The 57359-nt window shown below is 63.1% G+C and carries 51 protein-coding genes, 1 tRNA gene and 1 other RNA gene (1 of these 53 cut by a window edge); 26 read left to right on the top strand and 27 right to left on the bottom strand.

Going from position 1 to position 57359, the window contains the following annotated elements; all coding sequences use genetic code 11:
* From qcrA to ctaC, 5 genes are all read right to left on the bottom strand, one after another.
* A protein-coding gene (gene qcrA / locus HMPREF0291_RS06185) for a cytochrome bc1 complex Rieske iron-sulfur subunit (protein ID WP_005289512.1) crosses the window boundary here: on the bottom strand, positions 1-17 show its beginning. Its footprint begins 1207 nt before the window's first position; 17 of the gene's 1224 nt are visible here — the first part of the coding sequence; it begins with the start codon at positions 15-17; the stop codon falls past the left edge of the window.
* Positions 14-862: a cytochrome bc1 complex diheme cytochrome c subunit gene (gene qcrC, locus HMPREF0291_RS06180; protein WP_005289510.1), complete on the bottom strand. Its 849-nt coding sequence runs from the start codon at positions 860-862 to the stop codon at positions 14-16. The genes qcrA and qcrC overlap by 4 nt, the downstream gene beginning before the upstream one ends.
* 69 nt (positions 863-931) lie before the next feature.
* Positions 932-1552 carry an aa3-type cytochrome oxidase subunit III gene (gene ctaE / locus HMPREF0291_RS06175; protein WP_198002190.1) on the bottom strand — a complete coding sequence of 207 codons (621 nt, stop codon included), beginning with the start codon at positions 1550-1552 and terminating at the stop codon, positions 932-934.
* Positions 1553-1988: 436 nt separating this feature from the next.
* Complete coding sequence (gene ctaF / locus HMPREF0291_RS06170; RefSeq protein WP_005289502.1) at positions 1989-2420, bottom strand: aa3-type cytochrome oxidase subunit IV; 432 nt, start codon at positions 2418-2420, stop codon at positions 1989-1991.
* Positions 2421-2439: 19 nt separating this feature from the next.
* The gene (gene ctaC, locus HMPREF0291_RS06165) at positions 2440-3531 is read right to left on the bottom strand and encodes an aa3-type cytochrome oxidase subunit II (protein WP_005289500.1); all 1092 of its coding nucleotides are present in this window, start codon (positions 3529-3531) and stop codon (positions 2440-2442) included.
* A gap of 360 nt (positions 3532-3891) precedes the next feature.
* Here ctaC and asnB point away from each other — a divergent pair, with 360 nt between their 5' ends.
* Both asnB and HMPREF0291_RS06155 read left to right on the top strand, forming a co-directional pair.
* Positions 3892-5814, top strand: coding sequence for an asparagine synthase (glutamine-hydrolyzing) (asnB, locus tag HMPREF0291_RS06160; protein ID WP_005289497.1), 1923 nt, complete (start codon positions 3892-3894; stop codon positions 5812-5814).
* A 136-nt stretch (positions 5815-5950) separates the two neighbouring features.
* Positions 5951-7012 (top strand): S41 family peptidase, encoded by a 1062-nt coding sequence (locus tag HMPREF0291_RS06155; protein WP_005289496.1) that lies wholly within the window; start codon positions 5951-5953, stop codon positions 7010-7012.
* A 114-nt stretch (positions 7013-7126) separates the two neighbouring features.
* Here HMPREF0291_RS06155 and HMPREF0291_RS06150 read toward each other — a convergent pair whose 3' ends face one another.
* Complete coding sequence (locus tag HMPREF0291_RS06150; RefSeq protein WP_005289494.1) at positions 7127-7471, bottom strand: HesB/IscA family protein; 345 nt, start codon at positions 7469-7471, stop codon at positions 7127-7129.
* A gap of 245 nt (positions 7472-7716) precedes the next feature.
* Between HMPREF0291_RS06150 and HMPREF0291_RS06145 the strand changes: the two genes are divergently transcribed.
* A complete protein-coding gene (locus HMPREF0291_RS06145; RefSeq protein WP_005289493.1) occupies positions 7717-8466 on the top strand; it encodes a DUF3043 domain-containing protein in 750 nt (249 codons plus the stop codon).
* A gap of 14 nt (positions 8467-8480) precedes the next feature.
* Positions 8481-9518: a nicotinate-nucleotide--dimethylbenzimidazole phosphoribosyltransferase gene (locus tag HMPREF0291_RS06140; RefSeq protein ID WP_005289491.1), complete on the top strand. Its 1038-nt coding sequence runs from the start codon at positions 8481-8483 to the stop codon at positions 9516-9518.
* Here HMPREF0291_RS06140 and HMPREF0291_RS06135 read toward each other — a convergent pair.
* Entirely contained in the window at positions 9515-10636 is a 1122-nt protein-coding gene (locus tag HMPREF0291_RS06135) for a branched-chain amino acid aminotransferase (protein WP_040423587.1), read from the bottom strand. The two genes, HMPREF0291_RS06140 and HMPREF0291_RS06135, sit on opposite strands and share 4 nt — an antisense overlap.
* A gap of 99 nt (positions 10637-10735) precedes the next feature.
* On the opposite strand from HMPREF0291_RS06135, the gene HMPREF0291_RS06130 reads away from it, so the two are divergent.
* Positions 10736-12295 (top strand): leucyl aminopeptidase, encoded by a 1560-nt coding sequence (locus HMPREF0291_RS06130; RefSeq protein ID WP_005289487.1) that lies wholly within the window; start codon positions 10736-10738, stop codon positions 12293-12295.
* Positions 12296-12314: 19 nt separating this feature from the next.
* Here the strand turns inward: HMPREF0291_RS06130 and HMPREF0291_RS06125 are convergent, their stop codons facing one another.
* Complete coding sequence (locus HMPREF0291_RS06125; protein ID WP_040424316.1) at positions 12315-12710, bottom strand: hypothetical protein; 396 nt, start codon at positions 12708-12710, stop codon at positions 12315-12317.
* 136 nt (positions 12711-12846) lie between these two features.
* On the opposite strand from HMPREF0291_RS06125, the gene sucB reads away from it, so the two are divergent.
* From sucB to lipA, 7 genes are all read left to right on the top strand, one after another.
* Positions 12847-15045 carry a 2-oxoglutarate dehydrogenase, E2 component, dihydrolipoamide succinyltransferase gene (gene sucB, locus HMPREF0291_RS06120; protein ID WP_005289482.1) on the top strand — a complete coding sequence of 733 codons (2199 nt, stop codon included), beginning with the start codon at positions 12847-12849 and terminating at the stop codon, positions 15043-15045.
* 150 nt (positions 15046-15195) lie between these two features.
* Positions 15196-16953: a dihydroxyacetone kinase family protein gene (locus tag HMPREF0291_RS06115; RefSeq protein WP_005289481.1), complete on the top strand. Its 1758-nt coding sequence runs from the start codon at positions 15196-15198 to the stop codon at positions 16951-16953.
* A gap of 60 nt (positions 16954-17013) precedes the next feature.
* Positions 17014-19908 carry an aminomethyl-transferring glycine dehydrogenase gene (gcvP, locus tag HMPREF0291_RS06110; RefSeq protein ID WP_005289479.1) on the top strand — a complete coding sequence of 965 codons (2895 nt, stop codon included), beginning with the start codon at positions 17014-17016 and terminating at the stop codon, positions 19906-19908.
* A 3-nt stretch (positions 19909-19911) separates the two neighbouring features.
* Positions 19912-21000: a glycine cleavage system aminomethyltransferase GcvT gene (gcvT, locus tag HMPREF0291_RS06105; protein ID WP_005289477.1), complete on the top strand. Its 1089-nt coding sequence runs from the start codon at positions 19912-19914 to the stop codon at positions 20998-21000.
* Positions 21001-21002: 2 nt separating this feature from the next.
* Positions 21003-21398, top strand: a complete 396-nt coding sequence (gcvH, locus tag HMPREF0291_RS06100; RefSeq protein ID WP_005289475.1) for a glycine cleavage system protein GcvH — start codon at positions 21003-21005, stop codon at positions 21396-21398.
* Positions 21399-21528: 130 nt separating this feature from the next.
* A complete protein-coding gene (gene lipB, locus HMPREF0291_RS06095) occupies positions 21529-22266 on the top strand; it encodes a lipoyl(octanoyl) transferase LipB (protein WP_005289474.1) in 738 nt (245 codons plus the stop codon).
* 59 nt (positions 22267-22325) lie between these two features.
* Positions 22326-23420, top strand: coding sequence for a lipoyl synthase (gene lipA / locus HMPREF0291_RS06090; protein WP_050748797.1), 1095 nt, complete (start codon positions 22326-22328; stop codon positions 23418-23420).
* Between the two features lie 233 nt (positions 23421-23653).
* On the opposite strand, the gene HMPREF0291_RS06085 is transcribed toward lipA, so the two are convergent.
* Both HMPREF0291_RS06085 and HMPREF0291_RS06080 read right to left on the bottom strand, forming a co-directional pair.
* Entirely contained in the window at positions 23654-25750 is a 2097-nt protein-coding gene (locus HMPREF0291_RS06085; protein ID WP_005289470.1) for an acyl-CoA dehydrogenase family protein, read from the bottom strand.
* Positions 25751-25798: 48 nt separating this feature from the next.
* Positions 25799-27094, bottom strand: a complete 1296-nt coding sequence (locus tag HMPREF0291_RS06080; RefSeq protein ID WP_005289468.1) for an acetyl-CoA C-acetyltransferase — start codon at positions 27092-27094, stop codon at positions 25799-25801.
* A gap of 203 nt (positions 27095-27297) precedes the next feature.
* Here HMPREF0291_RS06080 and HMPREF0291_RS06075 point away from each other — a divergent pair, with 203 nt between their 5' ends.
* From HMPREF0291_RS06075 to HMPREF0291_RS06065, 3 genes are all read left to right on the top strand, one after another.
* Entirely contained in the window at positions 27298-28632 is a 1335-nt protein-coding gene (locus HMPREF0291_RS06075) for a 3-oxoacyl-ACP reductase (protein WP_040423582.1), read from the top strand.
* Between the two features lie 5 nt (positions 28633-28637).
* Positions 28638-29855: a MaoC/PaaZ C-terminal domain-containing protein gene (locus tag HMPREF0291_RS06070; RefSeq protein WP_005289464.1), complete on the top strand. Its 1218-nt coding sequence runs from the start codon at positions 28638-28640 to the stop codon at positions 29853-29855.
* A 144-nt stretch (positions 29856-29999) separates the two neighbouring features.
* Positions 30000-30785 (top strand): DUF4191 domain-containing protein, encoded by a 786-nt coding sequence (locus HMPREF0291_RS06065; RefSeq protein WP_040423580.1) that lies wholly within the window; start codon positions 30000-30002, stop codon positions 30783-30785.
* Between the two features lie 115 nt (positions 30786-30900).
* On the opposite strand, the gene HMPREF0291_RS06060 is transcribed toward HMPREF0291_RS06065, so the two are convergent.
* The gene (locus tag HMPREF0291_RS06060; RefSeq protein WP_005289461.1) at positions 30901-31374 is read right to left on the bottom strand and encodes an RDD family protein; all 474 of its coding nucleotides are present in this window, start codon (positions 31372-31374) and stop codon (positions 30901-30903) included.
* A gap of 104 nt (positions 31375-31478) precedes the next feature.
* Between HMPREF0291_RS06060 and glnA (HMPREF0291_RS06055) the strand changes: the two genes are divergently transcribed.
* Positions 31479-32888 carry a type I glutamate--ammonia ligase gene (gene glnA, locus HMPREF0291_RS06055; RefSeq protein ID WP_198002238.1) on the top strand — a complete coding sequence of 470 codons (1410 nt, stop codon included), beginning with the start codon at positions 31479-31481 and terminating at the stop codon, positions 32886-32888.
* A gap of 84 nt (positions 32889-32972) precedes the next feature.
* On the opposite strand, the gene HMPREF0291_RS11790 is transcribed toward glnA (HMPREF0291_RS06055), so the two are convergent.
* Positions 32973-33143 (bottom strand): hypothetical protein, encoded by a 171-nt coding sequence (locus tag HMPREF0291_RS11790; protein WP_156774815.1) that lies wholly within the window; start codon positions 33141-33143, stop codon positions 32973-32975.
* Between the two features lie 65 nt (positions 33144-33208).
* Between HMPREF0291_RS11790 and HMPREF0291_RS06050 the strand changes: the two genes are divergently transcribed.
* The 3 genes from HMPREF0291_RS06050 to HMPREF0291_RS11975 all read left to right on the top strand — a co-directional run bounded on the left by HMPREF0291_RS06050 (position 33209) and on the right by HMPREF0291_RS11975 (position 36294).
* Positions 33209-34003 carry a hypothetical protein gene (locus HMPREF0291_RS06050; protein WP_156774814.1) on the top strand — a complete coding sequence of 265 codons (795 nt, stop codon included), beginning with the start codon at positions 33209-33211 and terminating at the stop codon, positions 34001-34003.
* Positions 34004-34061: 58 nt separating this feature from the next.
* A complete protein-coding gene (locus tag HMPREF0291_RS06045) occupies positions 34062-34997 on the top strand; it encodes a TDT family transporter (protein WP_083770275.1) in 936 nt (311 codons plus the stop codon).
* A gap of 97 nt (positions 34998-35094) precedes the next feature.
* Positions 35095-36294 (top strand): hypothetical protein, encoded by a 1200-nt coding sequence (locus HMPREF0291_RS11975; protein ID WP_005289452.1) that lies wholly within the window; start codon positions 35095-35097, stop codon positions 36292-36294.
* Here the strand turns inward: HMPREF0291_RS11975 and HMPREF0291_RS06035 are convergent.
* Positions 36291-36899 carry a glycoside hydrolase family 25 protein gene (locus tag HMPREF0291_RS06035; protein ID WP_005289450.1) on the bottom strand — a complete coding sequence of 203 codons (609 nt, stop codon included), beginning with the start codon at positions 36897-36899 and terminating at the stop codon, positions 36291-36293. The genes HMPREF0291_RS11975 and HMPREF0291_RS06035 overlap by 4 nt on opposite strands.
* Positions 36896-37420: an NUDIX hydrolase gene (locus HMPREF0291_RS06030; protein ID WP_005289449.1), complete on the bottom strand. Its 525-nt coding sequence runs from the start codon at positions 37418-37420 to the stop codon at positions 36896-36898. Before HMPREF0291_RS06030 ends, HMPREF0291_RS06035 begins: the two co-directional genes overlap by 4 nt.
* Before the next feature lie 49 nt (positions 37421-37469).
* On the opposite strand from HMPREF0291_RS06030, the gene HMPREF0291_RS06025 reads away from it, so the two are divergent.
* The gene (locus HMPREF0291_RS06025; RefSeq protein ID WP_005289447.1) at positions 37470-38279 is read left to right on the top strand and encodes a hypothetical protein; all 810 of its coding nucleotides are present in this window, start codon (positions 37470-37472) and stop codon (positions 38277-38279) included.
* Here the strand turns inward: HMPREF0291_RS06025 and HMPREF0291_RS06020 are convergent.
* From HMPREF0291_RS06020 to glnA (HMPREF0291_RS05995), 6 genes are all read right to left on the bottom strand, one after another.
* Positions 38267-39268 (bottom strand): trypsin-like serine protease, encoded by a 1002-nt coding sequence (locus HMPREF0291_RS06020; protein WP_232210287.1) that lies wholly within the window; start codon positions 39266-39268, stop codon positions 38267-38269. The genes HMPREF0291_RS06025 and HMPREF0291_RS06020 overlap by 13 nt on opposite strands.
* A 69-nt stretch (positions 39269-39337) precedes the next feature.
* Positions 39338-39529, bottom strand: coding sequence for a hypothetical protein (locus HMPREF0291_RS06015; protein WP_005289442.1), 192 nt, complete (start codon positions 39527-39529; stop codon positions 39338-39340).
* 10 nt (positions 39530-39539) lie between these two features.
* Positions 39540-41006, bottom strand: coding sequence for a threonine synthase (thrC, locus tag HMPREF0291_RS06010; protein WP_040423575.1), 1467 nt, complete (start codon positions 41004-41006; stop codon positions 39540-39542).
* A gap of 33 nt (positions 41007-41039) precedes the next feature.
* Positions 41040-41348 carry a hypothetical protein gene (locus tag HMPREF0291_RS06005; RefSeq protein WP_005289438.1) on the bottom strand — a complete coding sequence of 103 codons (309 nt, stop codon included), beginning with the start codon at positions 41346-41348 and terminating at the stop codon, positions 41040-41042.
* A gap of 10 nt (positions 41349-41358) precedes the next feature.
* On the bottom strand, positions 41359-44418 hold the full coding sequence (locus HMPREF0291_RS06000) for a bifunctional [glutamine synthetase] adenylyltransferase/[glutamine synthetase]-adenylyl-L-tyrosine phosphorylase (RefSeq protein WP_005289437.1): 3060 nt from the start codon (positions 44416-44418) through the stop codon (positions 41359-41361).
* Between the two features lie 45 nt (positions 44419-44463).
* The gene (gene glnA, locus HMPREF0291_RS05995; RefSeq protein WP_005289434.1) at positions 44464-45798 is read right to left on the bottom strand and encodes a type I glutamate--ammonia ligase; all 1335 of its coding nucleotides are present in this window, start codon (positions 45796-45798) and stop codon (positions 44464-44466) included.
* Between the two features lie 114 nt (positions 45799-45912).
* Between glnA (HMPREF0291_RS05995) and HMPREF0291_RS05990 the strand changes: the two genes are divergently transcribed.
* Positions 45913-47634 carry a CYTH and CHAD domain-containing protein gene (locus tag HMPREF0291_RS05990; protein WP_005289432.1) on the top strand — a complete coding sequence of 574 codons (1722 nt, stop codon included), beginning with the start codon at positions 45913-45915 and terminating at the stop codon, positions 47632-47634.
* A gap of 43 nt (positions 47635-47677) precedes the next feature.
* On the opposite strand, the gene HMPREF0291_RS05985 is transcribed toward HMPREF0291_RS05990, so the two are convergent.
* Positions 47678-47884: a hypothetical protein gene (locus HMPREF0291_RS05985; protein ID WP_005289430.1), complete on the bottom strand. Its 207-nt coding sequence runs from the start codon at positions 47882-47884 to the stop codon at positions 47678-47680.
* A gap of 128 nt (positions 47885-48012) precedes the next feature.
* On the opposite strand from HMPREF0291_RS05985, the gene HMPREF0291_RS05980 reads away from it, so the two are divergent.
* The gene (locus HMPREF0291_RS05980) at positions 48013-49221 is read left to right on the top strand and encodes a hypothetical protein (RefSeq protein ID WP_005289428.1); all 1209 of its coding nucleotides are present in this window, start codon (positions 48013-48015) and stop codon (positions 49219-49221) included.
* Between the two features lie 13 nt (positions 49222-49234).
* Here HMPREF0291_RS05980 and HMPREF0291_RS05975 read toward each other — a convergent pair whose 3' ends face one another.
* The 5 genes from HMPREF0291_RS05975 to HMPREF0291_RS05960 form a co-directional block, all read right to left on the bottom strand.
* Entirely contained in the window at positions 49235-50632 is a 1398-nt protein-coding gene (locus HMPREF0291_RS05975; RefSeq protein ID WP_040423573.1) for an RNB domain-containing ribonuclease, read from the bottom strand.
* A gap of 192 nt (positions 50633-50824) precedes the next feature.
* Positions 50825-51250, bottom strand: an RNA gene (gene rnpB, locus HMPREF0291_RS11410) — RNase P RNA component class A.
* A gap of 189 nt (positions 51251-51439) precedes the next feature.
* Positions 51440-52591 carry a bifunctional RNase H/acid phosphatase gene (locus HMPREF0291_RS05970; RefSeq protein ID WP_005289424.1) on the bottom strand — a complete coding sequence of 384 codons (1152 nt, stop codon included), beginning with the start codon at positions 52589-52591 and terminating at the stop codon, positions 51440-51442.
* A complete protein-coding gene (locus HMPREF0291_RS05965; RefSeq protein WP_005289422.1) occupies positions 52588-53253 on the bottom strand; it encodes a C4-type zinc ribbon domain-containing protein in 666 nt (221 codons plus the stop codon). The genes HMPREF0291_RS05970 and HMPREF0291_RS05965 overlap by 4 nt, the downstream gene beginning before the upstream one ends.
* A 9-nt stretch (positions 53254-53262) precedes the next feature.
* Positions 53263-54399 (bottom strand): Nif3-like dinuclear metal center hexameric protein, encoded by a 1137-nt coding sequence (locus tag HMPREF0291_RS05960; RefSeq protein WP_005289420.1) that lies wholly within the window; start codon positions 54397-54399, stop codon positions 53263-53265.
* 24 nt (positions 54400-54423) lie between these two features.
* Here HMPREF0291_RS05960 and HMPREF0291_RS05955 point away from each other — a divergent pair, with 24 nt between their 5' ends.
* From HMPREF0291_RS05955 to HMPREF0291_RS05940, 4 genes are all read left to right on the top strand, one after another.
* Positions 54424-55071 (top strand): HAD-IA family hydrolase, encoded by a 648-nt coding sequence (locus HMPREF0291_RS05955; RefSeq protein ID WP_005289418.1) that lies wholly within the window; start codon positions 54424-54426, stop codon positions 55069-55071.
* On the top strand, positions 55058-55522 hold the full coding sequence (locus tag HMPREF0291_RS05950; RefSeq protein WP_005289417.1) for a low molecular weight protein-tyrosine-phosphatase: 465 nt from the start codon (positions 55058-55060) through the stop codon (positions 55520-55522). The genes HMPREF0291_RS05955 and HMPREF0291_RS05950 overlap by 14 nt, the downstream gene beginning before the upstream one ends.
* Positions 55523-55568: 46 nt before the next feature.
* Positions 55569-56543: an SURF1 family cytochrome oxidase biogenesis protein gene (locus HMPREF0291_RS05945; protein WP_050748796.1), complete on the top strand. Its 975-nt coding sequence runs from the start codon at positions 55569-55571 to the stop codon at positions 56541-56543.
* Between the two features lie 74 nt (positions 56544-56617).
* Positions 56618-56693: transfer RNA gene (locus HMPREF0291_RS05940), tRNA-Val, on the top strand.
* 220 nt (positions 56694-56913) lie between these two features.
* Here the strand turns inward: HMPREF0291_RS05940 and HMPREF0291_RS05935 are convergent.
* The gene (locus tag HMPREF0291_RS05935; RefSeq protein ID WP_005289414.1) at positions 56914-57324 is read right to left on the bottom strand and encodes a DUF3052 domain-containing protein; all 411 of its coding nucleotides are present in this window, start codon (positions 57322-57324) and stop codon (positions 56914-56916) included.
* Positions 57325-57359 lie beyond the last annotated feature (35 nt).

Raw genomic sequence — 57359 nt, 5'->3', positions numbered from 1 at the left:
TTCACTTCATTGCTCATGAGCGCGATCCAATCCACATTGCAGCGGCGCCGACCAGGGTGACACCGATGATCCACATTGCAAGGCCCTCAGAAACGGGGCCGATACCGCCAAGCGACCAACCCGAGGGGCTCGGGGTCTCCTTGGCGGACTTGATGAAGGCGATGATGTCCTTCTTCTCGTCCGCGGTGAGCTGGCGGTCAGAGAACTTCGGCATGTTCTGCGGACCAGTCAGCATTGCCTGGTAAATCTCCTGCTCGTTGGCAGGGTCCAGGACCGGCGCGTACTTACCGGAGGACAGCGCGCCACCACGGCCAGTGAAGTTGTGGCAGGACGCACAGTTGAGGCGGAACAGCTCCGATCCGCGTGCAACGTCGTCAGCCTGAATCTGTCCGTCGTAGTTCTTACCGCGCAGCTCCTCCATAGCGACAGAGCCGTCCTCGTTGTAGACCAGCTCCGGGCCGCCACCGTTTGCTGCAACATACGCGGCGATGGCGAGGGTCTGCGCCTCGGTGTAGCGCGGCTTCTTACGCTCAGCCTGAGCGTCATTCGACATCATCGGCATGCGGCCGGAGTGCACCTGGAAGTACACGGCACCTTCACCGGTACCGATCAGGGACGGACCGCGGTCCTTGACGCCCTGGAGGTTAGCGCCGTGGCAGGTGATGCAAGCAACGTCGTAGAGGTCCTTGCCCTCTTGGATCATTGCCTGGTCGTCGCGCTGGGCGGTGGCGACCTGTGCGTCCGGAGTCAGGGCGGACGCAAGCAGGCCGGCACCCGTGAGACCAAACGTCAACGCCATCGCGCCGGCAGCGGACCTGCGCAGCTTGCGGCGGTTACGCGCCTTCTTGGGGGTGTTATCCATGTTGTTCCCTTTAGCGAAATCAGATTTTCAATCAGCGTGCTGCGTGCGAGCGAGTGCCCGTGTGGGCAGCTACTGAACGAGGTAGAGAGTAACGAACACGCCGATCCAAATGACGTCGACGAAGTGCCAGTAGTAGGAGGTCACCATGGCCGCAGTTGCCTGCGCCGGGGTGAACTTCGACTTGGCCACGCGGGCCATGACAATGCAGAACGCGATGATGCCCGCGGTCACGTGCGCCATGTGGAAGCCGGTGATGATGTAGAACACCGACCCGTAGACGCTGGACTGCGGGGTCACGCCGTGCATGACCATCTCAGCCCACTCGTAGGCGACCAGACCCAGGAAGATCACGCCCAGGGCGATGGTCACGGTGAACCACTTGCGCAGCCCGAAGACATCACCCTTCTCTGCGGCGAACACACCAAGCTGCGAGGTGACCGAGGAGGTCACCAGCACAATGGTGATGATCGTTCCGAAGAGAACGTTGAGGTGATCGGTTTGAACAGCCCAATCACCAGTTTTCATGCCGTTTGCACGCGAGGTGAAGTACATCGCGAACAAGCCGGCGAAGAACATCAATTCTTGGGCGAGGAACACGATCGTTCCGACGCTGACCATGTTCGGTCGGTTCAGCACCGGCAAACGGTCGGGCGAAGTCGCCATACCTGGGTTCGTTGTTGCAGTCGTCACGCGTATTAGTATCCCGCTTTTGAACCCTAAAGTCACCTTGTTTACCCCCGAGTTTTTCATGTGAGCAGTTCACGGACCTGCCCGTATTTCTGCTCACATTCCGCGTGTCGCAGCCACGCATCCGTCCGGGAACTATTTCGCGGTGCTTTACGACGGTCATCCGTGCAGGTCATAGCTTGAGCCGCGATTCCCCTAACGCGGCACCATTCTCACCCCACTGCGGGAACGCCGCTAAGCGAACGTGCGCCACGAACGTCTTAGTTCCCGCGTGTGACTGGATTCACACATTCGGCCTGCAGAAACGTGCACCCCCATCAACTTTCGGATGACCCCTCACCCCATCGACCGAAAGGTTGGTCTGCCCCAATAGAAAAATGGAAACCCCCACGCCACGGGGCGTGGGGGCGGAAGTTACGTTCGCCTTTGCGGCGAAGTCTTAGTGCTTCTCGCGGGGGATACCGTACTGCAGGTTCAGCATCGTCACGCCCCAGATGAGCACGACGACACCAAGGGCCAGAAGCCACAGCTGCCAGAAGCAGATCCCGAAAGCCATGAGGGTAATGCCACCAGTCATCACCATCGGCCAGACGGAGTTCGGGGAGAAGAAGCCCAAAACACCAGCGCCGTCCTCAACCTCTGCTTCCTCCCAGTCCTCCGGGAGGATATCGATGCGACGTTCGGTGAAGTGAAGGTAACCGCCGAGCATGAAGGAGAAAGCAGCTGCGAGAACCAGGGCCACACCGCCGGCCCATTCGTAGCCGCCCATGTACGCGTCGTCGCCGACGAAGTTAGTGCCCAGGGCGTAGAGCACCGCAATGACCGCGATGAAGACGCCGATTCCGTAGAAGACCTTTGATCCTGCACCCATGATGTGTACCTAGCCTCTCTTAGATGCCGACGTTGTCGACGGCGTTGTTTCCGTCGCGCGTGCCGGTGCGGTCGGAGTTGAACGGGCGGGTGGACGTAGCGAACGGCTCCTCGCCGATGGCCTCGAGAGCCTCGGAGTTGGATGCTTCGGGGTTGTTGTGGCGGAAGTCCATGTACTCGCGGAACTGATCCGGCGTGACCGCACGGATTTCGAAGTTCATCATTGCGTGGTAGGTACCGCACATCTCAGCACAGCGGCCGACGAAGGAACCGGTCTCGGTGATCTCCTCGATCTGGAAGCTGCGCTCCTGCTGGTTCATCTCCGGGTGAGAGTAAGCATCGCGCTTGAACAGGAACTCCGGAACCCAGAAGGCGTGGCTCACATCGCTGGATGCGAGACGGAACTCGATCGCTGTGTCGGTCGGCAGAACCAGAACCGGAACTTCCTCGGTGGAACCGACAGTCTCAATCAGGTTGTAGTTGAGGTAGGACTGGTCGTTCGAAGACTGGCCGTGGATCGGGTTGCCGTTGACCATGTTCTCGTCGTCGATCTTGGTCTCGTCGGCCAGCTTCTGGCGCTCCAGATCGCTACCGTCATAGTCCCCGCCGACCGGCGACAGGTCTCCCTTGACCTCCGCGTAGCCGAACTTCCAGTTCCACTGGAACGCCGTGACATCGACAGTCACATCAGGCTCTTTATCCAGGGCCACAACCTTGGTCTGCGCCTGGACCGTGAAGAAGAACAGGACCATGACGATCAGGATCGGCACAATGGTCAGCGCCAGCTCGAGCGGGATGTTGTACTGCAGCTGCTTCGGGAACTCACCGTGGCCCTGCTTCTGACGGCGCTTGCTGTTCCACGCGAAGACCGCGTAGATGAAGATGGCCCACATGATGATGCCGATGATCCAGGCAACGAGCCAGACCCAGACCCAGAAGTTGTACATGCTGGCACCTTCAGGGGTGACCGGGTCAGGCCAGCCCATGTCCAGCAGGTTGCCGAGTGCGCTCGGCGGTGCGACCTCACAGCCCGTCAGGCCCAAGCCGCTCAGGGCGATAATCCCTGCGAAGCAGAGCTTCTTGGCAAGGCCACGGTTCTTTGCCGTATCCACGTGTGTAAAGCCTTCCTATCCACACAGAATATTCCTACCCAGTCAGAATAGAGGATCAGCGCCACATGTTTAACCTGCACGGCTCCCGCGTTTTCGGCGACGCAGAGCCACGGCCTACGCAGAGCCCCCAAAGAGGCGCTGTCCTAGCCGGTCACCTGCAGTCACTGTGCGCAGATCCGCCACAGATTTCCCACAGGCGTAATTGCGGTCACACTTATCTTGCAGAATATCAATCGGAAGTTGCACCCCTAACGGGGACGGGCTAAAGGTGGTGCGACACCAATAGACTCAGCGGCGCCCCGCAGATCTATTGTGGGTGGAGCTAGTTTTACTCAACTCTTTCTAAGGAGCCACCCACTTATGTGCGGTCTTCTCGCAATGCTCAGCAGCAATTCGGACGCTGCCCGCTTCGTCGCGGCCACCGAGCGTGCCCTGCCATGTTTCCACCACCGCGGCCCAGATGCCGCCGGGACGTGGAACGACGATGACGCAGTTTTCGGCTTCAACCGCCTGTCCATCATTGACCTCGAGCACTCCCACCAGCCGTTGCGCTGGGGGCCGGAAGACAACCCGCAGCGCTACGCACTGACGTTCAACGGTGAGATCTACAACTACATAGAACTGCGCGATGAGCTGTCCGCCCTCGGCTACACCTTCAACACGCACGGTGATTCCGAAACCATCGTGGTGGGCTACCACCACTGGGGCAAGGACGTGGTGAACCACCTCCGAGGCATGTTCGCCTTCACCATCTGGGACACCCAGGACCGGGTCGTGTTCGCTGCCCGCGACCAGTTCGGAATCAAGCCCCTCTACTACGCCACAACTGACGCAGGCACCGTCTTCTCCTCGGAGAAGAAGTCCATCCTGGAGATGGCGCCGGAGCTCGGGCTGGATCTGAGCCTGGATAAGCGCGCCATCGAGCATTATGTGGACCTGCAGTACGTCCCGGAGCCGGAATCTCTCCACGCGGCCATCCGCCGGCTCGAATCTGGATGCACCGCCACGCTGACCCCCGGCGGTGAGGTCGTCGCGGAGCGCTACTTCCGGCCCCAGTTCAATGTCACGCCGGTGATCAAAGGCGAAGAACAAAAGCTTTTCGACGCTATTGCCGCCGCCCTGGAAGATTCCGTCGCAAAGCACATGCGCGCAGACGTGACCGTCGGCTCCTTCCTCTCCGGCGGTATTGACTCGACCGCTATTGCGACATTGGCTAAGCGGCACAACCCGAACTTGCTGACGTTCACCACCGGTTTTGAACGCCAGGGTTACTCCGAGGTCGATGTCGCGGCTGAGTCCGCGGAAGCGATCGGCGTTGAACACATAGTCAAGATCGTCTCTCCGGAGGAATACGCCGAGTCCATCCCGAAGATCATGTGGTACCTCGACGACCCGGTGGCTGACCCGTCGCTCGTCCCGCTCTTCTTCGTGGCGCAAGAGGCTCGGAAGCACGTCAAGGTGGTCCTGTCCGGTGAGGGCGCGGACGAGCTCTTCGGCGGCTACACCATCTATAAGGAGCCCCTGTCTCTCGCGCCGTTCGAGAAGATGCCGGACCCCCTGCTCAAGGGCCTCAATCGGTTAAGCCACATTCTGCCTGAGGGAATGAAGGGTAAGTCACTGCTTGAGCGCGGAACGATGCCGATGGAGGATCGCTACTACGGTAACGCGCGCTCCTTCAACTACGACCAGCTGCGCCGAGTGCTTCCGTGGGCCAAGCGCGAGTGGGACCACCGCGAGGTCACCGCACCGATTTACGCCGAGTCCGTCGACATGGACCCGGTCGCACGCATGCAGCACTTGGACCTGTTCACGTGGATGCGCGGCGACATCCTGGTCAAGGCTGACAAGATCAACATGGCGCACTCCCTCGAGCTGCGCGTGCCGTTCCTGGATAAGGAGGTCTTCGCTGTCGCGGAGACCATCCCTCACGATCTGAAGATCGCGGACGGAACAACCAAATACGCCCTGCGCAAGGCCATGGAGCAGATCGTCCCGCCGCACGTCCTGCACCGCAAGAAGCTCGGCTTCCCCGTGCCTATGCGCCACTGGCTCGCCGGCGACGAGCTCTACGGTTGGGCCCAGCAGACCATCCGCGACTCCCAGACCGACGACATCTTCAACAAGCACGAAGTCGAAGAGATGCTCAAGGAGCACCGCGACGGTGTCTCCGACCACTCGCGTCGTCTGTGGACCGTGCTGGCGTTCATGGTCTGGCACGGCATTTTCGTCGAGCACCGCATCGATCCCGGCATTGAGCAGCGCGATTATCCGGTGAAGCTCTAAGGCTCACCACTCTCCCTGCCCCACTACCCCGCTCGTCGGCACCACACACGCCGGTGGACGGGGTAGTGCTGGCTCTACCCCGATTGGATAAGCAGGGTTACTGAATTTTCGTGCTTCTGTCGGTTCAATTCGCACTATGACCAACGCGCAGAGCAACCAGCAGTTACAGCGAAAGTCCGAGACCAAGACAAACCGAAGGAAAGTCTGGACCGTGATCGGGGCGCTAGCCCTCGCCGTGGTGATAGTCGCTGCAGTAGCCGTGTACTTTTACGGCCCGGCCGTCACCGCGATGACTACGGGGACGGCACGTTTTGTGGGCACGGACTCACCGAAACGCTACACCTCGACGGTACTTCAGCTGGCCGAGCAAGGTATCTACAGCGACTCGGAGGAATTCTCGGCCGCGAGCGAGCACGCCAAAGATGTGGCCAAGAAGGCGGATTCTGTCGACGAAGTGCGCGAAGATCTCAACAACGCGGTTCGCGCCGCGGGCGGTAAGCACTCGCGCCTGATCTCCCCCGATGAAAAGCAGCAGCGCGTTGATGACGAAAACGCCGAAGACGGCGCATCCGAACCCACCGTCAACGTGGAGAGTGCCGTCGCCATCGCCACGGTTCCCGGTATCCACCGCGACGACGACGTGCAGAGCTACGCTGACGAGCTGTCGAACGGCCTGACGCAGGCCCGCGATAACGGCGCATGCGGCGCAATCGTGGATCTACAGACCAACGACGGCGGCGACATGGGCCCTATGCTGGCGGGTCTCTCTCCCATCATCCCCGACGGCACTGCGATCGAGTTCGTCGCTTCCGGCAATGCGATGCCGGTGAAGGTCGAGGGGAATTCAGTCAGCGGCGGCGGCACTCCCCTCTCAACCACCGGTGGCAAATGGGATGCGCCGACGGCTGTGCTCGTCAGTGACGCGACCGCGTCTTCCGGTGAGGCGACCATGCTGTCCTTCCGCGGTCTGGACAATTCCCGCAGCTTCGGCACGCCGACCGCTGGGTTCGCCTCGGCGAATAATGTCTATGAATTCCCCGACGGCAGCGAGCTGATGCTCACCACAGCCAGGAACCGCGACCGTACCGGCCAAACCTACGCGGAGGATCCAATCGAACCCGACACAAAGACTGATTCGAGCGACGCTGCTTTGGCAGCGGCCAAGACATGGCTTCGCGAGGAGCACGGCTGCGAATAGGAGCACGGCTGCGAATAGATGCTAGGGCACCGGCTGGCACCGGTACTCAACCTAAAGAATTAAGCGCCCCGAGGGGCGCTTAATTCAATCCTCGCTCTCAGCGGAGCGTTCGTCTTAGTTGAAAGAGTCGCCGCAGGCGCAGGAGCCACCGGCGTTCGGGTTATCAATGGTGAAGCCCTGCTGCTCAATCGTGTCTGCGAAGTCGATCTCTGCGCCCATGAGGTACGGAACAGACATCTTGTCCACGACGAGGCGCACACCGCCGACGACATCGGCCTTGTCGCCGTCGAGGTCGCGGTCGTCGAAGTAGAGCTGGTAGCGCAGACCAGCGCAGCCACCCGGCTGCACAGCGATGCGCAGAGACAGGTCGTTGCGGCCTTCCTGATCCAGCAGCGCCTTTGCCTTAGCTGCAGCTGCGTCGGTCAGCTTGACGCCGGTAGTGGAAGTCGGTGCAGTCATAAAACATCTCCTTGGCCAATTGAGGCCGTGTTGCAGTTTCGGGGTCCGAGCCTACTCCCCGAGCCGGAACGGATGCTAGTGCACCCTAACTTGGAGCGAAGGAGCGGACTTCTACCGTGTCCAACACCCACGATGCGAACTGCATTCCAGGAGCAGAAACCGGCGCACTGCCACGGCCGTCAAGCTGCACGAACCCGTCGACCCTGTGTGGCTGTAACAGAAACCGGCCTTGTAGCCTAGAGAGCGTGAAACTTCCCTGGCAGAAAACTGACGCGACCGATGCCGCGGCCGGCGGCTCCACCAAAGTCGATCTTGCTGAACACAAGTCCGAGGTGACCAGCACGACCAGCACGGCAAGCACGGACGGCGCTAAAAATGCCCCAGAGAAGAAACTGCCCAAGGGCTACACTCCGCCGAAGGGGCGCCCCACGCCGAAGCGCCACGACCAGGAGGTCAAGCGCGGTGTGATCCGCGACCCGAACGCGATGTCCACTCCGCAGGCTGCGCAGAAGCGCAAAGAGCTGAAGAAGTCCATGTCCAAGGAAGAGTGGAAGGACTACAAGAAGCAGGAGCGCGCGCAGCGCCGCGCACAGAACAAGGAATTGCAAGCCAAGATGGACGCCGGTGAAGAGGCGTACCTCATGGACCGCGACAAGGGAAAGGTGCGCAAGTACGTCCGCGATTGGGTGGATTCGCGCCGTTTCATCTCCAACTACATCATGCCGGCGGCGTTCGTGATGTTGCTGATTATGCTCATCGGCCAGTTCGTGCCGCAGATGGCTGCGGTGCTGTCGACGTTGTCGATGATTTTCATCGCGACGGTGCTGGCGGAGGCGTTCATCATCGGCCGCAAGGCCAACAAGGCCGTCAAGGAAAAGTTCCCTGAGGAGAACGACACCGGCTTTGGCCTGGGCATGTACGCCTTCTCCCGCGCGTCACAGCCACGCAACTGGCGCACGCCCAAGCCGCAGGTCGCTCTCGGTTCCAAGGTGTAGAAGGGGCCCGCGCCGTGTCTACTCCTCTTTCGCTCGCGTTCGATCCGGTCCCCGCCCCTGACGCGTCTGCGGAGGCTGCAGTCCAGTCAGCGTTGACACAGAATCCGCGCGGGCTGTCTTTTGGCCGCTTGGCAGGCATCGGTGCGTGGGTGGCTGGACGGCAAGGCGAGGCTCCACCGAGGCCCCTGGGCACGGTGCGAGTGGTCGTGTTCGCCGCTAGCCACGGCATTGCGCAGCGCGGCGTCTCTGCGTTCACTCCCGATGCGTCGGCGGTGCAAGCGCAGGAAATTCAATCCGGTGCGGCACCAGTGTGTGCGCTCGCTCGGAATGCTGGGGCATCCGTGCGCCTTATCGACGTCAACGTGGACGCCCCGTCCGGCCCCATCGATGTCGACGACGCCATGAGCCCGGACGAGTTCGAGCGCGCCGCACAATTGGGCAAGTCCGCTGCGGATCACGAGATCGATTCGGGCAGCGATCTGATCGTGCTCGGTGACCTCGGCGTGGGGAACACCACCGTCGCTGCTGCCGTCATGGGCACGTTCACCTTCACGGAACCGGCTGTCGCCGTTGGGCGCGGCAGCGGGATTAATGACGAAGTGTGGAAGACTAAAGTCGCCGCGGTGCGCGATGCCATGTTCCGCGTCCGCGACCAGCGCGAGGATGTCCTCGAAGTGCTGCGGAGAATCTCGGCCCCGGACTTCGTTGCGCTCACTGCGTTCATTGCGCAATGCGCGGTGCGGCGTACGCCAGTGCTTATCGACGGCGCATACACCGCCGTTGCGGCCTACACCGCCGAGCGCCTCGCTCCGGGGACGAAAGAATGGCTCCTCGCCGGCCAGTTGAGTCCGGAACCGTGCCACATGGTCTGCCTCCAAGCACTTGATCTCACGCCGGTGGCTGCCCTGGACATGTCCACGGGACAAGCAACTGGCGGAGCCGCCACCCTTCCCTTGGTCAAAGCTGCCGTGGACTTGGTGCGCGACGAGATGCGCGCCCAGGCCAGCCAGCAGGCTGACAACCAAGCCGCCAGCGGCGACCCGGTGCTTTAGTTCCCGCCCTGCACCAGGGTGTGCAGCCAGCCGTGGGTGTCCTCATGCTCTCCGCGCTGGATCGCGGTGAGACGATCGCGCATTGCCATCGTGACATCACCGGCTTCATTGCCGTTGACGGTGAAGTCAACGTCATTGCCCACGACGTGGCCGACCGGGGTGATCACAGCCGCGGTGCCGCATGCCATGGTTTCGGTGATTTCCCCCGATTCGGCACCGTTGCGCCAGTCGTCGACTGTGATGCGCACTTCCTCCGTCGTAAAGCCAAGGTCGCGTGCGACCTGCAACAGTGAGTCGCGCGTAATGCCAGGAAGCAGCGAACCAGACAGTTCCGGGGTGACCACCCTGGCGCTGTCACCGGAGCCATAAACGAACATGAGGTTCATGCCGCCCATCTCTTCGATGTAGGTCCGCTCGATAGCGTCAAGCCACACCACCTGGTCGCAGCCCTTCTCTTCGGCTTGCGCCTGGGCCAGCAGAGACGCGGCGTAGTTGCCCGCGAACTTGGCTGCGCCGGTACCGCCTGGCGCGGCGCGGACATAATCGTCGCTAATCCAGACCTTGACCGGGTTCACGCCACCGGAGAAATAGGAGCCAGCCGGGGACGCGATGACGAAGAAAGTGTAGGAGTCAGCCGGGTGCACGCCTAACCCGACCTGCGTGGAGATCATGAATGGGCGCAGGTACAGCGCCGCCTCACCCCCGGCCTCCGGGACCCACTCGTGGTCAATATCAACCAGCTGGCGCAGCGACTCAATGAACAGCTCCTCCGGAATCTCCGGCATAGCCAGACGTTCCGCCGAGTTCTGCATACGGCGCGCGTTCTGTTCCGGCCGGAAAGTGACGATGGTGCCGTCGGCGTGACGGTAGGCCTTCAACCCCTCAAAGATGGCCTGACCGTAGTGGAAAACCATCGATGCCGGATCGAAGGAGACATTCTCGTACGGGCGCACCTGCGCGTTGTGCCACCCCTGATCCTTAGTCCAATCGATGGAAACCATGTGGTCGGTGAATTTCTTACCGAACATTGGGTTTTCCAGAATCTCCGCGCGCTCCTGCGCACTCTTCGGATTCTCGTTCTTTGTAACGGTGAATTCAGGGAGGTTGTGGTTCGTCATACCCGGAATCATACTCCCGCCCCCGACCGCCCCCGACCGCGCTGCCATAGTCCAGACCGGGGGTTATCCGTAGTCAACGAGGCCAGTAGGATCGCTGGCATGTCCACTCATGCGAAACTCCCCCACTTCTCCGATCTACTACCAGCGCACGGCACCATGCCGCAGCTGGAGTTCGCCGCCGACATTGCTAGAGCCGAGTCAGCGAACACGAGGATCATCCCCGTCCTGCAGGAGGATGGGGAGCTGGTTATGCCTACGTCACCTCTGACCAGTGCTGAGGTTTACCGTCAGCTCGAGTCCCTCGGGGCGACGGGCAAGTTGGGGGAAATCACGAAGCTCGTCAGCGACGGTGTGCTCTACGTTGCCGTCGGTGTTGGTGAGGACGGTTTGGACGAGACCGCTCTGCGCCGCGCGATGGGTGCGGCTGCGCGGGCGCTGAAGGACTCCACGAACGCAGTCGTTCTGGGCAGCTACGGTATCCGCGCGACTGTGGAGGGACTGCTTCTCGGCGGCTACGCCTACAACGGCCTCAAGAGTGCGGACAAGGCCACCCCGGACACCGCCGAAGGAGAGAAAACTGCCGAGGTCGAGGGGTACAGCGACACCCCGGCGCGGCGCCCCTTGGTCACTGTCATCGGCGATGAGGCCGACCGCGACCAGTTCGATGCCGCCGTCACCGTTGCCAACGCGGTCGCCCTCGCCCGTGACCTGGTGAACACGCCGTCGAACCTGCTCTACCCCGCCAACTACGCCGACATCGCTACTGCGGTCGCCGGTCGGTGCGGTCTCACCGTGGAGGTACTCGACCACGATCAGCTCCGCGAGCAGGGTTTCGGCGGTATCACCGCCGTTGGTCAGGGTTCTGAGCGTCCGCCGCGTCTCGTCCACCTCTCCTGGGCGTCAGAGAACGCGGGCACCTCCGTGGCGCTCGTCGGTAAAGGCATCACCTTCGACACCGGCGGCATCTCCATCAAACCTGCCGCCGGGATGGAGCAGATGGTGATGGACATGGGAGGTTCCGCAGCTGTGCTCGCGGCTACCTCCGCGATCGCTGCGCTCGAGCTACCTGCGCGTGTCGACGCATGGCTTCCCCTGGCAGAAAACATGCCATCCGGTACGGCGCAACGCCCTGGCGACGTGATCACCCACTACGGCGGCATGACATCCGAGGTGATCAACACTGACGCCGAGGGCCGCCTCGTGCTTGCCGACGCAATTGCCCGCGCCAGCGAGGACCACCCCGACTACCTCATCGAAACATCCACCTTGACCGGCGCGCAGATGGTGGCGCTGGGCAAGCGCACCTTCGGCATCATGGGTTCAGACGAACTGCGCGACCAGATCGCCGAAACGGCACGCGAGATCGATGAACCCGGCTGGGCCATGCCGATGCTGGAAGAACACGACGAGGAAATCGCCTCCAAGGTGGCCGACATCAAAAACGCCAACTCGGACCGCTTCGGCGGCATGGAATTCGCCGCCACCTACCTATCCAAGTTCGTGGGCGAGACCGCCGACGGCGAGGAGATCCCCTGGGCGCATATCGACGTCGCCTCCCCCGCTTGGAACACCGGCGGCCCCTACGGATTCATTCCCGCCCGGGCGACCGGTGTGCCGGTGCGCACCATCGTGGAGACGATTCGTTCGATCTGCTCCTAACGTTTAAGGGCTCCGTCGCCTAGACGTTAGGGTCTTCGCCGCGCTCGAACTTGGCGCGGCGTTCTTTTTGTTCGGCGCGCTTACGCAGGATCCGTTCCTGCTCCATCCGTTTCCGCATGCGGTCTGGGTATCCGGTCTCTTCAACGTCGTAAAGCGAAATGCCCAGCATCTTGCTCACCGCGTCAATGCCCGTGGGTCCCCCAATGTTGCGGCGCGTGTACTCGCCATTGTCCGCAACGAGCACGACTGACATTTCGTTGACCATCGTTTCCGGCTCGACGAAGCCCTCGACGAACCCATGCCGCTCCGCCCACTGCTTGAGATACTGGGCATCTTCCGGCCGCACAGTCTCCCCCGGGCCGCGCGGCGGCTTGAACGGGGAATTCTTCTTGCGTGAGCCGAACAGATTGAACACGGTCAATATTGTAGGCCTCCCCTGTCGCACCCCCCGTATTTGGCGGACATCACACTTGCGGACGCGATGCCTGGGAAGCGAGTACTCTGGGAAGAGATTCAACGTCTGCAAACTTTTATAGGAGACACACACAACCATGGCTCACTCTGTAGAGATGCCCGAGCTGGGCGAATCGGTCACCGAAGGCACCATCACGACGTGGCTCAAGGAGGTCGGCGACACCGTCGAGGTCGACGAGCCATTGCTCGAGGTCTCCACCGACAAGGTCGACACCGAGATCCCGTCCCCGGTCGCTGGCGTGCTGCTGGAGATCAAGGCTGAGGAGGACGACACTGTCGAGGTCGGCGAAGTCATCGCTGTCGTCGGCGACGAGGGCGAAGAGCCGTCCGGTGATTCCGGCTCCGGCTCTGACGCGGCTGACTCGGACGACTCTGCAGAGGCAGAGAAGGAAGAGACCGACGAGAAGCCGGCGCAGGAGGAGTCCGCGCCGAAGAAGTCCGGCGGCTCCGGAAGCGCCACCGATGTTGAAATGCCGGAGCTGGGTGAGTCTGTCACCGAGGGCACCATCACCACGTGGCTGAAGTCCGTCGGCGACGAGGTTGAGGTCGACGAGCCGCTGCTCGAGGTTTCCACCGACAAGGTCGACACCGAGATCCCGTCCCCGGTGGCCGGCACCCTGGTCGAGATCCTCGCGGAAGAGGATGACACCGTTGAGGTCGGCGAAGTCATCGCCCGTGTTGGTGACGCTGACGCAGCGGGTGCTTCCGACGAGCCGGAGCAGACCAACCGCGGCGAGGACGATGTTGCTGACGCTGACGAAGAGGTCGACGACGACAACTCGGCACAAGGCGAAGGCGACAACCCGGCTGACGCACCGAAGAAGGACTCCGAGAACAAGTCCTCCACCAACAAGAAGGGCTCTGGTGAGTCCACCGACGTGGAGATGCCGGAACTGGGTGAGTCTGTCACCGAAGGCACCATCACCACGTGGCTGAAGTCCGTCGGCGACATGGTCGAGGTCGACGAGCCGCTGCTCGAGGTCTCCACCGACAAGGTCGACACCGAAATCCCGTCCCCGGTGGAGGGCACTCTGCTGGAAATCCTCGCAGAAGAGGACGACACCGTCGAGGTCGGCGAGGTCATTGCCCGCGTCGGTGACGCTGAGGCGGCTGCTGACGATTCCGGTTCCGACGACTCTGGCACCTCTGCTTCCGAGCCCCCTGCAAAGGAGGAGAAGCCCGCTGAGCCTGAGGTCAAGGAAGAGAAGCAGGCAGCCAAGGACGAGAAGCCGAAGTCCGAGGCACCGAAGAAGGACGAGAAGCCTGCAGGTGACTCCGCTGAGTCCACCAACACCTCGGCGAAGGTCGACAACGGCGGCAAGGTGCCGTACGTGACCCCGCTGGTGCGCAAGCTGGCTGACAAGCACGGTGTGGACCTCAACTCCATCGAGGGCACTGGTGTCGGCGGCCGCATCCGCAAGCAGGATGTCCTGGCTGCTGCGCAGGGTGGCTCCGCCGACTCCGCTGAGTCGACCCAGGCTGCTGCCGCTGAGCAGAAGGACGCTGGCCCGCGCTCCCGCTGGTCCACGAAGTCTGTGGACCCGGCGAAGTCCGAGCTGATCGGCACGACCCAGAAGGTCAACCGCATCCGCGAAATCACGGCCGCCAAGATGGTCGAGTCCCTGCAGATCACTGCACAGCTCACCCACGTCCAGGAGGCCGACGTCACGCGCGTTGCAGAGCTGCGTAAGGCTGCGAAGCCGGCGTTCGTCGATAAGCACGGCGTGAACATCACGTACCTGCACTTCTTCATCAAGGCCGCCGCAGAGGCTCTGGTTTCCCACCCGAACGTCAACGCGTCCTACAACGCTGAGACCAAGGAGATCACCTACCACGACACCGTCAACATTGGCGTCGCGGTGGACACCCCGCAGGGTCTGCTCGTGCCGGTGCTGAAGAACGTTCAGGACATGACCCTGGCTGACATTGCCAAGGGCGTGGCTGATGTCGCCGAGCGCGCACGCAACAAGAAGCTGCGCCCGGATGACCTGTCGGGGGCCACCTTCACGGTGTCCAACATCGGCTCCGAGGGTGCACTGCTGGATACCCCGATCCTCACCCCGCCACAGGCCGGCATCCTGGGCACCGCGGCGATCCAGAAGCGCCCGGTCATTGTCACCGAGGACGGCATCGACTCCATCGCGATCCGCCAGATGTGCTTCCTGCCGTTCACCTACGACCACCAGCTGGTCGACGGTGCTGACGCTGGCCGCTTCGTCTCCACCATCGTGGACCGCATCGAGGCCGGCGACTTCCAGGACGACTTGGACATCTAATCCCCCAGTCTCCGCGCACTGAGCCCGGTACCAGCTTCGGCTGGGGCCGGGTTTCAGCTTTCCCAGATCCCATCGACACCGCGGATGTGCAACCCCTGTGCGGGTTGCGAACCGGGCACGCCACCTCGCCGATCCCTCTAGACTGGAGGTATGACAAAGGCACAGGACAGCGCGAAAAAGAAGAAGACCGAGACCTTCAAATCCTTCCGAAACGATGCGGCAGATTTCATCGAGGAGGCGATCGGTGGCCTGGTTGCTGCACACCCGGACGCCGAGTGGCACAGCGAAGGGTTCATCGGCCGCAAACGCACACAGGAAGAGAGCAATCAGCGCGGCAAGGTCGGCGTGATTTCCGGCGGCGGTTCCGGCCACGAGCCGATGCACGCCGGTTTCATTGGGGAGGGCATGCTGGACGCGGCCTGCCCAGGTCTGGTGTTCACCTCCCCGAACGCCGTCCAGGTCATCGCCGCCACCGAGTGGGCTGACCGCGGCAAGGGTGTGGTCCATGTGGTGAAGAACTACACGGGCGACGTCATGAACTTCACCGTGGCGGCGAACACCGTCGAGGGGGAAGTTGGCCAGATCATCGTGGCGGACGATGTCGCCACTGAAATCGACAACGATCACTCCCCCGGCCGGCGCGGTACCGGCGCGACCATCATCGTGGAGAAGATTGCCGGAGCTTCTGCTGCCCGCGGTGATGAGTTGAAAGATGTGGTCAAGTGGGGGCAGAAGGCCGCCGACCAGTCCCGCAGCATGGCCGTGGCGCTTCAGGCAGGCCACTTGCCCACCAGCGACCGCCAAACCTTCGACCTTGAGGAGAAGGAGATCGAGATCGGTGTGGGCATCCACGGCGAGCCTGGTGTTGAGCGCCGCAAGCAAAAACCGGGTGTGAAGAAGCCGACGGCAGCCAACCTTGTTGAGGAACTGCTCGACGGGATCATCACTTCCCTCAACAAGGCCGATGTCACGGTCAAGGAGAACACCGATGTTGTTCTTCTGGTCAACGGGCTGGGCGGCACGAGCGAGCTGGAGCTCGACCTCGTTTTCGGCGAGGCGTGCAAGCAGCTCGAGGAAAAGGGCATCAAGGTCAAGCGCGGCTACCGCGGCTCATTGGTGACTTCTCTGAACATGGCCGGTGTCTCGCTGACGTTGACGAAGGTCAACCGAGAAATGCTGGAGCTGCTCGATGCCGAGACATCTGCCCCTGCCTGGCCCGCCGCTGCCGTCAACCCGAAGTTCGCCCTTGCTGCGATGGAGGATGATTTTGAACAGCCGGTCAACGGCAAGAAGAACAAGTGGCTCAGCGCGTTTGTCGACCGCCTCTCTGGCGCTTTCGACGACCTCACCGAGCTCGACCGCATTGCCGGCGACGGCGACTTCGGCCAGAACATGGAAGCCGCTTTCGGCGACATCACGACCCCGCTGAAGTGCTCCGACGAGCAAGCGCTCGAGTTCTTCGCCCACCGCATGCTCGTGCGTGCCGGCGGCACCTCAGGCGCGGTCCTGGGCACGTTCTTCCGCGAAATGAGCGACGCCTTCGCTGAAACCGGCGTGGACTCGCGCGACGCGGGCGCGGGAGCCTTTGCGAAGACGCTGGCGACGGGCCTGAACAACGGTGTCGAGGCGATCACGGAGCTCGGCGGCGCCAAGGAGGGAGACAACACGCTTATCGACGCTTTGGCTCCCGCCGCCAAGGCCGCCTCCGACATCACCAGCGCCGAATCCATCGATGAGGTTCTGGAGCGCGTTTTCGAGCCGGCAGTCAAGGGCGCGAAGTCGACCCGCGGCATGGCAGCGAAGAAGGGACGCGCCTCTTACCTGGGCGAATCCGCCTCCGATGTGCCCGACCCCGGCGCGATTGCCGTTACGTGGCTGTTCGGCGAAGCAGCTGTGGACGAGTTCTAAAACCCCTCACTTAAACTTGTGGGAGACCAACTGAATCACCCCGGAAACTAAAGGAGAACCGTGGACTACATCACCCGCCACATCGGCCCGACTGATGAAGAACGCGCGCAGATGCTCGACCGCGTTGGCTACGGCTCAATCGCCGAGCTTGTCGATGCTGCAACACCCCCCGGAATCCTGCTTAAGCAGCCGCTTAACTTGCCTGAGCCGCTGAGCGAGAAGGAGGCGCAGAGCCGCCTTCGCGAACTAGCTGGCAAGAACACGGTGCTGCGCGCCTTCCACGGCCAGGGGTATTCCTCCACGGTCACCCCGCCGGTGATTCGCCGCGGTGTGGTGGAGGATGCAGGTTGGTACACCGCCTACACCCCCTACCAGCCGGAGATCTCCCAGGGCCGTCTAGAGGCGCTGCTGAACTTCCAGACAATGGTGCAGGACCTTACGGGCCTGCCGATGGCTAACGCATCTCTCCTGTGCGAAGCTTCTGCCGTTGCTGAAGCCATCGGCCTGATGTCGCGCGCCGTGAAGAAGGGCCGCCGCGTCATCCTGGACTCCCGTCTCCACCCGCAGGTGATCGCCGTCGGTGCTGAGCGCGCCCGCGCCCTGGACCTCGAGGTTGAGGTCACCGCTTTGGGTTCCAACTTGGTCGGAGAAGACTTCGTCGGAGTTGTCATCGCCTACCCGGGCACAGAGGGCGACATCACCGACCCTCGGCCGGTTATCGAGGCGATCCACTCCCGCGGCGGCCTGGCCACCGTGGTTGCCGATCCGCTGGCGCTGCTGCTGGTCGAGTCCCCGGGCGAGATGGGCGCAGACATCGCGGTGGGTACCACCCAGCGCTTCGGTGTTCCGCTGTTCTACGGCGGCCCGCACGCCGCCTACATGGCTGTCACCGACAAGCTCAAGCGCCAGATGCCGGGCCGCCTGGTCGGCGTCTCGGTCGACGCTGAGGGCTTCCCCGCCTACCGCCTGTCGCTGCAGACCCGTGAGCAGCACATCCGCCGCGAGAAGGCGACCTCTAACATCTGCACCGCCCAGGCGCTGCTGGCGGTCACCGCGTCCATGTACGCCGTGTACCACGGGCCGGAGGGCCTGCGCGAGATTGCGCAGCAGGTGCATGAGTGGGCGGGGCGGTTTGCTGCGTCGATAAGCAATGCGGGCCTGGAGCTCGCGCACGAGAACTTCTTCGACACTGTCGCGGTGAAGGTGCCCGGCCGTGCGCAAGGCATTGTCGATGCGCTGGCTGAGAACGGTTATCTTGTTCGCGCGATCGACGCCGACACGGTGGGCGTGAGCTTTGGTGAGGACACCGACGAGGCCGACCTGGTCGGTCTGCTCGGAGGCTTCGGCATTATTGACCAGCCGGCAGCAGGTGCCGAGAACCACCTGCCGGAAGCACTGCTGCGCACCAGTGACGTGCTCACGCACGAGGTATTCAACACGCACCACTCCGAGACGATGATGATGCGCTACATCCGCAAACTCGGCGACAAGGATCTGGCGCTCGACCGCACTATGATCCCGCTGGGTTCGTGCACGATGAAGCTCAACCCGACTGCCGGGCTTGAGGCGATTACGTGGCCGGGCTTTGCCAACGTGCACCCGTTCACGCCGGACAAGTACACCGAAGGCTGGCGCGAGCTGATCGACGAGCTCAACGGCTGGCTCGTGGAAATCACCGGTTACGATGCTGTGTCCGTCCAGCCGAACTCCGGCGCGACCGGTGAGCTGGCCGGCCTGCTAGCGATGCGCCGCTACCACGTGGCCAACGGCGACACCGAGCGCGACATCTGCCTCATCCCGGCATCCGCACATGGCACGAACGCTGCTTCGGCAACGCTGGCGAATCTGCGCGTGGTCGTCGTGGCGACCGCCGATGACGGTTCCATCGACATTGAAGACCTGGATAAGAAGCTCGAGCAGTACGGCGAGCACGTCGCGGCGATCATGATCACCTACCCGTCCACGCACGGTGTGTACGAGGACACTGTGTCCGAGGTCGCAGAGAAGGTCCACGCCGTCGGCGGTCAGGTCTACATCGATGGCGCGAACATGAACGCCCTGACCGGCTTGGCCCGCCCCGGCGACTTTGGCGGCGACTGCTCGCACCTCAACCTGCACAAGACCTTCACCATCCCGCACGGTGGCGGCGGACCGGGTGTCGGCCCGATCGGTGTGGGTAAGCACCTGGCTCCGTTCCTGCCGTCTGATCCGCAGGTCAGCGGTTCTGAGGCCGCGCAGGAGGCTCCTGAGGGCGCCGGCGTGCCTATCGCGTCGACCACGTACGGTTCTGCGGGCGTGCTCCCGATCTCGTGGGCGTACATCGCCATGTCCGGTGCAGAGGGCCTCGCGTCTGCGACCCGCAACGCGATCCTCAACGCCAACTACGTAGCGCACGAGCTCAACGACTCTTTCCCGGTGCTGTACACCGGCAACAACGGATTGGTCGGGCACGAGTGCATCGTGGATCTCCGCCCGCTGACCGACCGGTGCGGCGTGACCGCTGCCGACGTGGCCAAGCGCCTCGTCGACTACGGCTTCCACGCCCCCACTTTGGCGTTCCCAGTGGCAGGCACATTGATGATCGAGCCCACCGAATCCGAGGATCTCGCCGAGCTGGACCGGTTCATCACAGCGATGCGTTCCATCCGCGCGGAGATCCAGGACATCATCGACGGACACGTCGCCTACGAGGCCTCTGTCGTCCACAACGCACCGTTCACCGCCCGCAGCGTTGTCGTCGGTGATTGGGATTACCAGTTCAGCCGCCAAGAGGCCGCTTACCCGGTCGACTCGCTGTTGACCAACAAGTACTTCCCGCCGGTGCGCCGCATCGACGAGGCCTACGGCGACCGCAACCTCGTGTGCGCCTGCCCGCCGCCGGAGGCTTTCGATATTGCCGCAAGCGACGTCGATGAAGAGCGCGACCCGACTGTCACCGAAGAGAACAGGATCTAAGTCATGCCCCAAACACCACTGCACTCTGCCCACGAGGCGTTGAACGCCACCTTCACCGACTTCGGTGGCTGGACCATGCCTCTGAAATATGGCAGCGAGCTCGAGGAACACCGCGCCGTGCGCAACGACGTGGGGATCTTCGACCTGTCGCACATGGGCGAGATCGACGTGAAAGGCCCCGACGCCGGTGCGTACCTCGACTACGTTCTCATCAGCTCGCTTTCCGCCCTCAAGGTGGGCAAGGCGAAGTACTCGATGATCGTGAATGACGATGGCGGCATCATCGACGATTTGATCACGTACAAATTTGCTGACGATCACTTCATGGTCGTGCCCAACGCCGGCAACACCGGCGCAGTCTGGGCGGCGTTCGAGGCCCGCGTCGGCGACTTCGACGTGGAGATCCGCAACGATTCCGAAGCGGTCGCCTTGGTCGCAGTCCAGGGTCCGCGTGCGCTCGAGGTGCTCGAGCCGCTTATCGACGGCACCCCCGGCGACCTCGCCTACTACTCGGGCGAGTGGATGCGCCTGAAGTCCGAGGACTCGCCTGTTGAGGTCTTCGTCGCCCGCACCGGCTACACAGGCGAAGACGGCTTTGAGCTGTTCTGCATGCGCGAGGACGCGCAGAAGGTATGGGACGCGGTCGTCGACAAAGGCACCCCGTGCGGCCTCGCCGCCCGCGACTCCCTGCGCCTCGAGGCCTCCATGCCCCTCTACGGCCACGAACTGACCGCAGACATCACCCCGGTGGAAGCTGGGATGGGACGGGCGTTTGCGAAGAAAGAGGCGGACTTCGTGGGCAAGCAGGCGCTGACCGGCCGCGAGCCGACCGTCGTCATCGCGGGGTTGACCTCGGAGGAACGACGCGCAGCCCGCGAAGGCGCTGCTGTTTTCCTCGCTGACGGCTCCGATACCCAGATTGGCACCGTTACTTCGGGCCAGCCCTCCCCCACGCTGGGTCACCCCGTTGCTTTGGCGCACATTGACCCAAATCACGCCGAGCCAGGCACTAAGGTTGAGGTGGACATCCGGGGTAAGCGCTACGCCTACACGGTCAGCGAAACCCCCTTCTACTCCCGAAAGGACAAGTAACCATGGCCGACATCACGCTGCCCCAGGAATTCTCTTACTCCGAGGACCACGAGTGGGTCAACGCTGCCGCTGACGCCATTCAGGGCCAGACTGTGCGCATCGGCATCACCTCCGTGGCTACCGAGCGCCTCGGGGAGATCGTTTTCGCAGAGCTGCCTGCTGTCGGCGACACCGTCACCGCCGGTGAGACCTGCGGTGAGGTTGAGTCCACCAAGTCGGTCTCGGATCTGTACTCCCCCGTCACCGGCACCGTCACGGCCGTGAACGAGTCCATCGAGGACAACTACGAGGCCATCAACAACGACCCGTTCGGCGAGGGGTGGCTCTTCGAGGTCAAGGTTTCCGCGGTCGGCCCGCTCATGACCGCCGACGAGTACGCTTCCGCCAACGGCGTCTAATTCGCCGGTGGCGGGAGCTTCATACATTTTTAGTATCGCCTTCTGATCCATCTCCGCGACGTTTCCCCAGGTGAGATCACGCCGAAAAGGCTGAAGGGCGATACTAAAAAGGTAGCGCTACCATGAACCCATGACTGCTCCCCGCGATCCGTTCTTCCCCGCCGACAAGTCGATCCGCGCTGATAATTCTCCTCTTGACGTGCGAAATCTCGGCCTTGTGGACTATGAAGAAACCTGGCACATGCAGGCGGACCTCGCTACCCAGCGCGCGAACGACGAGATCGGCGATACCCTGCTGGTTCTGCAGCACCCCAATACCTATACCGCCGGCAAGCGCACCCAGCCGGAAGACCTCCCTGACAACGGCCTGCCCGTGGTGAAGGTCGACCGTGGCGGGCGCATCACCTGGCACGGTGAGGGCCAGCTGGTGACCTATCCCATCATCAAGCTCGCCGATCCTGTGGACGTGGTCGACTTCGTGCGCCGCATCGAAGAAGCGATGATCTTCGCTGTGCGCGAGTTCGGCGTTGCCGATGCTGGTCGGATCGAGGGCCGCTCCGGTGTCTGGGTCCCGGCCGACCCGGCCACGTTCCGCCGCGACCGCAAAGTCGCTCAGCTGGGCATCCGCGTCACGCGCGGTGTGACTATGCACGGCTTGGCAGTGAACTGCAACAACACACTCGAGTACTTCGGACACATCATCGCCTGCGGCATCAACGACGCGGATGTGACCACCTTGTCGCTCGAGACCGGCCGCGACATCACCCCCGATGCCATCACGCCCACGCTTGTCGACGCTCTCTCCCGCGCCCTTTCCGGCGAACTCCACGTCTCCGACCACACGATTGGTGCGGCACCGACCCCGTAGTAGGGCAATCGCATCGTAGATATTCGACACGCTAGTAAGGCAGCACTAACCTGGATGGTGTGACTGTGGCAGAAGAAGGACGCAAGCTAAGGCGCGTCGAAAAGCGAAACGCTCAAACCCCCATCGAGTCGAAGCCGCGGTGGATCCGCAATGCGGTGAAGACGGGTCCGGAGTACGAGGACATGCGCCGCAAGGTGTTCGGTGCGTCGCTGCACACCGTGTGCCAGGAGGCCGGTTGCCCCAACATTCACGAGTGCTGGGAATCGCGCGAGGCCACCTTCCTCATCGGCGGTGCGAACTGTTCCCGCCGTTGCGATTTCTGCATGATCAATTCCGCGAAACCGGAACCGCTTGACCCTGAAGAACCCTTGCGCGTCGCCGAGTCTGTGCGCGAGATGGAGCTGAACTACTCCACCATCACCGGCGTGACCCGTGATGACTTGGATGACGAGGGTGCTTGGCTCTACGCCGAGGTCGTGCGCAAGATTCACGAGCTCAACCCGCACACCGGCGTGGAGAACCTTACCCCTGACTTCTCTGGTAAGCCCGACCTGCTCCAGCAGGTGTTCGAGGCTGAACCGGAGGTCTTCGCGCACAACCTGGAGACGGTGCCACGCATCTTCAAGCGCATCCGCCCGGCGTTCCGTTATGACCGTTCCCTGGAAGTCATCCAGGCGGCACGCGACTACGGGCTGATCACCAAGTCGAACCTCATCCTGGGTATGGGCGAGACCCGCGAAGAGGTGCTCGAGGCACTGCAGGACATGCAGGAAGCCGGCACCGACATCATCACGATTACCCAATACCTCCGCCCCGGCCCGCAGTTCCACCCGATTGAGCGGTGGGTGAAGCCGGAGGAGTTCATTGAGTACCGCGACGCCGCATACGAGATGGGCTTCGCTGCGGTCATGTCTGGCCCGCTCGTTCGCTCCTCCTACCGCGCTGGCAAACTCTACGTTGAGGCTATGAAGTTCCACGGCCGTGAACTGCCGGAGAACCTCAAGCACCTCGCACAGACGTCCCAGGGTGCGACCGGCCAGGAAGCTTCTACCCTGCTTAACAAGTACGGCCCGTCCCAGGAGACTCCCGTGGTCTCTGCTGGCCACCCGTCTGTCTCGCTGGGCATGCCGAGCCTGTCTATGCCGTCGGCTTAGCGGCTACATCAGGGGCCGGGATCTCATTCAGGTCGTCCCGCCCCCTTGCCTGCCGGATGGAATACTGCTCGGACATATAGGCGGAACTGCATGCTTTTGACCTGGGTTTACAGATGAGCAGTATTCCAGAAAACAGCGAGTAGTATTCTAGAGCTGAGAAGCACTCGAAAAGCTAAGGCCTCCCGGATGTGATCCGGGAGGCCTTGCTCGTCTAAGCGACTAGCTACGTAGAGCTAGTTCTCTTTCGCCGTGGTCGGGATGTTGGACCCAACCGTCCACGCCTCCGGGTTGTCGCGGGAGGCGTCGGTGCCGCCGTCCTTGAAGATCGGACGGTCGAGCACGACGGACGGGACTGCGAAAGCGTCCACGAGAACCTCAGACCAGGGGCCAAGCGAGTCGACCAGGTCGTTGATGGCGGCGCGGGCTGCCTTGACGCGGCCGGAGGAGATGACGTTTTGCTCCTGGTACCAGCCAGCGTTGCGGATGATGGTGTCGAAGACGAACAGGTGGCGGACCTGCTCGAATACGGCACGCTCGGTGGAGCCGACCGGCAGGGAACGCTCTGCTTCGATCATGGCCTGGACCATCAGGTTCTCGATGTATGCCCATGCGGCGTTGAGCATGTGGTCCTGGGCCTTGTCGATGACCTTTGCGCCCTCGGCACGCGACAGCTTGCGTGCGCCCTGGATGCGGCGGATCAGGGAACGCATCACCAGCTGCTCGCGCAGCTGGATCACCTTGAGCTGGTAGTCAGCGTCGAAAAGCGATGCTTCTTCGCTCGCGAACGTGTCCACCACGGACTGGACGGTGGCACCCAGGCCAGCGCGGGAGCGGAAGATGTCCGTCACGTTGGTGGCGGCGTACTTCACAATGTCCATCGCAGACGGGTTAGCCATCTCGCTGGTGTACGCGGTGAGCAGGTTCTTGCCGGCCAGCTGCAGCAGAACGGTGTTGTCGCCCTCGAACGTGTTGTACACATCGGTGTCTGCGCGGAAGGTGGTCAGCAGGTTCTCGGACATGAAGCCGGCACCACCGCACGCCTCGCGGCACTCCTGGATGGTGTCGGTGGCGTGCTCGGTCGCGACGGCCTTGAACGCTGCAGCCAGGGTCTCCATCTCGCGGGATGCCAGGGCCTGCGCCTTGGTCGGGTCGGTCACGGACCACTCGCCGGATGCCTGACGTGCGGTCTGATCCGCGTAACGCTGGGTCAGCTGATTCTGCAGCAGCTGGATAGCGTAGGTGCGGGCCAGCGGGATGATCAGACGGCGGCGGTGCGCACGGTAGTCGATCAGCTTGTCTTCACGGCCGGCGTCACCGTAGTCGAACTGGCGGCGCTGGTGCGCGTATTTCGTGGCAATGGCCAGTGCGGACTTGGTCGCGCCTGCGCCGGCAGCACCGACGGCAATACGGCCGCGGATTAGGGTGCCCAGCATGGTGAAAAAGCGGCGGTTCTTCGACTCGATCGGGGAGGTGTAGTTACCGGCCTCGTCGACATCGCCGAACTGGTTCAGCAGCGCTTCGCGCGGGATGCGGACGTTGTCGAAGGTCAGGGTGCCGTTGTCAACACCGAGCAGGCCGCCCTTGTGGCCGTGGTCGCCGATCTTGACGCCCTCGACCGGGGAGCCGTCATCCTCGCGAATGCGCACAACGAAGCAGTGCACACCGTGGGACTCTTCCTCGCCCGGGGTGTAGAGCTGGGCGAAGACTGCGGACCAGCGGCCATCGCGGGCGGTGTTGCCGATGTAAACCTTGGTCGCCGACGGAGACGGAGAGTGGATGATGAACTCCTGGGTCTCCGGGTCATAGGTCGCGGTGGTCTCCAGGTCCTGGACGTTGGAGCCGTGGCCACGCTCGGTCATGCCGTAGGAGCCGAGCATGGACAGGTCCATAGCACCTTGCGCGTACTCGCGGTGACGCTCGGTGCCCAGGACGTCGACTGCGCCGCCCCACAGTCCGAACTGCACACCGGACTTAATCGCAAGGGAGCCGTTGAACTGACCCAGCAGGTCCAGGCCCAGGATGCCCACGTGGGCCTCGCCGGAGCCGCCGTTAGCTTCGGAGAAAGCGGTCTGCATCATGCCGGAGCCAGCCACCATCTTGACCTTTTCCAGCAGGGCGGCGCGGATGTCCTCAACCGAGCCTTCGATCATCGGGAGGGCTTCTTCCCGGTTGAGCTGCTCGCGGATGTCGTCCTTGCGCTCGCCCCATGCGCCGTCAAGCAGATCCTTCAGCTTCCCCGCGACAGCTGCATCGGGGGTTTCTGGCAGCGTCTGCGGTTGGCGGGATTCCGGCTTGGCCTTGCGGCCTTCCTTTTCCTCAACAGAGGTCATGGTTGTGTTCCTTTACGGAGAGTGGTGAATAGGTGAAGCCTTGGCGCTTTAGCGCTCAATGATCGCGACGACGCCCTGGCCGCCTGCTGCACAGACGGAAACCAGGGTGCGGCCGCCACCGTTTTGCTCCAGCACCTTGGCAGCCGAAGCGAGGATGCGTGCACCGGTCGCGGCGAACGGGTGGCCGGCTGCCAGAGAGGAGCCCTTGACATTGAGCTTGGAACGGTCGATGGAGCCCAGCGGAGCGTCCAGGCCGAGGCGCTCGCGGCAGTAGGTCTCGTCTTCCCATGCCTTGAGGGTGGCCAGCACCTGGGAGGCGAACGCCTCGTGGATCTCGTAGTAGTCGAAGTCCTGCAGGGTCAGTCCGTTGCGCTCGAGCATGCGCGGGACAGCGTAGGTCGGAGCCATGAGCAGGCCGTCCTTGCCTGAGACGAAGTCAACGGCTACCAGCTCGGAGTCGACGATGTACGCCTGGACCGGCAGGTTGTTCTCCTTTGCCCATTCCTCGGAGGAGAGGAGGACAGCCGCTGCACCGTCAGTAAGCGGGGTGGAGTTACCCGCGGTCATCGTTGCGGTGCCGCCGTGCTGCTCCGCGTCCTTCTTGCCGAAGACCGGCTTGAGCTTCGAAAGCTTTTCGACGGAAGAGTCCGGGCGCAGGTTAGTGTCGCGCTGCACGCCGAGGAACGGGGTCATCAGGTCGTTGAAGAAGCCCTCGTCGTAAGCCTTGGCCAGGTTCTGGTGGGAGGTTGCTGCCAGCTCATCCTGGGCCTCGCGGGAGATTTCCATCTCGCGGGCGGTGATGGCGGCGTGCTCACCCATGGACAAGCCGGTGCGCGGCTCGCCGTTCTGCGGCTGCTCCGGAGCCAGCTGGCTCGGACGGATGGAACCGACGAGCTTGAGCTGGTCAGCGGTGGACTTGGCGTTGGACAGACGGATCAGCGTCTTACGCAGCGTGTCGTTCACAGCCAGCGGGGCGTCCGACGTGGTGTCGGCGCCGCAGGCGATACCGTTCTCGATGCGGCCCAGAGCAATTGCGTCAGCGACCTGGATCGCGGAGGTCAGCGAGGTGCCGCAGGCGTGCTGCAGGTCGAAGGCCGGAGTGGTGGATGCCAGCTCAGATCCGATCACTGATTCGCGCACGAGGTTGAAGTCGCGTGCGTGCTTGAGCACAGCACCACCGACGACGAGACCCATCTCCTGGTCCTGCAGACCGTAACGCGCCACTAGGCCGTTGAGGGCCGAGGTGAGCATGTCCTGATTGGATGCGTTGGCGTATTCCTTGTTGGACCGAGCGAACGGGATGCGGTTACCGCCGAGGATGGCTACCTTGCGAGGTTCATTCATGCTTATTCCTGCACTTCCGTGAAAAGCGTTGAGAAACCCAGGATCTTCCTGCGATTTTCTCCGGACTTTTGTTTGGCACTTTACAAAGTCATTCCTTTGTAAGGTTCGTCACCATAGTGATCTTATAATAGTATCCGACACAGAGCCACCGATTTCGCACGGTTGCCCTTGCCTCAGTACGTGCCTATATGAAGGAGAAAATAGTGGCATCCCAAGGCCTCCTCGAACAGTTCATCAACTCCCCTCTCGCTGCCAAGGCTGGTGTCCCCCAGGGTTACCCGCTGCGTCGTTACAAGCAGGGTGAGCCCCTGCTCCACGGTCCGGTCGTCGTTGGCGGTGAGGGCCGTCTGACTCCAGCTCTGGCCGAGCTTCTCGATGGCCCTTACAAGCTGTTGAAGGCCGAAGCAGACACCAAGCGTGCTGGCATCGTGTTCGATGCCAGCGGCCTGACCAAGCCGGAGGAGCTCGAGGCCCTGCACAAGTTCTTCCACCCGCAGCTGAAGAAGGTGCTGGACAACGCCCGCATCATCGTCATCGGCACCACCCCGGAGCTGGTCGACGGCCCAGATGAGCGCATTGCACAGCGCTCGCTGGAAGGTTTCACCCGCTCGCTGGCAAAGGAGATGCGCAAGGGCGGCACCGTCCAGCTGGTGTACGTGGACCCCTCCATCGACGGCGGCCAGATCTCCAAGGTGGAGTCCACCCTCCGCTTCCTGCTGTCCGGCAAGTCCGCGTTTGTCGACGGCCAGGTCATCCGCGTCACCCCGGCCGATGTTGATCAGCCGGAAGACTGGGAGAAGCCGCTGGCTGGCCGCCTCGCCGTGGTCACCGGTGCCGCCCGCGGCATCGGCGCCGTTATCGCAGAGACCCTGGCCCGTGACGGTGCCAAGGTGATCTGCGTGGACATTCCGCAGGCTGGTGAAGGCCTGGCCAAGACCGCCAACAAGGTCAAGGGCACCGCTTTGCCGCTCGACGTGACGGACCCGAAGGCTGCGGAAGAGATTGCTAAGCACGCTCAGGAGCGTTACGGCCGCAAGATCGACACCATCGTTCACAACGCTGGCGTTACCCGCGACAAGCTGCTGGTCAACATGGATGACAGCCGCTGGAACATGGTCCAGAACATCAACCTGGTCGCACCGGTGCGCATCACCGAGGCTCTGCTCGAGGCTGATGCATTCGCTGACAAGCCGGCCATCGTCGGTGTCTCCTCCACCTCTGGTATCGCCGGTAACCGCGGCCAGACTAACTACGGCACCACCAAGGCTGGCGTGGTCGGCTTCGTCGATGCGCTTGCCGACAAGATCGCTGAGAAGGGCGGCTCCATCAACGCTGTGGCTCCGGGCTTCATCGAGACTGAGATGACCGACGCGATCCCGTTCACGACTCGTGAGGTGGCTCGCCGACTGAACACCCTGAGCCAGGGCGGTAAGCCACTCGACGTTGCTGAGACTGTTGCGTACTTCTCCGCTCCGTCGTCGACCTCCGTCAACGGCAACACCGTCCGCGTCTGCGGCCAAAACCTGGTTGGAGCTTAAAAAACATGACCACTGCAGTAGGTAAGGGTCCGGAGAAGGACCCCAAGGACGACGCACAGCAGCAGGCTGAGGCAAAGGCTGCCGAGGTCAAGGCGGAGGCAAAGCAGGCCGCCGACAAAGCCGCCGCCAAGGCCGAAGAGGTCAAGAACACCGTGGCCGACAAAGTCGAAGACGCCCAGGAGAAGGTCTCCGCCACGGCAGAAGAAGTCAAGGCCGACGCAGAGGCCAAGGCGGAGGAGGTCAAGGCAGATGCGGACGCTAACGCTGGCGCTGAGACCCACAACGAGCGCATTGCGTCCGGCAAGACCCGCGACTTTCAAACGCTCAAGGCCGTGCCGGATCTGAAGGCCATTAACCGCAAGATCTTCATGGGCGCTCTGCCCGTCGTGGGCGAGACCCGCTCGGCGAAGGGTGATCCGACGTCGGCGATCCAGGTCGACGGAGTGAAGATCGACAAGAACAACCTCGCCGCGTACACCTCCGCGACTGGGCTGCGCTTGGGCAATGAGATCCCGCCGACGTACTTCTTCGTGCTGGCGTTCCCGATGATCATGGACCTGATGTCCCGCCCGGACTTCCCGGTTCCGGCAATCGGTGCGGTGCACGTGTCCAATGTGATTGAGCAGTCCCGCACCCTCACGGTTGATGAGACCTACAACATCCGCTGCTACGGCCAGAACCTGCGCCCGCACCGCCGCGGCCTGATCGTGGACATGATCACCGAGGTCACCCCCGAGGGTGAGAACGATGTGGTGTGGCGTCAGACCTCGAGCTTCCTGGCAATGGGTGCCAAGTTCGCCAAAGACGCCGAGCTGGCTGTGACTACCCGCGGCGAGGACACCGGCAAGGTTCTGCCGAAGCCGGAGCTACCAGAGTTCAAGCCGAATGCTCGCTGGCGCTGGAACCGCGACAACGTCAACGCGTACGTGGATGCTTCCAACGACCACAACCCGATCCACACGTCCAACGTGGGTGCGAAGCTGTTCGGCTTCCCGGCGGTCATCGCGCACGGCATGTACTCTGCTGCCGCGGTCCTCGCTCCGCTCGAGGGCAAGCTGCCAGGCGCGCTGCGATACTCCGTCGAGTTCGTCAAGCCTGTTGTCATTCCGGCCTCGGTGGCACTGTGGACCATCGAGCAGGGTGACGGCTCTTACGAGCTGCAGCTGCGCGGTTCCTCCAAGCCGGAGAAGCTGCACCTGAACGCAGAGATCAAGGCGCTCTAGCCCAAGCCCGCTTATCGACGACAACCCGCGGCCCCACTCCCCCTTTGTGGCGGCCGCGGGTTTGTCGTTGTCCCGGATGGGGCGGGGTAGGAACGTGGCGGGTGGGGGACGTCGATAAGCATGCGGATTGATAGGCTTGTCCCCATGGCCAAAGACAAGCAAGCAGCCGCAGCGAAGACCGCGAAGAAAGAGCAACGCACCGCGAAGCGCTCCCAGCGCAAGCAGACGCGTTCGCAGGTGTGGCAGGCGTTCAACATGCAGCGCAAGCGGGATAAGAAGCTCATCCCGTACATGCTGCTGGCGATCCTCGGTGTCGGGTTGGCGTTCTTCCTGCTGGGCATGCTGACCGGCGGAAAGTGGTTCCTGCTGGTGCTCGGCCTCTTGTTCGGTTTCGTGCTGGCCATGTTCATCTTCACCCGCCGTCTTGAAGGCTCCATGTACGAAGAGATCGGCGATACGCCGGGCGCTGCCGGTTGGACGCTGGACAACATGAAGAACACGATGGGCATCGTGTGGCTGACCAAGAAGGCTGTCGCTGCGACACCCCAGATGGATGCTGTCCACCGCGTGGTGGGCAACCCCGGTGTGGTCTTGGTTGGTGAAGGCGACGAGAGGCGGCTGAAGCCGCTCATGGACAAAGAGCGTAAGCGCGTGGACCGTCTCATCGGCGGTGTGCCCATCCACGAGGTGTACGTCGGCAGCGGCGAGGGCCAGGTCGAGCCGAAGAAGCTGCAACGCCACTTACTGAAGCTGCCGAAGAACTACCAGAAGGACGAGGTCTACTCTATGAACGCCAAGCTGGAGGCGATGGATAACGTCCGTGGCGGGCAGCAGCAGGGCCTGCCGAAGGGCCCGATGCCGCACCAGGCGCAGAACATGTCGGGTATGAACCGCAAAATGCGCCGTATGCAGCAGCGTCAAGGCAAGTAAGCACCCTGTGCGCTCGCACTGCGGGCGCTCCTAGTTCGCCATAAGATCCCTCGCGCTACATCGATTTCAACAGGAAGCTCGACGGCACTCCCCGCCCGATCAACGCTTAGACGTTCTAGCTCAGGATGACTGTCGTGCCAGTTGCGCGGTCGTGCAGGCCGCGGCCGTCAGCGTCAACCATCGCTGCAGGCAAGATGAACGCGGTGAGCAAGGTGCGCACAGCGGCGCGCCACAGACCAACGGGGTTACCGGGAGCGTCGACACGCGCAACGCCCATGCCCAGCACAGCCATGCCCGGTGTCCGCGCGAACAGCCACCCGGTGATAATGCCCAGCACGATCCACAGCAGATACCTCAGCGTGGGCACGTCGCCAAGCTCAGACGTGTACATGTTGATGAACGCGGCGATGATCCAGCAGATCACCCAATCGATGAGCACTCCGCCCGCGCGCCGCATGACCGATGCTTGAGCTCCGGTTCCGCCCTGCGGCAGGCCCAGGTTTTGCCCCGGCCATTCGCCGGGTTCTGCCCAGTCATCACCGGTGTTGAGCTCGGGCCCGTCGCGCCAGTTTTTCTTGGGGTTCGCCATAGATGTCAAGGATAGAGGACATCTATTTTTCGGTACGATCGATGGGGTAACTGATCCGCAATCAAGGAGTTTTCCCCGTGGCCTTCGACAACATCCAGGACACAATGAAGTTCATCAAAGACGAAGAGGTGGAATTCGTTGATGTCCGCTTCACGGATGTTCCGGGCATCGAGCACCACTTCTCCATCCCCGCGTCCATGTTCGACGAGGATGCAGTAGAAGAAGGTCTCGCATTCGACGGTTCGAGCATCAAGGGCTTTACGACGATTGATGAGTCCGACATGATCCTCATGCCGGACCTGGCAACCGCGCAGATCGACCCCTTCCGCAAGGCGAAGACCCTGAACGTGAAGTTCTTCGTGAACGACCCGTTCACGCACGAGGCATTCTCCCGCGATCCGCGCAACGTGGCGCGCAAGGCCGAGGAGTACCTGGAATCCACCGGCATCGCCGACACCTGCTTCTTCGGAGCGGAAGCGGAGTTCTACCTCTTTGACAAGGTCCGCTACTCCACCGCAGCGAACAAGAGCTTCTACGAGGTCGACTCAATCGAGGGCTGGTGGAACCGCTCCCGCGAAGCAGAGCACGACGGTTCGCAGAACCTGGGCCACAAGACCCCGATGAAGGGCGGCTACTTCCCGGTCCCTCCGGTCGACCAGACCATGGATATTCGCGACGCCATGACCCTCAACCTGGCCAACGCAGGGTTTGAGATCGAGCGTTTCCACCACGAGGTGGGCACCGGCGGCCAGCAGGAGATCAACTACAAGTTCAACACGATGCTGCACGCTGCCGACGACCTGCAGACCTTCAAATACATCATCAAGAACACCGCGCACCAGTGGGGCAAGACCGCGACGTTCATGCCCAAGCCGATTGCCGGCGACAACGGCTCCGGCATGCATGCTCACCAGTCCCTGTGGAAAGACGGGGAGCCGCTGTTCTACGACGAGTCCGGTTACGGCGGCCTGTCCGACATCGCCCGCTTCTACATCGGCGGCATCCTCCACCACGCTGGTGCTGTCCTGGCGTTCACCAACCCGACGCTGAACTCCTACCACCGCCTGGTTCCGGGCTTTGAAGCGCCGATCAACCTCGTGTACTCCCAGCGCAACCGCTCCGCCGCGATCCGCATCCCGATCACCGGCTCCAACCCGAAGGCTAAGCGCATTGAGTTCCGCGCTCCGGACCCGTCGGGCAACCCGTACCTCGGCTTTGCGGCGATGATGCTCGCCGGTCTGGACGGTGTGAAGAACCGCATCGAGCCGCACGAGCCGGTGGACAAGGACCTCTACGAGCTGCCGCCGGAAGAGGCCAAGTCCATCCCGCAGGCCCCGACCTCCCTCGAGGCCTCCCTGGCCGCGCTGGAAGAGGACCACGAATTCCTCACCGAGGGCGACGTGTTCACCGAGGACCTCATCGAGACCTACATCAAGCTCAAATACGACCTCGAGATCGAGCCGAACCGCCTGCGCCCGACGCCGCTGGAGTACGAGCTGTACTTCGACGTCTAGAACACTGTGCACGGCATTCCTCACCTACACCACCCGCGGAATTGAGGCAGCCACAGCGGTTCACGCGGTGGGCAACATGTTCGCCTAGGCGCCGGAGGCTTTCGGGGTGAACGGGGTGGATCTGGCGGTAGCGTCGATAAGCGATCTCGCGATTTCTCTCCTGGCAACCGTGGCAGCGACAGCTGTCGCGCATGCAATGGTCACGCGAAACACGTTGGCATTGACCTCGTAGACCGCGACTGGCTCACTCCTCACGATCCCGGTCTGTGGGTTAGGCTTCGTTGTCGAACTTGCCTGACCTGTCCGAAAGGGCCCGCACTATGAGTACCCCCTACAACCCGTTTTCAGCTCAGCCCCCGAATGCGTCCCAAGGCGGTTACCCGCAATACACCCCGCAACCCCAGCCACAGTACACCCCTGCCGCCCAGCCAAGCGCTGCGTATGCACCATACAATCCCCACGCCGGGTTGGAGGGTCGTTCCCCCGTTTGGCCAAAGCTCGGCGTGATCGCCCTTTTCTTGTTGATCCTTGGCAGTACGTTCCTTCCGATGATGATCGCCAAAATGACGACGGAGGATCTTGCGAACGAATACGGGGTGAGCTCCCTGATGCTGCCAGAAGGAGTGGACGCCGATGGCTATGTTGGGTTGACCCTGAACTGGTGGGGGCACGTGGAGTTCGATGCCGTCGGCTTCGACGAAGACGCGCTGGGTTACGACATCGAGGCAGCCGAAGAGGAACAAAGGCAGGAACTCGTTGAAGACGAGGACTTCCAGACGTTGATCAGCGTGATCAGTGGCGGCGTCATCGTGGTTCTCGTGTTGGCAGGACTTGCCGTGATATGCGTGTTGTTCAACAACCGGCTATCTGCCTTACCCGGCATCCTCGCCGCTCTTGCTCAGATGGCGGGCACAGGCTTGATTTTCTTCTTCATATCCGTTGCCCCCGAAATGGAAGAGAACCTCACGGTCACCCCGGGCACTGGTTTGTGGCTCTTCCTCGCAGCCTCGGTTGGTGGCTTCATTTTCTACATCGTTGTTCTCGTTGCAGGCGGCAAGAAATACCCCGCAGTACAACCCCCTCAAGCCGGTACACCCTATCCTTCTGCCTATTAACGGCCGTTTGGGGGGCACGAGACGAACCGAGTAGATACTCCACGAGCCGAGGACTACGATGCCCAGAGTGCCTGCCAAATTCCGCCAACTGCCGCCCCCTGGACCCGAATGGGGCGGCAGTCTCATGGGTACCTCAATTGTTTCCCGCCTCCTCGTCGAACTCGACCTGAGGATCGCTTCCGGCATCTTTGCCGCGATCGCGTGGGGGATCCTGGCCGTTCTCATTGTCGGTTTCGTGCGTTACCGCCAACCGAGTTTCCGCCGCACATCCATGGCAGCGTGGTCAATGTTCTTCATCGGCATCCTCGCTCTGGGAGCGGCAATGTCGGGGCTGACGGGCCACACGGTTTTCCGCCTGATCGGGTTCTGGATCGGAGCGCCGGCCACTGTGATCACGTGGGTAATTCAGCTCACGCGTTTTGAGGGACCCCCAAAGTTCACCTGGGGTCTCCCCCTCGTCGGCCCGATGATTTCGTCGTCTGTGGGTGCGTGGCTCGCCCGCGACTACGGGCAGCTCTACCACACGATGGGCACCGTTTTCTTCGTGATGTCCTTCTTCACCGCCGTGCCGATTTTCATTTACGTCTACTGGCAATTGTGGCGCGGCAACGTAGATCTCAGCGGTGCCAACTCGGCAACAGCATGGGTTCCGCTCGGCGTTGTCGGCCAATCGACAACAGCCATTCAGCTCCTCTACCCCGGCCACTACTCCATCGGCTACGGACTAACTGCGTTGGTGATCGCCATTCCCCTTGCGATCTTCGCGATGGTGAAGTTCTACCCGAACGTCGTGCGCTGGGTGGATTACTCCCCCGCATGGTGGGCCTGCACGTTCCCGCCGGGAACGGTGAGCATGGGCGGACACCAGGTCGCATTGGTCAACGGCTCTAACTGGCTCGACACTGTTGCCTTGAGCATTCCCGTTCTGCTCATCATTCACTGGTCGCTGTGTTCGAGCAGGTTCATCGGCTGGGTAAAGGAAGGCCGAGCCTAATTAACTGCGGCCGGGGTTGAATCCCCGATTAATCCTTTCCGCTGGAAGTTTTTCGGATAGTCTAAAGACCGAAAACTTCATCTTTGGAAAGGTCACCATGACAACACCGAACAACCCCGCTTCTAACTCCGCAGGTCAGTGGGGCAATCCGCAACCCGGCCACCAGCCAAACCCCTCGCAATGGGGTGCGCAGCCGAATCAGCCGAATCAGCCGCAGGGCCAGCCGCAGTGGGGCGCGCAGCCGAATCAGCCGAATCAGCCGCAGGGCCAGCCGCAGTGGGGCGCGCAACCGGGCCAGCCGCAGGGCCAGCCGCAGTGGGGCGCGCAGCCAGGCCAGCCCGGCGGCACGATGCAGGCGCCGAAGGTCATGCCGGTATGGCCTACCTGGGCAATGCTCGGGTTCTTCCTGCTGAGCTTCCTGACCAGTTTCATGACTGTGTCCAGGACTATTGTCGACCTTGATGATTTTGAAGGATTGGGCTCCATCGGCGGAACGCTCAACTGGTGGGGTGCCTTCAGCGTCGAAAGTTCTGGCCTCGGCCGTCTCGGTGAGGCAGCGCTCAAGGATGAAGTGACGGGCACCTTCCTCATCGGCATCGGAACCGTCCTGACTCTGGGCTGCTACATCGCGGCGACGGTTCTCTACTTCCTGGGCAAGGAAAAGCTCGGTGCCATTCTCGGTATCATCGCTGCTGGTCTGCAGCTCTCCGGCATCCTGTTCTTCTTCTTTAGCTCGATCGGCGACGATTACACCTCCCTCGGCGCCGGGTGGTGGATGTGGTTGCTCTTCGGCATCCTGGCTCTGGCGTTGAGCATCTTCCTGCTTGTCAAGGGCCGTTCTGGCATTGAAGGCCAGTTCGCCAAGGCGAAGAATTCCGTCCAGCAGGCACAGCAGCGCAACGCGCAGCAGCAGTTCCAGCAGCAGAGCCAGCAAGGCCAGCAGGGTTTCCAGCAGCCAGGCCAGCCAGGCCAGGGCTTCCAGCAACCGCAGCCATACGGCCAGCCCGCCCAGCAGCCGCAGCAGGGTTTCCAGCAGCCGTACCAGCAGGACCAGCAGGGGTTCCAGCCACCGCAGCAGAGCAACCAGCAGTCCGGCAGCACCAGCTACCGCGTCGAGCCTTCGAGCACCTCGTCCACGACGGACGTATCGTCCTCTGGCACCGCGTCGTCTGACGTCCCGTCTTCTGGCGGCCAGTCCACGTGGGGTGACACCTCAGGCGGCACTTCAGCCGGCACATCGACAGGTCCTTCCCCGGAGACTGACTCCTCGACCGGTACCGAGGAGAACCCGCGCTAGTTCGTCCGCGCGTTCACGTCGACCTCGAAGCCAGCAACGTGACCGCGCGAGCTGAACTGCCACATTGCGGGCGCTTGCTTGCCGACGGTACCCGGCCACTCCCCCGTGTAGATCTCCGCGGGCGGACCGGCCGGGTTTTGTCCGTACTGGGCTAACCACACCTGGCCGAACTCCCGGGTGTCGGCACCGAGCATCCGCCACCGCCAAAAGTGCGGGTACGTATAGATGCCACACACGGGAACACCCGCTTGCAAGAAAAGATCGCGCGCCTCGCGGATGTGGTCAAGGTGGAGTCCCGCAGGGGTTTCACAATCCAGCCACACCGGGCGCTGCGCGTCTGACATCACCTCGAGGGATGCCTCGACCTGCTGAGCGATCGTGGTGCCCTCCGAGGGGTTACGCAGGTAGTGGTAGGACTCGGCTGCGATGCCGGCGTGGGAGGCATCGTCGATATGCGAGCGGTATGTGCGGTCTTTGTACGTGCCATCCGTGGTGCGCACCACCGCGAACTCGATGCCTTCGGCTGCAGCACGCACGAGGCTGATGCCATCCTGGTGCTCGCTGACATCCACCCCGAACTGGACGCGAGAGCCTGGACCCGTCACCGCTTGGTGAATCCCATGCGCGGAGAGAAATTAGCCGGGTGCTTGCGCTGGGCGATCGCGTCGGCAATGACAAGGCGCCACTTTGGGTCCGTGACCGGCATATGGGCGACAGAGAACCAGCCGACCTCCGTCGATTCGTCGTCGGCGACGTGCGGGGCCGCGGCGGCGTCGACAGGCTCAAGGCGGATCGCGATGGACATGTAGCTCGCCTGGTCGCCGTTCTCATGGGTGATCGGGCCAATGGCACCAGCACCAATCAGCGCCGCGGGAGCAGCCTCGATACCGGTTTCCTCCATGACCTCGCGCACAGCGGCGTCCTGCGGTTCCTCACCGGGATCACAAATCCCCGTCACTGGAGTCCACTTCCCGTTGTCTGCCCTTTTGACCAGCAGAATTTCCGGCACTGCCCATGCGGAACCGTCCGTGGAATCCCGCAGGACCAACGCCGACACAGCGGGGATCCACATGGGGTCATGGCCGATCTTCTTGCGAGTCTCCACAATGAAATCTGGAATGGGCATACCGCCAAGTCTACGTTGCGGGCAAAGGGCGCTAAAGTTTAAAAGCACTATGAGAGACCTGCGCAGCCTGCCCACCCCAGCCTTCATCGTCGGGTTCGGTGCCCTGCTTGTTATCTGCGTGGTCCTCACCATTGGGCTGTTCAATTACGAGTCCGGCGCCGAAGAACGTGCAGCTTCCGCTACGGCGACAACGGGGACGAGTGGAAGCAGCACCACTACCACCGAGTCCACGACCACCCCGGTGACCACGGTGACCGGTCCGGGCGAGGAGGACAAGGTCGCTGTCACCCGAGAACCCAAGCCGGCGCCCCCGGGCACGGATGAGAAGCAGGTGAAATCGTCGATACGCTCCTACCTCATCCAGGACGCCGCGACGGCACGCACCTACACCGGCGTCGCAGTCACCGGCACTGTGTCCGAGGAAGCGCTCGGCATGATGCCGGAGCTAACAGGGCATATCAGCCGGCTGCTCGAGCAGAATTGCCTGGACGCAATGGCTCTGGAAACCCCAGATAACACCCGCGTGACCTTCAACGGCTTTTGCTACACCTCGCTGCCTCCGGAGACGATCGAGCGCATGCTCACCTTTGCTCTCGACGGCAAAGCGGACTCAATCGACTTTGCCAACCACCCCAGCCGCGGCCACAAGAACGCTGTGACCTTGAACTGGTTCGTCGACTCTAACGACGCCGCCGAGAAGATCCACGAGACGTGGAACCCGCTGCGCCGGCCGCGCGCGATCGAAAAGATCAACCTGTACACCTACAGCCCCATCGAAGTGCACCGTGTGGTCAAATCCCGCGGGAAGCCCGACTACGCAACGACAGAAGAGCTCACGGGGGAATCTCACCAGCGCTGATCTGAAAACGTGGCGTTGGGGACAACGCGACGAATCACTTCCATGACCTGGTTGAGGTTGGAGTAGCTCATCATCTTGGTCTCTGCGCCGGGGATGTCGCACTCCTCGTGCGCACGGCCCGCTTCAGTACCCGAGACCACGCCGATGATCGTGGCGCGGTCACCGACGATGTAGAACACCGGACCGCCAGAATCACCGGGCAGAGCGCACACGTTGGCGATGTCGCCGTGGGTTTCACGCTCCACATCCGCTTCCGTGCGGATCACCTGGATGCGCTCCGTCGCCTTGAACTCTCCACACGTGAAGCCAGTGGTCCCGCCAGTTTTGCAGATGCGCTCGCCGGGCTCCATCTTGCCTTCGTACAGGCCGGTGTCAATCGGGTCACCCACGAGATCCATGAAGCGGTTCGGGTCAGTGATCTCAATGATCCCCACATCGATGTCACCGTTTTCATCGCTGTACAGCCCCGAGTAAATATAACGGCCCGCTTCAACAGAAAAGTCGTGCACCGTCTCCGCGTTCGTCGGCCACACCAGGTCGCCTTCGCGCCCGCAGTGGCCCGCGGTGACGGCGAAGTTGCGGCCGTCGTCGGCGCTGAAACTGAACGCGACAGTGCATGACTGCGCCGTGAAAACTTCGCCTGGCTGGGGGTAATGCTGCGTGGACTGGATCTTTGTGCCCGGGGCCCACAGAGCGAACGTCGGCTGGATGACGGGGGTCCCCGGCAGCTCCTCTACGGGTGCATCAGCCGCCGGCTCCCCGGGGGTCCGGACATCCTCGCGCGCCTGGCGCTCCTCGACGGTAAGAGTCGGGTAATCCGAGGTGCTCACGCCGAGCCACACCACCGAGGCGACAACGAACGTCATGATGACGATCAGCGCCGACCACAGTGTCAAACTACTGTCGCTCGACCGGCGCTGCGGATGCGGCTGTGGCTGAGGCAGCGGCTGCAGCTGGTAATGAACGGGCAGCTCGTCGCTCCCCTGCACGGGGTACTCCCGCGGGGGCTCAGACGGATGCATAGATGGTTGCGTCACCGTTGGGTCAACCCGTGGTGGTTACACCTGATCGGCGGAGTCAGAATCGGCGTTCGCGGCGGTGTCGTCGATGCCAGCGGCATCTTTCTCGCTCGCAGCTTTTCCACCTTTGTCGTCCTCATCCACGGACTTTTGGACCTTCAGGTCGCGGACGAACTTCTCCGGGTCGAACTCGGTGTAGTGGTCGGGGCCTGCGAACTGTTCCTGCGCCATGGGTGCTCCTCTACTCGTTGTCCTCGGCTGCGTTGCTGTCGGCGATTGTAGCGATGTACTGCTTCACGGTCTCGGCGTCGTTCGGCATATCCACGACATGGCGGTCCGCGTGCATGATTTCCGCGAAGCGCTCCGGTACATCCGGTTCCACCCCAGTCGCTTCCACGATGGTCTCGGAGAACTTCACCGGTAGCGCGGTCTCCAGCACGACAATCGGGGTGTCCACTCGGTCCGCCACACCGCGTGCGACAAAGACACCGTCTGCGGTGTGCGGATCGATCATGACGTCGTGGTCGGTGTGGGTGGCACGAATCGTCGATAAGCGATCTGCGTGCGTGGACTTTCCGGACAGGAACCCGTAATCGGCGCGGATCTGCTCCATGAGGTAGTCATCGAGCTCGAAGCCGTCAGCCTTCGCTTGCACCGCGAATAGGTCGCTCGTGCGATCTGCGTCGCGCTCGAGCACATCGAAGATGAAGCGTTCGAAGTTGGATGCGCGGGAGATGTCCATTGACGGCGAGGAGGTCGCCTGCGTCTCCGCGGCAGAGCGCGGACGGTACTGGCCCGTGGTGAAGAACTCGTGGAGCACATCGTTCTCGTTCGTCGCCACAATGAGCTTGTCGACGGGCAACCCCATCTGCTTCGTAATGTGACCTGCGCAGATATCGCCGAAGTTCCCGGTGGGAACGCAGAAGGAAATCTGCTGCGGCTCCTGGCCCTCCCCTGGAGCCTCCGTGACCTTGAGGTAGGTGGAGATGTAGTAGATCGTCTGGGCGAGCAGGCGGGCCCAGTTAATCGAGTTCACCGCGCCGATGTAGTACTTCTCCTTGAACGCGGCGTCGGCGTTGACCTCCTTGACTACGTCCTGACAGTCGTCGAAGACACCGTCGAGGGCGATGTTGAAGATGTTGGGCTCATCCAGGCCGAACATTTGCGCTTGCTGGAAGGGGGTCATGCGGCCTGCTGGAGTGAGCATGAACACGCGGATATTGTCGCGGCCGCGCATGGCGTACTCGGCAGAAGAACCGGTGTCGCCGGAGGTCGCGCCGAGAATATTGAGGGTGGCTTCGCGCCGCGCCAGCTCGAACTCGAAGAACTCGCCGAGCAGCTGCATCGCCATGTCCTTGAAGGCGGCCGTGGGTCCCTCCGACAGGTGCGCCAGGTAGATGCCGTCTTCCAACGACGTGACCGGCACGATTTCCTCATCGGCGAAGACCGGGGTGCGGTACGCGTTGGCCGTCAGCTCCTCGATCTTCACCGGCGGGATGTCGGAGACGAACAGTTTGACCACTTCGGCGGCCAAAGCGGCGTAACCCTTCTCGTCCAACAGGGTGCGCCACTGCGCAAGACGCTCGGGCGTAATCCGCGGGTACGCGACGGGCACGTAGAGGCCACCGTCCGGGGCGAGACCACCGAGCAGGATGTCGGTGAATTTGTACGGGGTTTTCGACGTGTCGCGCGTTGAGATGTAATCCACGCTAAAGAAGTTTACCCGCCGCACAGGACACGCTTAGCGGGGAGGCTCCTGCCTGCCGGTGAGGATGTCGATGACGCTGCGGATCGCGCTGTCCCCCAGCACTGGCAGCGGTTCGTGTCCGCGCGAGTGGCGGCCCGACGGTCCGTCCGCACCCCCAAAGTCCTCAGCCGTGGCAAGGTTCGCGGAACCCACTGCCGGGGCGACGATGTTCACCAGCAGCGTTGTGTCTTCCAGTTCCAACTTCGTGGCGTTGTCCACACCCGCCGCCTGCGCCGCCCGGATGAGCGCGACCAAGTCGCCGAAGGTCGCGTCCTGCAGATCGATCGAGAGATTCATAGCCATGGGCTCAACGCTACTCGAACTCGAAGGACGGTTCTTCGCCCCAGAAAACTTCCTCCACCACGCGGTGGGCCCGGCGCGTGACCTTCAGGTAGCGGTCCAGGAACGCTTGCGCGTCCTGCGGGTCATATCCTGCCGCACCTGCAACCTGGTTGAGCTGCGCCCCCGGACCGGGCAACTGATCGATGCGTTTGCCCGTGACCAGGACCAACGCATTGCGTGCAGCGGTGGCCATGAGCCAGGCATCTGTGAGCTTCCGCGCCTGCGTGTTCTCAATAATGCCGTTCGCCTCATCTGTGACCAGGAAGTCGAGCACTTCCAAAGTGGAGGTGTTGTGCAGCTCCTCGTACGCATCGGCGTGCATCATCGTGAGCAGCTGGACTGTCCATTCAATATCGGACAGCGCGCCGCGGCCGAGCTTCGTGTGCGTGGCGCGGTCGGCGCCGCGCGGCAACCGCTCGTTGTCCACGCGCGCTTTGATGCGGCGGATCTCTTTGATTTCCGCGTCGCTGGCCCCACCTTCCGGGTAACGGAACTTGTCGATGGCTGTGAGAAAGTTCTTTCCCACCTCGACATCTCCCGCGCACACGGTGGCCCGCAAAAGGGCTTGTTTCTCCCAGACCGCGCCCCATTCGTCGTAGTAGCGCTCGTAGCTGGCGATGGTTCGCGCCACCGGGCCGGAACGTCCCTCAGGGCGCAGCCCCAGATCGACTTCGAGCGGCGGGTCGCTGGACGGTTTGGCCAAGCGTTTGCGCATCTGGTCGATGATCTTCTTTGCCCACGCCAACGCGTCTGTCTCTGCGACACCCTCGCTCGGTTCGGCAACGACCATGACGTCTGCGTCGGACCCGTACCCGAGTTCTTCACCGCCAAGGCGCCCCATGCCGATCACGGCAATGTGCGCCAGCGGTTCTTCTAACTCACGCTCGATCAGGTCGGCGCGGATCTCCGCCCGCAACCCTGCCTCAAGCACGGCGTTCCACACCCACGACAGCTGCACGCACACCTCGCGCACACTCATCATGCCCAGCAGATCGGCCGACGCGATGCGCGCCAGTTCCGCGCGCCGCAGCGACCTCGCCACGTTGACGGCTTTGTCCGGGTCGGCGTGGCGCTTCGTGGCCGCGATGAGCGACTTGTACACACGGTCCGGGTTCGTGTCCAAGAGTTTCGGTTTCGAGGCACCGTCGCCCAACTGCTTGACGACGTCCGGCGCACTGATAATCAAATTCGCCGCGTAAGGGGATGTCCCCAAGATGTGCATGAGGCGTTCACCGACAACGCCTTCGTCGCGAAGCATCCGCAGGAACCACGACCTGTCGTTCGCCGCCTCTGAAAGCTTGCGGTAGTTGAGCAGGCCGGCATCTGGGTCGGCGGTGTCGCCGAGGTAGGTCATGAGAGTCGGCAGCAGAATGGCCTGCAGTTTCGCTTTGCGCGACGTCCCCTTGGCCAAGGCGGTGAGGTGCTCGTACGCGCGCGACGGGTGGGTGTAGCCGAGTGCTTTGAGCTGAGCGACGGCAGCATCCTTGGTCAGCGACGCCTCACCGATGCTCATCCCCGCAATGGCGTTGAGCAGCGGACGGTAGAACAGGCGTGAGTGCAGGTCGGAGATATTCTTGCGCTCGCCTTTGAGGTGCTTCTCCATCGCCTCAACGGCCGGTGTCTTCGGGGAGGAGACAAACCCTGCGGTCAGGGCGAGCCAGCGGCGGTTCTTCGCGTCATCCTCCGCGGGCAGCGTGTGGGTGCGACGGAAGCGGTGCAGCTGCAGACGGTGCTCGAGCAGGCGGAGGAACTCATAGGCTTCGATGAGCCGGGCCGAGTCTTCACGGCCGATGTACCCGCCGGCGGAAAGTGCCTCAATGGATTCGATGGTGTTCTGGGTGCGCAAGGTGTCGTCAATACGCCCGTGCACGAGTTGGAGGAGCTGCACGGCGAACTCGACATCGCGCAGGCCGCCTGAACCCAGCTTGAGCTCGCGGGTGCGCATGTCTTCCGGGACGTTGGACAGCACCCGGCGGCGCATGGCCTGGACATCCTCGACGAAGGAGTCGCGTTGGCTCGACTCCCACACCATTGGCCGCAACCGTTCCTGGTACTCCTGGCCGAGCTCCATGTCGCCCGTCATCGGGCGGGCCTTGAGCAGGGCTTGGAATTCCCACGTGTCCGCCCAGCGCTTGTAATACGCCTCGTGGGAATCGAGGGTGCGCACCAGGGCACCGGACTTGCCTTCCGGCCGCAGGTTCGGGTCGACGTCGAAGAATGCCGAATTGCCGATGGCTGTGAACTCGCTGGCCACCTTCGTCGCCTTCGCGTCAGCCGGTTCGGCCACGAAGATGACGTCCACGTCGGAGATGTAGTTCAGCTCCCGGGCGCCGCACTTGCCCATCGCGATGACGGCCAGTTTGCCGTCGGCCTTCTCGTCGTCGTGGACGGAGCGCATCGCCACCGCCAAGGCTGCGGTCAGCGCAGCATCGGCAATGACGGTGAGCAGCTCCGTGACCTCCCGGTACGTCAGCTCCTCCTGGTCCCCGCCGACGCCCTTGAAGGAGGAAAAGGTTCCCGCCAAGTCAGCGGCGGCGACCCGCATCATCAGCGTGCGGTAGGCATCCTTCAGTGCCCGCTTCGCGTCGTTGCCGGCCTCAGCAGCGCGGTAGGTGCCCGGCGCGTCCAGCTCTTGCGTCGCAGTCGGGTCGCCGTCTTCCGGTACCGCATCCACGGCAGAGAGCATGGCGTGGAAGATCTCCCTGCTGTCCGGCAACGGCTCCGCCAGGAGTTTCCACTCCTCGGGGTGGGCTACCAGGTGGTCGCCGAGCGCGGTCGATCCTCCTAGGAGGGCGAAGAGCCGGACACGGAGGGTTTTATCGTCGATAAGCGATTGGCGCAGCTCCTCATAGGAATCACCGAGCGCTTCCGCGAGACGGTACGCCGTGTTGAGCGTCAGGTCGGGGCTACCGGCCGCGCCGAGCGTGTAGAGCACGTCGTTGTCGATCCAGCCGAGCCGCTCCAGATCCTCGGCGGCGTTCTTGCTGCTGAGGGATAGTTGCGCAGGTGACGGCGAGGTCTTGCGGGCCATTTCTTCTTACCTCCTTTGGATCTCTGGAGCTCTGCAACAGAGCGATCAGAGATTCAAATTGGTCTGCAGTTCCCACTTCGTGATCTGGTCTTCATACTGGTGCCACTCGTCCCATTTGGAGCGGAGGAAGAACTCGAAGACCTGCTCGCCCAAGACTTCTGCCATGAACTCGGACTTCTCCAGCTCGCGCAGTGCCTCGTCGAGGGAGCCGGGCAGGTCCTTGTACCCCATCGCGCGGCGCTCGCGGCGGGTCAGAGAGAACACGTCATCAACGGCGGGCTCGCCCAGCTCCATCTCCTTATCGATGCCGTCCAGCCCTGCCGCGAGCACTGCGGCGAACGCGAGGTAGGGGTTGGCGGCGGAGTCGACGGTGCGGACCTCGATGCGTCGAGAAGCTTCTTTGTGCAGGCGGTAGGTGGGCACGCGCACCATCGCGGACGAGTTGGACACTCCCCACGTCGCGCTCGTGGGCGCCTCCGAACCGAACTGGAGGCGCTTGTAGGAGTTCACCCACTGGTTGGTCACCGCGGAGATCTCGCTGGCGTGCTCGACGACGCCGGCGATGAACTGGCGGGCGGTCGTCGACAGCGAGTATTCATCGTCAGGGTCGTGGAACGCGTTCGAGTCACCCTCGAACAGCGACAGGTGAGTGTGCATCGCCGAGCCGTTGTGCTCGCGGAACGGCTTCGGCATGAAAGTGGCCAGCACATTGTTCGCCTCACCGACGGTTTTCACCACGTAGCGGAAGCTCATGATGTTGTCCGCCATGGTCAGCGCGTCTGTGTGGCGCAGGTCGATTTCCTGCTGCCCCGGTGAGCCCTCGTGGTGCGAAAATTCCGTCACGATGCCCATGTATTCAAGCGCGGAGATCGCTTGTCGACGAAACTGCGGCGCCGCATTCCGCTTCGCTTGGTCAAAGTAACCACCGTCATCGACAGGCTTCGGCTCCTTGTCCTCGCTGCCCTCGGTGAGCACAAAGAACTCGATCTCCGGGCTGGCCACGCACTCGAAACCGTCATCGGCAGCCTTGTTCAGTGTCCGGCGCAGGACCTGGCGCGGATCGGCGTAGAGCGGGCTGCCGTCCGGCATGGAGATATCGCAGAACATCCGGGCTGTTTGCATTCCGTCATCCATGTCGAACGGCAGCGGCTGAAATGTCGACGGATCCGGCAGCAGCAACGTGTCCGACTCGGAGATGCGCGAAAAGCCCTCGATGGACGAGCCATCAAAGCCGACGCCCTCGTCGAATGCGGTCTCCAACTCCGCCGGCGACATCATCACTGTCTTCAGCGAACCGAACAGGTCCGTGAACCACAAACGGATGAAGCGGATGTCGCGTTCTTCGACGTCGCGCAGGACGTTTTCTTGTTGGCTGTTCATGGCAACCAGCGTAGCGGGGACGCGCGCTAGGTTTCCCCGGGCCGCATGGTCCTTAGGTAAACTGGAGGTAAATTCCTCCGTTCGCACGAAAGTTGCTCGAAAGGCGATATCACCATGAGTTCTGGACTGGGTTCTGAGACATTTCTTGAGGTCGAGGCGAAATTCGCCGTCGACGATTCCGTTGCAGCGCCGGACCTGTCCGCGCTGAGTGGCGTGGACAGGCTCGGCCACACCGCGCACCACAGCCTGTCCGCGATCTACTACGACACCGCGGACCTGCGCCTCACCCGCGCGAAGATCACCCTGCGCCGGCGCTCGGGCGGCAACGACGACGGCTGGCACCTGAAGCTGCCCGCCGCCCACGGCCGCTTGGAACTGCACGCGCCGCTGGAGGATCTGTCCACGCCGCCGGCTCAATTGCTCTCCGCCGTGCGCGCTATTGTCCGCCGTGAGCCGCTCGCACCGATCGCGCAGATCGATAACAACCGCGCCGAGACACAGCTGCTGGGTGCGGACGGCGGCGTTGTCGCCGAGTTCTGCGACGACCGCGTCACCGCATGGTCCTTGCTGCCCGGTGGCCAGCAGACCTCCTGGCGCGAGTGGGAGGTCGAGCTCGGCCCGGCCCTCGCCGAGTCCCTAGACGGCGGCGCACTTATCCACGAGGCCACAACGGTGCTGATCAACGCAGGTGCACGCAAGTCCGCATCGGCTTCCAAGCTCGCCACCGCCCTGGGCACCTCCGTGAACAACGCGCCGGTTCCGCCCGCCGTCACGCCGCTTTCCAGCGACTCCCCCGCTAAGGCCGTCGTCGACTCGCTTCGCGCCCAACGTGACAAGCTCGTCGAGTGGGATCCCCGCGTCCGCAACGACGAATGGGATTCCGTCCACCAGATGCGCGTAGCCACCCGTGAGCTTCGCTCCCTGATGGAGACTTTCGAAGGCATCCTTGCCGGCCCGCAGCTGTCCCACCTTGAGTCCGAGCTCAAGGAGCTGGCCTCCCTGCTGGGCACCGCCCGCGACGCCGAGGTCGTCGAGGAGCGCTTCGTCGGCCTACTCGAATCGGACGACACCGGCATGGTCGACCCGGATGCCGACGAGCACATCCGCGGCGACATGCGCCGCGAGTACGAGCGCGCCCACCGCCGCATCGTGCGCACCCTCGACTCCGACCGCTACCTCCAGCTTCTCGACGACATCGACGCCTTGTTGGCCAACCCACCCCTGTCGCCAGAACTCGGTGGGGAGCCGGTGCCTGGCGCAGGAGCGCCGGACGCCTTGCCGGGTTCGGACGCTGCCGAATTCGACGCCGAATCCCCTTCCGCTGCCGCGGACTTCGAGCTCCCCGAGGTGGAGGCTGAAGCCGATGAGTCTGAGGGCGCCGAGCCCGAGGAGATCCTCTACGACCACCTCGCCACCGGCTACAAGAAGCTGATGAAGCGCCAGAAGAAGGCCGAGAAGTATTACCAGGACACCTCCCTGCCCCTTCACGACCGTGAAGAGTACGTCCACGACGTGCGCAAAGCCGCTAAGAAGCTGCGCTACTCCGCTAACGCCGCCAAGGACAGTGGGTTGAACGCCGGAAAGCTGTCGAAGGCGTGCAAGCAGCTCCAGGAGGTCCTCGGTGATTTCCAGGACGCGGTGACCTCGCGTGACCGGATCCAGCAGATCGCCGGCGAGGCTCGCACCCGTGGCGAGGACACCTTCGCCTACGGCATGCTCTTCCAGCGGGAGATCTCCCGCGGCAACGAGGCGCTCAAGGGGTACCCGGACGCCATCTCTGAGGTGAAGAAGGCGTTCAAGAAGGTCAAGCCGGTCAAGTCTGGCAAGAAGAAGTAGCGCCGCCCGGCCAGGCCAACCCGACCGGACCACCCCTTACCGCTTACTTCTCCCAGGACGCGGGCTCGCCCCAGTTGTCGTCAGCCTCGTCCTGGGCCTCGGCGCGCTTGTTGCGCTCCGCGGCGGTGTCGAGTGCGCGCTGTGCTTCCTCGCGGGTGTCGTAGGGGCCCATGCGGTCATCCCAGCCGCCGACTTTCCCCTGGGTGACTTCGCCGGTGGAGGGGTTGAAGTAGAACTTTTCGTCGCTCATAAGGGATCCTTTCAGTATCTGTCCGGCTTCGCGCCGAACACTTTCCGGCGTGCCGCCGGGATCACCTCAAGGCTACATGCGCGGTTGGTACTGTTGTGTGAGAAATCCTCCCCTCGGAAAGGACTGTCATGGCCGAATGGACTGCTGACTTCACCCCCGCCTCAAAGCGCATCGCCAAGGTCCACCGCGAAGTCACCAGCAGGGATCCGAAGCACACGGCGGATGCGCCAGGCACGTTCATCGTGGTGGGTGAGAATGCGGACCACTTCGGTGGGATCACCATTGCCGGACTGGCTTGGCACCGGGCGGCCGTGGCAGTGAGCCCGCGCACCGATGACACGATCTCAGTCCACGCCGAGTTTGCTTCGAGGGTCATTGAGGACACGGCCACGACGTCGGAGGTCGCGGAGCTGACAGAATCTCCGGACACGGATAGCCGTTACGCGGTGCGCTTCGGTGGGCTGGTGCACACGTTCGTCGGTAGGCAGATGCTGTCGCGTGAGACCGCCGGCATGGACATCACCGTGGTCAGTGACATTCCGCTGGGGTCGGGGCTTGGCGCGCTGCACGCAGCCGATACAGCGCTGGGGCTTGCCCTGCTCGCCGACGACGAAGAGATCGACTCGGCCCCACTGCGCACCCGCATCGCGGAGATCGCCAGCCAATCCGCGAAGACGTTCTCGCCGGTCCCGGTGCTGCGTGCCCGCCACTCGGCGGCGCTGCGCGGGGCGGAGGAATCGGTGAGCGTCATCGATTATTCGGACGGTTCGCTCACCCAGGCGCCTCACCCCAGCCGCGCGGGCGTCGCAATTTTCTCGGTCGCAGCTCCGTCCGATGAGTCTTTCGCCGATCAGGCAATCACAGAAGGTCGCACGCTTATCGACGACGCCTGCGCCAACTTCGGTGTACCTTCCCTGCGCCAGCTCCCCGAAGCGGTGGATCGTGTGGTCGAGTGGGTCGACGCGCGCCGCCAAGTCTACGGTGCGGACTCCGCCCCGACCCCGGAAACTGCGCGCGCGTGGGTGACGTTCAGCGAGGCGGAAACGCAGCAAGCGGCTGCCGCAGCGAAGGCCTTACGCAGCATGCGTATCGACGACTTTTTCGCCGTCCTCGACCAGCCCCTCCCCACCCCGGGCCTCTCGGTGCCCGACCAGTTGATCCAGCTGTTGGAGCTGCGCGGGGCCACAGCCGCGCGCCCGGCTGCTGCCGGCATGTCTCAGGCAGTGCTCGCATACGTGCCGGCGGAGAAGGCGAGCAACGCGATCGCCGACCTTATCGACGATGGGCTGGACGTGATGGACGTGCAACAGGGCTCGGCCGCGAAGGTTTTATCCTAGCGCAGGCTGCAAGCTAGTCCGCCGGCCAGGCGAACACGACCTCGCGTTCCTCGACGTCCGCACGAATGAGGGACATGGTGGCCTCGCGGGGCTCATCGGGGTGGCCGAGGCAATCGGCGAGCACGGGCGGGTCGATGACGAACACCCTGGCCTCGTCGTTCTCCTGGTCAGTCCGCAGGATGACGCCGTTGAAGTTGTGACCCACCCACGGCTGCAGCACTGTGGCCTCGGTGAGGTTGAGGCACGCCCGGTCCACTGAGTTCGCCAGCTGGGAGGTCCGGCCCATGGTTTTGATCACGCGCGGGGCATCCTGCTCCACCCACTCCGGAACCGGCTCGCCCTTGCAAAGGGCCAGGCAGACCTCGGTGGCGTAACGGTCAATAAGACGCCGCAGCGGTGCGGTGACGTGCGAGTAGTGTCCGCCGATGCCAGCATGAACCTCTGGTTCCTTCTCGGTCAGGTCGACATACCCGGCACCCCGCAGCAACTTCTGGGCCTCGCGCATCACGGCCATTCCCCGGGGCGTGGCGGCGTTGACGGTGTGGAGGAAGAGGCCGATGTTGGCGCCGTCGGGAAGCGAATAGCCGAGTGCACGCGCTTCAGTGCGAAACGTGCTCTCGGCCGATTCCTCTGCGGGACGCAGCGTGCGCAGGAAGCCCACCGATGCTTCACGCATCATCTCTCCGGCTGCCATGCCCGTGAGCAGGGAGATCTCCGAGTTGTAGTCCATGACTTTGTGGCGAGGTTCGATGACCAGCTCGAATTGACCGTCGTCAAGCTCGACGACGCGGACCGACGGCACGCGCAAGTTGATCGCCCTGCGTCGGAGTGACGACGCTGCGCGCAGCTCGCCGACCTCCGGCAACAACGCGATAGATGGGTGAACGCGGCCGGCGTCGAGGTCTGCCTGGACCCCGTCGTAGTCGAGTCGCGCAACGGAGTGCACCACCGCCCGCTCGATGTGCGTGCTGGCGAGCTCGCCGTTGGCGTCAAGGTCGAACGTCCACAACACCGCTGGCCTATCGACGTCCGGAAGCAGCGACGCACTGCCCTCACTGAGCTCCTCCGGGTGGAGGCGGGCAGGTTCATCGGGCAGGTAGATCGTCTGGCCGCGCACCAGGGACTCCTCGTGCAGGGGGCTTCCCGGCTCAATGAACGCCGCCACATCCGCAATCGCGTAGAAAACGCGGTAGCCGGAGCCATGCTTCTCGATGCACACCGCCTGATCCAGGTCCATGGACCCCGCCGGGTCGATGGTGACTAGCGGGATGTCGCGGGCGTCGATACGCTCCCCCGCATGCCGGTCAGTCGCGTTGGCTGCAGCCTCGTGCAACTCGGGGCTGAACTCCGTGGGGACGTCGAACTCAGCGGCAATCGCGCGGAAGTCGAGAGGGGCGGCGTAAAGCTTCATAGCGGCCAATTGTTGCAGAAAACACTCTTGAGCGCGGGGTTCACTTGCGGTGTCTTGCACACGCCGCGCAGCTTTCCAGATATAGTTTGCATGCTTGTCCCGGCCAGGAATTCTGACCTGGTGTTTTTCTGAATACGATTCCAGCCCGCTGCAAACTAAATCTTAGCCGAGTCGTCCGCGTGAGAAACAGGGCGAGTGAGCCGGCCTGTGAGCCGGATTCTGTTCCCTGAGCGCAGCCCAGGGCGGCGATCATCCATCTAGGACGCCCATTACTGAGCGTCTCGAGCAGCTACCTTCGAACATGGGCGGGCAGCCTCATCACGTCCGACGACCTCTGCCAAAAGGCAGGGGTTCTTGCCTTGCTCCCAGTGGGGTTTACCTGGCCGCATGCGTCACCGCACACGCCGGTGCGCTCTTACCGCACCCTTTCACCCTTACCTGCGTTGCACCCGGCGATGCCGTGCGCAGCGCCGGCGGTCTACTTTCTGTTGCACTTTCCCGCGGATTGCTCCGGGTTGCCGTTAGCAACCACCGTGCCCTGTGGAGTCCGGACTTTCCTCGACCCGCGCCTTTTTCCTGTGGAATGGTTCGCGGAGCCGCGATCACCCAGCCGACTCACTCGCAAGGCGTAACTGTACCCCTGGGCGGGCAGTTTGCGGAAGTTCTCCTGAGGCAGGCGGGGCCGGGGCCGTGGGGCTGGAATACCGCTCAGACATATGCGCTAGAACGCATGCTTTTGACCAGGGTGTTTACCCGAGCAGTATTCCGGAAAGCGCCCAGCAGTATTCCGGGTCCACAGGGGTTGCTTTAGCGGAAGTGTGCGACGTCGTTAAAAGAGCGCAGCACACCCATGTCGCCATAGAACTCGACCACGGAGATCGATGCCAAGTCCAGGAACATGTGCTTGAAGGTGTCGGGCCCCGAGGAAAGCGCTTGCCTGATCACAGACTTGATCGGGGTCATGTGCGTGACCACGAGCACGGTCTTCCCCTCGTGCTTTTCCTGGACCTTCAGGCGCGCCCGCGTGACCCGGCGGTGCAAGCCGGCCAGGGACTCCCCCTCCGGCGGTGCCTGGTTGGCGGACCCAATCCAGGCTGCGAATTCATCGGGGAACTGCTTCTCGGCCTCCGCACGAGTCAGCCCCTCGAAGGAGCCAAAATCGACCTCCCTGAACCCCTCGACGGTCTCGATCTTCTCGGCGGGCATACCGAGAGCTTCCGCGCAGGCGGCTGCAGTTTCCTGGGCGCGGGTGGCCGGGGAAGCGATGATCGTGTCGATCGTGCCCATCTCGGCCAGTGCTGCCGCTGCCCGGCGCGCCTGCTCCTGCCCGGTCTCCGTGAGAGCCGGATCCGAGGAACCGCTGTACGCCTTGCGTGCGGAGTGTTCCGTTTGACCGTGCCGAAGCAACACGAAACGGGTACGCGGCGCGTCTGCGGCAGATGTGCCAGACCAGTGGGCGGGTCCGCCGACGGTATGGGAGGCACCAGGCTTGTCGCTTTTTTCACCAGCACCTTCCCCACTTGTTGTCGCATCAATTATCCCCGGCGCATGTCCGGCTGCGGCGGCGTCCATCGCCACGTTGGACAGCTCATCAGCCTTCTTGTTCTTCGCACGGGGCACCCAGGTGTAGGTGACGGAGTCGAACCCGGCGGCCAGGTCACGGGCCTCGAAAGCCAGCTTCTTCATGTCCGGGTGTTTGATCTTCCACCGGCCGGCCATCTGCTCGACGACCAGCTTGGAGTCCATGAACACGTCCACGTCGGTGGCCCCAAGATCCCGCGCGGCCTCCAGCCCGCGCAGCAGACCGCAGTATTCCGCGACGTTGTTGGAGGATTTCTTTCCTACGACGTAGGCGATTTCGGCCAGCGTTGCACCGGAGGCGTCGTAAAGCACACTGCCGGAACCCGCAACTCCCGGATTGCCGCGGGAACCGCCGTCGGTGTAGAGGGTGACCTTCATCGGATGAGCAACGTTCCGCAGTTCGGGCAGGTGGGAAGCTCGTCCTCGGGGACGGCGAGCACCTCGTTGCGCTCCGCGGGCGGGAGCTGGAGGAAGCAGGAACCGCAGGTCCGGCCATTAAAGTGCGCGGCGCCGACAGTGGCGTAGACACCGAGAACGTCGGCCGGCAACGACGCGCGCAGGGCCTCGATGTCTACCGGCTCTTCCTCCGGCAGGGCGTCAACGGCGCGGCGGGCGGCTTCGATGCGATCATCCAGCTCCGCGAGGGTCTGAGCGCGAAGGTCACGGTTACCGCGCAGGGCTTTGACCTCGCCGTGGGCTTCCTTGAGTTCGTACAGCAGGTCCGCAATGCGGGACTTCGCGGCGTAGCGGTCGCGCTTGAGGTCCTCGCGGCGCTCCGGGTCGGTCTCCGCGGAGAGCTGGTGCTTGTCGTCGAGCTCGCGCTTTTTCAGTTTGCGCTCGTCCTCCTGGATGCGGAGGATGTCTGCTTCGACGTCATCAAGCGCGAGCTGCGCGGCGGCCGCGGCGTTGGCCAGGGACGGGCGCTTCGCCAGCAGCTCGTCGAGTTCCTGCTGTTCCGGGGAGCTGCTGGGGTGCGCGGCGGAGCGCTCCGCCTCCGCGAGGGCCAGGAGGTCGCGTTGCTTGTCGGGATCCAGGTGCATAGTTGTCTCCTAACTCTTCGGGTGCGCGGAAATAGTCCACGGGTCGGTGTGCAGAGTGATGATCTCCGTTTCTACCTCTGGGCACGCCTCCGCGACAACCTCGCTGGCTTGGCTCGTCCACGGGAACTCGCTGGCCCAGTGCGCAGTGTCAATCACGGCAGGCCCGCCGGCGCGCAAATGCTCGTCGACAGGGTGATGGCGCAGGTCAGAGGTGACGTACACATCCACGCCGAGCGTGGACACAGCGTCCAGGAAACTGTCGCCCGAACCCGATGACACTGCCACCGTTTGCACCATCTGGTCCGGGTCACCGGCAGCGCGCACGCCCCACGCAGTCTCCGGCAGCGCATCGGCGACCTGCTGCGTGAACGCGCGCAGAGTCATCGGCTCCGCGAGCTTTCCGACGCGCCCCAGCCCCGTCACCGTCTCCAGGTCCACGGTGGACTCGAGCGTGACGACGTCGAATGCCGGCTCCTCATACGGGTGCGCCCCACGCAGTACCGCTGTGAGCTTGCCGCGTAGTGAAGACGGTGCGACGAATTGGACGCGGGTTTCCTCGCCGGTGAAGTGCTCACCGACGTGGCCGTCTGTTGGATCCGCGCCTTCTTCGGGGGTGAAACCGCCCCGGCCGTCCCACTCGAAGGCGCAGTGGGAGTAGTTGCCGATGTGGCCGGCGCCTGCGTCGAAAAGCGCCTGCATGACGCGGTCGACGTCGCCGGGCGGAATGTGAACGCCCCACAGGTCCTGCGCGGCTGGGTCGACAACTTTGATGGGGCGGCCGGGCGTGATGCCGACGAGTTCGGCGAGCTTGTCAGAAACGCCCGGGCGCGCAGAATCGGCGTTCGTGTGCGCAGCGAACAGCGCGCAACCGCCGCGGATGAGCGTGTGCACGACCTTGCCTTTCGGCGTGTTCGCAGCCACCGAGGTCACCCCGTGCATGAGCAGTGGATGGTGGACCACCAGCAGGTCAGCGCCGAGTTCCACTGCGCGCTCTGCGACAGCCTGCGTGCAGTCGAGGGCGAACACGACCTTGCGGGCGGGCTCTGCCGGATCCCCGCAGATCAGGCCCACCGCGTCCCAACTTTCTGCGAGACGCGGCGGGTAGGCGGTCTCGAGTGCGTGAACAACATCGCCGACGGTAGTCATGCGCTCCAGTTTAGGCTGTGTGGCATGACCACCCTCTTGTTGGACGTTGACGGCACCCTGATCGACTCTTTCCCCGGCATTCGCGACGGCTTCCTCCACGCCCTGGACACAGTCGGGGTCAACCACCCTTCTGACGAGTTCATTGCCCGGATCCCGGGGCCGCCGATGGAGGAAACGTTGCGCTCCCTGGGGCTTTCCAGCGCGCAGCTGCACGAGGCCTTCGACGCCTACATGTCCTTCACCCGCGCCGGCGGCTGGGAGCGGGCGACGGTGTTCGACGGGATCGAGGATCTCCTCGCCGGTTGGCGCGCGGACGGGTTCCGGCTGGTGACGGCGACGTCGAAAGGCGAAGGCTTTGCTCGCGCCATCCTCGAGCGGGAAGGCCTGCTGGATTACTTCGACTTCCTCGGTGCCGCGCAAGAAAATGGCCCGCGGCGCGCCAAAGCCGACGTGATTGCCCATGTTCTTGATAAGGTAAGTATCCCCAGCGGCACTGGGCTGATGATCGGTGACCGCGCGCACGATATCGAGGGCGCGGCCACGTTCGGCATTCCCACTGCCGCTGTTGCGTGGGGTTACGGTACTTCCTCCGAGTGGGAGCAGGCCGATTTTCTCGCGCACACGCCCGCAGAACTGGACACGATTGTAAGGAACTTCCATGACGCACATTGAATTCGTGTGCACAGGCAATATCTGCCGCTCACCCATGGCAGAAGTCATTGTTCGCGATGCGCTTGTCAGCGCCGGACTCGACCACGTCACAGTCACCTCCTCCGGCATCGGCGGATGGCACGTGGGCAACCCCGCCGACTCCCGTGCGTTGGACGAGCTCACCGCCCACGGTTACGACGGTTCCTCCCACCGCGCCCAGCAGTTCGGCGCCGCTCAGCTGGACGCCGACCTAATCGTGGCTCTGGACACCCGCCACATCTCTGAGCTGGTCGTCCGCGGCGTGCCCGAGGACAAGATCCGGTTGCTGCGTTCCTTCGATCCCTCCTCCCCCGCCGACGCCGGCGTGGCGGACCCCTACTACGGCGGGCCGGAAGGCTTCACCACCACGCGCGAGCAGATTGAGGCCGCCGCGCCCGGCATCGTGGAATGGGTCCGCGAGCGCGAAGCCTGATTGCGCGGATTCGGCCCCGTGCCCGCGGGCTAATAGGCTTGAAAGCGTGAGTGCGCCAAAGACCCGAACCGGTTCCGTGTGGAAGTCGTTTTTGACTCCCGGCTGGGTCATCGCGTTCATTCTGGCGCTCGCATTTTCCTGGTTCGCCATCACATGGCTGTCGCCGTGGCAGTTGAACAAGGACCACGACATCGTCGAGCGCAACGAGCGCATTGAGACCGCCTTCGAAGCAGACCCCGTCCCCGCCGCCACGCTTCTCGACGGCGGCTACGACCCCGCCGACGAATGGACCCGGATCTCGCTGACCGGCCGTTACGTGCCCGATGACGAGGTTCTGCTTCGCCTGCGGCCCGTCGACGGAGCCCCAGCGTTCCAGTCACTGGTGCCCTTCCAGCTTGACGACGATTCCAGCACCGTCATCCTGATCAACCGCGGCTGGGTGCCTGCCGAAGACGGCGGCACGACTGTTCCCGAGTTGCCCGCCCCGCCCGCGACCGAGACAGTCACCCTCAACGCCATGATCCGCACCCCGGAGGACCCCCACCCCGAAGGAGCCACCCAGGATCAGGGCTACACCATGGTGCAGTCCATCAGCCCCGCTCAGATTGCCGAGCTGACCGAGTCAGGCTCGGATTTCGCCGAGCCCTACGCCCAGCTGCTGTCCGACCAACCAGGCGTTCTCAACCCCGTCCCCCTGCCGCAGCTCGACCGCGGCAACCACTTGTCCTACGGGTTGCAGTGGATCGCCTTCGGCATCATGGCACCGGCCGGCCTGATCTACTTCCTCTATTCCGAGGTGCGCGAGCGCCGCCGCTACCGCCAGGAGCAAGAAGAACTCGCCGAGCTGGTCAATCCCATCGCCGATGACTCCCCCGCCCCCGCGCCGGTTTCGTCGTCAGCCTCTGGGACGACCGAGACTGAACCCAAAGGCCCGGTGGCGACAGCAGCTCCTGCCCGAGCTCGGTACGGAAGTTCACGCACGAACCCGTGGGCTCAGAAAGAAACCGAAGAGCGCTTCTAGAGCTCTCTCGGGTTTTCAAAGGTTTCTAGGGTTTTGTTGGGTGACGCGCCTGCGTGCTAGCATCGTCGACACGCGCGCCGTTAGCTCAGCTGGAAGAGCAACTGGTTTACACCCAGTAGGTCGGCGGTTCGAGCCCGTCATGGCGCACCACAAAAGGAGAAATCACGCCCATCCGCACAACGCGATGGGCGTTTTCTTCTCGCCTATGTCTCGGTGGTCTTGTCTTCGTCGAGGCTGGGGTGAGGTGCGAGGCCCTTAAAGGTTCGCTTGGACGAGACGTCGCGAGCCAACGGCTCTCGTGCATGCTCGGGGGTAGAGATTTGGGGGTGCTTAAAGGGGCTTTTCAGCAGGGGTGTGGAATCTCACAGGGCTAGTTGCGGGCACCCGCAGAGCGCAGGCAAGACCCCTGCCAGTTCCCCAGGCGGTCCGCCTTAGTCTGCACGAGTCCAGCGAGCTGTGCGGACTCAGAGATGTCGCCGGGGTGGACCTCACCAGCCTGGTTCGCACCCGGGGTGAGCAGCCAAATTCGACCAGATTCGGAAAGGTTTCGAGTAGCGTCGACCAGCGCATCGACGAGGTCCTCATCGTCAGCGCGGTGCCATAGAAGGACGACGTCGCAGAGCTCGTCGGTCTCATCGTCGAGAAGCGCCTCGCCGATCCGGTCCTCAATAGCCTCGGAGATCGACGAATCACAATCGTCGTCCCACCCGAGCTCCTGGACGATGTCGTCGCCGGAAATGCCCAGCTTATCTACGAAATTCTCAGCGCTACCGGCGCCCACTGTGTGCTTTCCTCCTCAAACGGTGACTAACAATA

Origin of the sequence: Corynebacterium genitalium ATCC 33030 (genome assembly GCF_000143825.1) — a bacterium.
Lineage (GTDB): Bacteria > Actinomycetota > Actinomycetes > Mycobacteriales > Mycobacteriaceae > Corynebacterium > Corynebacterium genitalium.
The sequence above is the reverse complement of the archived record's forward strand: the minus strand, read 5'-3'. Positions and strand labels throughout refer to the sequence as shown.

Coding starts and splice junctions, on each gene's coding strand:
- lipB (WP_005289474.1), top strand. CDS start 21,529: ATGACTGCTCCCCGCGATCCGTTCTTCCCCGCCGACAAGTCGATCCGC.
- HMPREF0291_RS06070 (WP_005289464.1), top strand. CDS start 28,638: ATGACCACTGCAGTAGGTAAGGGTCCGGAGAAGGACCCCAAGGACGAC.
- HMPREF0291_RS06155 (WP_005289496.1), top strand. CDS start 5,951: ATGACCAACGCGCAGAGCAACCAGCAGTTACAGCGAAAGTCCGAGACC.
- HMPREF0291_RS06080 (WP_005289468.1), bottom strand. CDS start 27,094: ATGAATGAACCTCGCAAGGTAGCCATCCTCGGCGGTAACCGCATCCCG.
- HMPREF0291_RS05990 (WP_005289432.1), top strand. CDS start 45,913: ATGAGTTCTGGACTGGGTTCTGAGACATTTCTTGAGGTCGAGGCGAAA.
- HMPREF0291_RS05970 (WP_005289424.1), bottom strand. CDS start 52,591: ATGAAGGTCACCCTCTACACCGACGGCGGTTCCCGCGGCAATCCGGGA.
- HMPREF0291_RS06005 (WP_005289438.1), bottom strand. CDS start 41,348: ATGGCTATGAATCTCTCGATCGATCTGCAGGACGCGACCTTCGGCGAC.
- HMPREF0291_RS06135 (WP_040423587.1), bottom strand. CDS start 10,636: ATGACGAACCACAACCTCCCTGAATTCACCGTTACAAAGAACGAGAAT.
- sucB (WP_005289482.1), top strand. CDS start 12,847: ATGGCTCACTCTGTAGAGATGCCCGAGCTGGGCGAATCGGTCACCGAA.
- HMPREF0291_RS06000 (WP_005289437.1), bottom strand. CDS start 44,418: ATGGCCCGCAAGACCTCGCCGTCACCTGCGCAACTATCCCTCAGCAGC.
- HMPREF0291_RS05950 (WP_005289417.1), top strand. CDS start 55,058: ATGACGCACATTGAATTCGTGTGCACAGGCAATATCTGCCGCTCACCC.
- HMPREF0291_RS06015 (WP_005289442.1), bottom strand. CDS start 39,529: ATGGCGCAGGAACAGTTCGCAGGCCCCGACCACTACACCGAGTTCGAC.
- glnA (WP_198002238.1), top strand. CDS start 31,479: ATGAAGTTCATCAAAGACGAAGAGGTGGAATTCGTTGATGTCCGCTTC.
- HMPREF0291_RS11975 (WP_005289452.1), top strand. CDS start 35,095: ATGACAACACCGAACAACCCCGCTTCTAACTCCGCAGGTCAGTGGGGC.
- gcvH (WP_005289475.1), top strand. CDS start 21,003: ATGGCCGACATCACGCTGCCCCAGGAATTCTCTTACTCCGAGGACCAC.
- HMPREF0291_RS06060 (WP_005289461.1), bottom strand. CDS start 31,374: ATGGCGAACCCCAAGAAAAACTGGCGCGACGGGCCCGAGCTCAACACC.
- HMPREF0291_RS06045 (WP_083770275.1), top strand. CDS start 34,062: ATGCCCAGAGTGCCTGCCAAATTCCGCCAACTGCCGCCCCCTGGACCC.
- HMPREF0291_RS06150 (WP_005289494.1), bottom strand. CDS start 7,471: ATGACTGCACCGACTTCCACTACCGGCGTCAAGCTGACCGACGCAGCT.
- HMPREF0291_RS06065 (WP_040423580.1), top strand. CDS start 30,000: ATGGCCAAAGACAAGCAAGCAGCCGCAGCGAAGACCGCGAAGAAAGAG.
- HMPREF0291_RS05960 (WP_005289420.1), bottom strand. CDS start 54,399: ATGACTACCGTCGGCGATGTTGTTCACGCACTCGAGACCGCCTACCCG.
- HMPREF0291_RS05975 (WP_040423573.1), bottom strand. CDS start 50,632: ATGAAGCTTTACGCCGCCCCTCTCGACTTCCGCGCGATTGCCGCTGAG.
- HMPREF0291_RS06115 (WP_005289481.1), top strand. CDS start 15,196: ATGACAAAGGCACAGGACAGCGCGAAAAAGAAGAAGACCGAGACCTTC.
- HMPREF0291_RS06030 (WP_005289449.1), bottom strand. CDS start 37,420: ATGCCCATTCCAGATTTCATTGTGGAGACTCGCAAGAAGATCGGCCAT.
- HMPREF0291_RS05965 (WP_005289422.1), bottom strand. CDS start 53,253: ATGCACCTGGATCCCGACAAGCAACGCGACCTCCTGGCCCTCGCGGAG.
- asnB (WP_005289497.1), top strand. CDS start 3,892: ATGTGCGGTCTTCTCGCAATGCTCAGCAGCAATTCGGACGCTGCCCGC.
- HMPREF0291_RS06050 (WP_156774814.1), top strand. CDS start 33,209: ATGAGTACCCCCTACAACCCGTTTTCAGCTCAGCCCCCGAATGCGTCC.
- HMPREF0291_RS06085 (WP_005289470.1), bottom strand. CDS start 25,750: ATGACCTCTGTTGAGGAAAAGGAAGGCCGCAAGGCCAAGCCGGAATCC.
- HMPREF0291_RS06130 (WP_005289487.1), top strand. CDS start 10,736: ATGTCCACTCATGCGAAACTCCCCCACTTCTCCGATCTACTACCAGCG.
- qcrC (WP_005289510.1), bottom strand. CDS start 862: ATGGATAACACCCCCAAGAAGGCGCGTAACCGCCGCAAGCTGCGCAGG.
- HMPREF0291_RS05955 (WP_005289418.1), top strand. CDS start 54,424: ATGACCACCCTCTTGTTGGACGTTGACGGCACCCTGATCGACTCTTTC.
- HMPREF0291_RS05985 (WP_005289430.1), bottom strand. CDS start 47,884: ATGAGCGACGAAAAGTTCTACTTCAACCCCTCCACCGGCGAAGTCACC.
- HMPREF0291_RS06025 (WP_005289447.1), top strand. CDS start 37,470: ATGAGAGACCTGCGCAGCCTGCCCACCCCAGCCTTCATCGTCGGGTTC.
- HMPREF0291_RS05980 (WP_005289428.1), top strand. CDS start 48,013: ATGGCCGAATGGACTGCTGACTTCACCCCCGCCTCAAAGCGCATCGCC.
- ctaF (WP_005289502.1), bottom strand. CDS start 2,420: ATGGGTGCAGGATCAAAGGTCTTCTACGGAATCGGCGTCTTCATCGCG.
- gcvT (WP_005289477.1), top strand. CDS start 19,912: ATGCCCCAAACACCACTGCACTCTGCCCACGAGGCGTTGAACGCCACC.
- glnA (WP_005289434.1), bottom strand. CDS start 45,798: ATGAACAGCCAACAAGAAAACGTCCTGCGCGACGTCGAAGAACGCGAC.